Raw genomic sequence first — 57671 nt, 5'->3', positions numbered from 1 at the left:
CTTTTGGCCATGAGTGATGCGATAAAATCATCCTGGAACAAAAATGCGGAAGAATGGGTGAAAATCATCCAAAATGATGGAATTCCATCTAGAAAATTCACCAATCCTGCCATATTAGAAGTGATTAAAGAATTAAAAGGAAACACTATTGTTGACATTGGATGTGGTGAAGGTTGGTTGACTCGCGAACTGAAAAAATTTGGTTGGAAGGCCACGGGTTTGGATGCGACCGAGGATTTAATAAAAGAAGCACGCAAACAAAGCGATCAGACCTTTGAAGTATTCACTTTTGAAGATATTATCCAAGGGGAAAAATTGCCGAATGCACCTTTTGATGCAGCTATCTTCAATTTCTGTTTGTATCTAAAAGATGGCCTTCTTGAATTACTATCCAATACATTAAAACAACTTACATCCAACGGATCCCTAGTTATTCAAACGCTGCACCCCTATTTCCTTTTACAAAACGACCTAGCCTACAAAAGTCAGTGGTTTTCGGACTCATGGAAAGGTTTACCAGGTAATTTCACGGATGGACATGCGTGGTACGCCCGAACCATGGAAGATTGGATCAAAGAACTGAACAAAATTGAACATTTTCAATTTAACATTAAGGAAGTCTTGAACGATGAAGAAAAACCGATTTCCCTCATCATAATAATCAAAAAGATATGAGCACTTATAAAGTTTTGGGCCTTATGTCTGGAACCTCTTTGGATGGGTTAGACATAGCCTATTGCCATATTTGGGAAGAAGATGAAAAATGGCACTTTTCCATCAATAAAACAGCAGAAATCGATTATTCCGATGATATGCGGGAATACCTTAAAAATGCCATTCACCTGTCCGAAGAAGACCATACACAACTTCACAAAGATTATGGAATTTGGCTGGGTCAACAATCCAAAGCATTTATTGACGAACTGGAGGAAGAAATTGATTTTATAGCCAGTCACGGACATACCTCCCACCATCGCCCTGATGAGGGTGTCACCTTTCAATTGGGAGATGGGCAATTGTTGGCAAATACCTCTGGCAAACAAGTGGTTTGCGATTTTAGAACCAAAGATGTATCCCTTAAGGGACAAGGTGCTCCATTGGTTCCCATCGGTGACAAATTGCTGTTCCATGAATATGATTTTTGTCTAAATCTGGGTGGAATCAGCAATATCTCCTTTGACAAAGATGGAAAGCGCATCGCTTATGATATCGGATTGGCAAATATGCCCCTCAATTACATTACCCATAAAATGGGATTAGCCTATGATGAAAATGGACAAATAGCAAGCTCTGGAAAATTAAATCATGTACTACTCCAAAAATTGAACAGTCTCCCCTATTACAACCAACCCTACCCCAAATCCACGGGCTACGAATGGTTCTCGGCCGAGATCATTCCGTTAATTGAGGGAAGTAAAATTTCCAACGAAGATTTGTTGCACACCTTTATCCACCACAATTGTGAGCAAATCGCTTTTGCTGTGCTCAAATATAAAAACAATGGTAAGTCCATCAGTAAATTGTTGGCTACGGGTGGAGGAGCGCTCAACACCTTTTTTATGGAAACACTGCAAAATAAATTGGGCTCCAGTGTTGAAGTAGTAATACCCAACAAAACCTTGATTGCTTATAAAGAGGCCTTGGTTTTTGCTTTAATGGGCGTACTACGGTTGGAAGGCAAGACCAATGTGCTAAAATCCGTTACGGGTGCAACATCCGACTCTTGTAGTGGCGAAGTCTTCTATCCAAACCAAGATTGATTAGGAGGCAGCCACTCGCTTTCTTTTGGGTAAATGGGTCAGAAGGAAAAGTGCCAAAGCAACCATTCCGCAAATAGCCAAGCCTGCAAATAACGGCCAAACACTATCTTTTACAAAATCACCAATAAAAGTCGCAATCGGAATGGATAGTACGGTAGAAATAAAACCATTAATCGCTGCTCCAATCCCTGCAATATGCCCAATAGGCTCCATGGCAATAGAACGGAAATTACCCCACATAAATCCTAAACAAAAGAACTGAACGGAAAGAAATCCGACCAAAACATATATGTTAGGATTGGGTGAATTCAAAAAAACAATAGAATAGGTCAAAGCCACTAAACAAAAGACAATGGTCGCCATCAATGACAATCGGCGCATTCCAAAACGCATCACCATGGTTCCATTCATAAAGGTGGACAATCCAATGGAAATGGCCAGTCCTGCAAAAATGTATGGAAACACTTCTTTTAAGGCATATTGGTCTTCAAAAATGTGTTGCGCTGAACTCAAATACACCAAAAAAGCCCCTGTTACCAATCCAGAAATCAAGGTAAAGGCAATGGTTTCCCTGTATTTTATAAACTCCTTTACCCCATCCACAAACACGTGCCTGGTAAATGGAATTTTATATTCGGGGTGCAAGGTTTCTGCCTGTCGTTTCCAAAACCAATAGGACACAACAAGTACAAAAAACATTTGCACATAAAAAATGCCTTGCCAACCCGATGCATCCAAAATGAGTTTACCAATGGCGGGAGCCACAACGGGCACCAAAATGAAAAATGCGGTAACAAACGACATGATCTTGGCCATGTAATCTCCCTCGTAGGAATCTCGGATAATGGAAATAGCGATGGTTCGTGGAGCTGATAAACCGATTCCCTGAAGAATCCTACCAATTACCATAATCTCTAAATTAGGGGCAAATAAGCAAATTACACTGGCAATTAGAAAAATAGAAAATCCAACGTAAACCACTGGTTTTCTTCCAAAACTGTCAGAAATGGGGCCAAAAAACAATTGTCCAACACCCAATCCCAAGAAAATCATGGTCACCAAAAGTTGATTGTCCGTTGGGTCTGTGCTGTTTATCGCTTCACCAATATTGGAAATGGCAGGTAAAATGGCATCAATGGCCAAGGCCACAATAGACATCAAAGCGGCCATCATGGCCACAAATTCAAAGTTTGGTTTCTGATTTTGCTTTTGCATTCGGCAAAATTAGGCATACCCAACGTACCAATAAAGGTTTTAAGAAAGTATTAGTGTTATGTTATTACTATATTTTGGGGTAATTGTCAGGTCGAGCGGAGTTGAAATCAATTGACTTAACTTTACTATGTTTGATGTCAGGTCGAGCGCCCGCCTGTCGGACGGACGGGCAGTCGAGACCCTCCCAAATCATGAACCTATACTTTGTTTACATATTAAAATGCTCTGATGGATTAACCTACACTGGCATCACCGATAATATAAAACGAAGATTATCTGAACATCAAGGTGGTTTAAACAAAACCTCTTTCACCTATAGCAGAAGACCTGTACATCTTATTTTTCAACAAGAATTCAATGATGTTTTGCAGGCCATCTATTTTGAAAAGAAAATAAAGAAATGGAGTGCCAAAAAGAAATTTGCTTTGGCTGCAGGGGATTTGAATCTCCTTCAAATTTTGTCTGAATGCAGAAATGCTTCGCATCATAAATATAAATTAGACTAACCTTTATGTCTCGACTGCGCTCGACATGACATAATGCCCAAATGATAGATTGAAAGAATATTACCTACATTTAACAAGTAAAATCTAGCCATGGTAGTAAAGTTTATTGAATCCACCTATGATTCAGTCAAGGATAAGCTTAAAAATCCATTTTATGGAACTCTTTTCATAGTTTGGATAATTAGAAATAGGGAATTTATCTTCAACATCTTTTTTAATGAGGATATTAATTCAGATAAACGTCTTGAAATTATAAGACAACACTTTTTGAATTGGGATTCCTTTTTAAAGCTAATTGGAACCATCTTGATTAGTTTAGGACTTATGGCTTTAATTTATATTTCGTTAAACTTATCAAGGTTTATTGTTGAGTTTTCTGAAAGAATGGCCAGGCCTTGGATACAAAAATTGTTTAGTAACACTAGCATAGTTAGTAGGGAGGACTTTGTTGAATTAGAAAAAGAGCGTGATTATTTCTATAAGAAATATTCAGATGAAAGAACTGAAAAGACGAGACTTCAAAGAGATTTAGATCAACTTTTGGAACAAAATTTAGAATCAGGAAAATCCAATGATAAGCAATCAGGCAATGTTGTTTCAGTAAGTAAAACACCAAAAGCTATAAAAGACGACCCAAATAATAGAATAAAATTAATTGTCGATAAATGGAAAACAATCCGACCTAGTTATTATACAGATTTTAAAAAGCTTTTATCTTTCAATCAAAGTGAAATGAAAGTAATAATGGTTGATTCAAAAATGACTGATGTGGGCTCGATAAAAGAATTTAAAAATAAAGGTTTAATCGAAATGATAAATCACACTGGTTCACACTACTATAATTTTACAGAATTAGGAGATAACTTAGCCCATTATATTAAAAATCATGATGATAACAAATCATAACGGAATGTTTCCATGCTTTTTCCATGGTGTAGGAATTTCCTTTTTCTCCAACATCGCAAAAGTCTTCAATAATTTGCTTCGGGTATTTTCAGGAAGAATCACCTCATCTATAAAACCGCGTTTGGCCGCACGATAAGGATTGGCAAATTTATCCGCATACTCGGCCTCTTTCTCTTTTAGTTTAGCTTCAGGATCATCGGAAGCTGCAATTTCGCGTCTAAAGATAATCTCACTGGCACCCTTGGCTCCCATCACTGCAATTTCTGCAGATGGCCAAGCAAAGTTAAAGTCTGCACCAATATGTTTGGAATTCATCACATCATAAGCACCACCGTAGGCTTTGCGTGTAATCACGGTCACTCTGGGTACCGTCGCCTCACTCAAGGCATACAATAATTTTGCCCCATGCATAATAATTCCACTCCATTCTTGGTCGGTTCCAGGCAAAAATCCTGGTACATCTACCAATACCAATAATGGAATATTGAACGAATCACAAAAACGGGTAAATCGGGCCGCTTTGGTGGAACTGTTCACATCCAACACTCCCGCCAAAAACATAGGTTGGTTGGCAATGATACCTATACTTCTTCCACCTAATCTAGCAAAGCCAGTGATAATATTCTCAGCATAATCCTTATGGATTTCATAAAAGGAATCCGCATCAATAATCCCACTGATCACCTCATGCATATCATATGGTTTGTTGGGATTATCAGGGACTATATTCGATAATATTTCACGAGTTTCATCACCCAACTCATAAGGCAATTTGGGTGTTTTTTCTTTGTTATTTTGAGGGAGATAATCCAACAATCTTCGGATATCGTCCAAACAAGCTGCATCGTTGGTGGATGTTTTATGGGCAACTCCCGATTTCACGGCATGCGTACTCGCTCCTCCTAATTCTTCGGAAGTTACCGTTTCATTGGTTACTGTTTTTACTACGTTTGGACCTGTCACGAACATATAACTGGTTTCTTCCACCATTACAATAAAGTCGGTCATGGCTGGGGAATACACTGCCCCACCTGCACACGGCCCCATAATGGCCGAAATCTGTGGAATCACTCCTGAGGCCTGCACATTTCTGTAAAAAATATCGGCATAGCCACCTAAGGATTTAACCCCCTCCTGAATTCGTGCACCTCCCGAATCGTTAAGTCCGATCATGGGCGCACCTACTTTCATGGCCAAATCCATCACCTTACAGATTTTTTCGGCATGGGTTTCGGACAAAGCACCTCCAAAAACGGTAAAATCTTGGGCAAAGACATACACCAATCTCCCATTTACGGTTCCATATCCCGTTACCACACCATCGCCATAATATTGCTCCTTATCCATTCCGAAGTCTGTGGTTCGGTGGGTCACCAAAATGCCCATTTCCTCAAAAGAATCCTCATCCAAAAAATAAAGGACGCGTTCGCGGGCGGTGAGCTTTTTCTTTTGATGTTGTTTGTCAATTCGTTTTTGACCTCCCCCCAAATGGGCTTCGGCAATTCTTTCCTGTAGTGCTTTTATTTTGGATTCCATGGAATTCAGTTTGAAGGTAATCGTACTATTTTTTTGTCTTCCAGATGTTGATAAAAGGCCATCATGGCTACTATTTCCGCTTCGTTGGCGGTTTGTTTCTTTATCTTATCTGGAGCATAATAATTCTTTACAAAGTGAGTGTCAAAATTCCCTGATCTAAAGGCTTCGTGCGCAAACACAAAACTTCCGAACGGTAAGGTGGTCTGCACCCCTTTTACTTTATAATTTTGAATGGCATCGAGCATCAACTCAATGGCCTCTTCCCTAGTTTTACCATAGGTAATAAGTTTGGAGAGCATTGGGTCGTAGTAAATCGGAATATCCATGCCCTCACTAAAACCATTATCCACACGAATTCCCTCACCAACAGGCAATTGATAAGTTTCCAGATTTCCCACACTCGGCAAAAAATCGTTTAAAGGGTCCTCGGCATACACCCGAAGTTCCACTGCATGACCATGAATCTTTAAATCCTCTTGTTTCATGGGAAGTGCTTCGCCCCTCGCCACTTTAATCTGCAATTCCACCAAATCCACACCCGAAATTAATTCGGTTACAGGGTGCTCCACTTGCAGGCGGGTGTTCATTTCCAAAAAGTAGAAATTGTGATCAGCGTCCATCAAAAACTCCACCGTTCCAGCTCCAATATAATCACAGGATTTGGCCACTTTACAGGCTGCAATTCCCATTTCTTCCCGCAATTCGGGGGTTAAAATGGCCGAAGGCGCTTCTTCCACCACTTTTTGGTGACGACGTTGCACGCTACATTCCCTTTCAAAAAAGTGCAGCACATTGCCGTGAGTATCTGCCATCACCTGCACTTCGATATGCCGCGGTGATTTCACATATTTCTCCACAAAAACAGAACCATCACCAAAGGCGGATGTTGCCTCACTTATGGCTCGTTTCATACCAGATTCAAGGTCTTCTTCCTTTTCTACGATGCGCATTCCTTTCCCTCCACCTCCTGCGGAAGCTTTGATCAAAATAGGAAAGCCGACTTCGTTGGCAATCTCATGGGCCTTAGCCACATCGGTAATAGCCTCATCAATACCAGGTACCATAGGAATATCGTAGGCTTTTACCGTTTCCTTGGCAGCCAATTTGCTCCCCATGATTCGAATTGCTTTGGATTTAGGCCCAATAAATGTAATACCACTCTTTTCTACCGCTTCGGCAAAATCCGCATTTTCACTCAAGAACCCATAGCCAGGGTGAATCCCATCCACGTTAAGTTCCTTGGCCACTTCGATGATTTTGTCTCCTTTCAAATAGGATTGATTGGAAGGAGCTGGGCCGATGCAAACTGCTTCGTCAGCAAATTGCACATGTGGCGCATTCCTATCCGCCTCCGAGAATACGGCTACGGTCTTAATGCCCATTTTTTTAGCGGTTTTCATTACGCGAACCGCAATTTCGCCCCGATTGGCGACCAAAATTTTCTTCATGATGTTTTATTGAAATTCAATCAACAGTTGTTTCTTGTCAACAGCATCACCTTTCGACACACTAATTTTTTTGATGACCCCATCCCGTGGAGAAGTGATAATGTTTTCCATTTTCATGGCCTCCAAAATCAACAATTGATCCTCTTCGTTCACTTCTTGGCCCTCTTCCACCAAAATATCCAAGATCAATCCTGGCATGGGAGCGGCGATGGAATCCACATTTTTTCCTCCAGCAACGGCAAAGCCCATTTTTTCTATAAGTTCATCCAAAGGGGTGAGGATAGAAGCTTTATGTTCACTCCCATTTACACTGATGGTGTATGTTCCTTTGTTAAAATTGGAATCGAGGATTTTAATGTGGTAAGACACTCCATTTTTCAATAAATGAAAGGTGTTTTCACCTGTTTTAATTAGGTCCAACGAAGCAATTGTATCCTTGGAAAGTTTAAAGTCAAAGCTCTCGTCTACCTTGACCGTATACGAATGATCCATATAAAAGGTTTCCATTGGTTAGCTTGATAAATATAAGGTTAATGCACTAGAAATCACACAAAGCTATACCAATTAAGCAGGATTAATTATGACATTGATCATTTATTGTTTTTCTTGTAATGGCTAATTATGTAGTGGCGTAATCAAGCTTCAAAAACAATCATTTGCTTACTTTTGATGTCAAAATTTGAACTATGCTGATACTCGGGATTGCGGGAGGTACTGGATGCGGAAAAACAACCGTGGTAAACCAAATTGTGGAACAACTTCCCGAAAATGAAGTGGGGGTGATTTCGCAGGATTCCTATTATAACGACCTATCCCATTTAAGCCGTGAGGATCGTGCCAAAATAAATTTTGACCACCCGAATTCGATAGATTTTGACTTAATGATTTCGCATATGGAAGAGTTGAGGCGAGGAGAAACCATCCAAACCCCTATTTATTCCTTTGTGGAAGAAACCCGAATGGAAGAGACCGTTCCCACTGAGCCAAAAAAGGTAATGATCGTAGAGGGAATTTTGGTGCTTACCAATCCGAAGTTGAGGGATATGTTCGATATTAAAATATTTGTGCATGCCGATTCCGATGAACGATTGATTCGCCGATTGCAGCGCGATATTCGGGAACGTGGTCACGATTTGGAAAAGGTACTTACTCGATACCAAACCGCGGTAAAGCCCATGCACGAACAATTTATTGAGCCCTCAAAAGAATTTGCGGACATCATTATCCCAAACAACCATTACAATACAGTGGCCGTTGATATTGTTAGAACCATCATCAACAATAAATTATAGGCAAGATGGGCTTCAAGGATTTGAAAAAGAAGAGATGGTTCAAAACAATGACGAACACTTATGTGTTGGTATTGACTGTTTTTGTGATTTGGATGGCGTTTTTTGACACCAATTCGCTCTTGATTCATTTGGAACTGAGGAATGAAATCAAAAAGCTGGAAAAACAAAAGGACTTTTTAAAAAGTGAGATTGCCAAGGACAAGGAAATTTTAGAGAAGATGTCGGATGAAAAAGAACTGGAAAAGCTTGCCCGCGAAAAATATTACATGAAAAAGGACAACGAAGAAATCTTCTTGATTGAATACGAGGATAGTTTAAAGAACAAACAAAATGAGCAAGACTGACCTATTTGATGAGTTCCCCGATGTATCTGCAAAGCAGTGGAAACAAAAAATACAGTTCGACCTCAAAGGGGCCGATTACAACGACGCCCTAGTTTGGGAATCTTTGGAGGGTATCAACGTTAAGCCTTTTTATAATGCTGAAGACACTCAAAACATCCCCACTTTTACATTACCAAAAGGCCATGATTGGTCGGTAGGACAATCCATTTACGTTGGAGATGCTAAGAAAGCCAACAAAAAGGCTTTCGATGTGCTACAAAAAGGAGTGGAAAGTTTGATTCTCAACATTCCGACAGAAGAAACGGATTTTGAAACCTTGTTTTCAGACATCAATTTGGAAGGGCTGGAACTCTATTTCCATTTTGAGTTTTTGGCGGTTGAACCGATTAAAAAACTGGTTCAATTCCTTTCAAATAAAAAGGCAAAAGCTCATTTATGTATTGATATTATTGGACATTTGGCCCAAGATGGCAATTGGTACCACAATCTGGAAAAAGACCATGAATTGTTGACCAAAATCTTGTCGCTGGGCACTTCGGACATTTCCATTTTGGGAGTTGACCTTTCACTCTATCAAAATTCGGGCGCCAATATGGTGCAACAATTGGCCTATGGTTTGGCCCACGCCAATGAATATTTGAATCATTTTGCTACTTCGAGTTCGGTCGAGAAGTCTTTTCCTATCACTTTTAAGGTGGCCGTTGGTAGCAACTATTTCTTTGAAATAGCTAAAATTAAAGCCTTGCGGTGGCTCTGGAACAGTTTGGCCTCGGAATATGGCATTAAAAATCCGTGCTCCATATTGGCAGTGCCCTCCAAACGCAACAAAACCCTTTACGATTATAATGTGAACATGCTTCGAACTACATCTGAATGTATGTCGGCAGTTTTGGGAGGAGTAGATACCGTTTGTAATTTGGCCTACGACTCCATTTATCATAAAGACAATGAATTTGGGGAACGTATCGCTCGAAACCAATTGTTGCTTTTAAAAGAGGAAAGCTATTTTACCGAAGCATCACAGATTGCAGAGGGTTCCTATTACATTGAATCGCTAACAAATCAACTTGCCGAAAAAGCATTGGCCTTGTTCAAACAAATAGAAGCCTCGAGCGGGTTTTTGGATGCTTTAAAAAAGGGAACCATCCAACAAAAAATAAAGGAAAGTGCAGATAAGGAACAACAACTTTTTGACGATGGCACTTTAGTTTCTCTTGGAACCAACAAATATCTGAATCCTCAGGACCGCATGAAAGATGATTTGGAGCTCTACCCCTTTGTAAAAACAAAGCCGCGGAAAACCATCATTACCCCAATTATTGAAAAGCGCTTAGCCGAAGCTGTTGAACAAAAAAGATTGAACGATGAGTAGAAAAGATCTTCAACAATTGAAATTGACTGTCAGTTCGAGCGCCGTCGAGAACAAAAACTACGGCCACGAAAACTTTGCTGCAGGAATTACCCCTTTTTTACGTGGTCCCTACTCCACCATGTATGTGCGCAGACCTTGGACCATTCGTCAATATGCAGGGTTTTCCACCGCAGAAGAAAGCAATGCTTTTTACAGAAGAAATTTGGAGGCAGGTCAAAAAGGGCTTTCCGTTGCCTTTGACCTCCCCACCCACCGCGGTTACGACTCGGACAACGAAAGAGTGGTAGGCGATGTAGGAAAAGCAGGGGTCGCCATTGATTCCGTGGAAGACATGAAGATTTTGTTCAACGGTATTCCTTTGGATAAAATGTCAGTTTCCATGACGATGAACGGTGCCGTGATTCCAATTATGGCCTTTTATATTGTGGCCGCATTGGAGCAGGGTGTTTCCATGGAGCAACTTTTAGGAACCATCCAAAATGATATTTTAAAGGAGTTTATGGTGCGAAACACCTACATCTACCCTCCTACGCCCTCCATGCAAATTGTGGCCGATATATTTGAATTCACCAGTCAAAAAATGCCCAAATTCAACAGCATCAGTATATCGGGCTATCACATGCACGAAGCTGGGGCACCTGCTGCCATGGAGTTGGCATATACCTTGGCCGATGGCATTGAGTACATTCGAACTGGAATTAAAGCAGGGCTGAAAATCGATGAATTTGCTCCTCGACTTTCTTTCTTTTGGGGCATTGGAATGAACCATTTCACTGAAATTGCCAAAATGCGTGCAGGCCGTATGCTCTGGGCCAAATTGGTACAGGATTTCAAACCCAATAACGAAAAATCACTCATGCTCAGAACCCACAGTCAAACCAGTGGGTGGAGTTTAACAGAGCAGGATCCTTTTAACAATGTGGCACGAACCACGATTGAGGCGATGGCAGCGGCTTTTGGTGGCACACAGAGTCTTCATACCAATGCATTGGATGAAGCCATTGCATTGCCCACCGATTTTTCAGCACGTATTGCAAGAAATACGCAGATTTATCTGCAGCAAGAAACCAACATCTGCCGTACCGTAGACCCATGGGCAGGAAGTCAAACCGTTGAAAAATTAACCAACGAAATTGCCGAAGAAGCTTGGAAATTGATTGAAGAAGTGGAAAAGTTCGGTGGCATGACCAAAGCCATTGAAAAGGGAATTCCCAAAATGCGCATTGAAGAAGCTGCAGCCAGAAAACAGGCTCGAATTGACAGCGGACAGGATACTATTGTTGGGGTGAACAAATACCAATTGGAGAACGAGGACGATCTTCAAATTTTGGAGGTGGACAATGCCAAGGTTCGTAAACAGCAAATGGAGCGGTTAGACCAAATCAAAAGTACTCGCGATCAAATTGCTGTAGAAAATGCTTTGAATGCTATTAAAGAAGCAGCCAAAAAAGCCACCCAAAACGAATCTGACCGCGGAAATTTATTAGCTTTAGCTGTAGAAGCGGCCAAAGAACGTGCTACTCTTGGTGAAATAAGCGATGCCATGGAAACTGCATTTGGTCGTTACAAAGCAAAAATCCAATCCTTTACTGGCGTGTATTCCAAAGAAATCAAAAACGATAAAAGCTTTGAAAAGGCCCAAAAAATGGCCAATGAGTTTGCTGAAAAAGAAGGACGCAGACCACGAATCATGGTGGCCAAAATGGGTCAGGATGGACACGATCGCGGCGCCAAAGTGGTAGCAACAGGTTATGCGGACCTTGGTTTTGACGTGGATATTGGGCCATTGTTTCAAACCCCAGCAGAAGTTGCCAAACAAGCCGTAGAAAACGATGTGCATATTTTAGGGATATCATCCTTGGCTGGTGGACATAAAACGCTTGTTCCAGAAGTGGTAAAAGAACTCAAAAATTATGGCCGCGAAGACATTATGGTGATTGTTGGTGGTGTAATTCCTAAACAGGACTACGACCATCTACTTTCAAATGGTGCGGTGGCCGTCTTTGGACCTGGTACAAAAATCGCGGATGCCGCTATTGAAATCCTCAATATTTTGTTGGATTAACCTGCCTTAACTCCCTTAGGAATATAAGATTAACTTTATTTAACGCTGAAACACAGTGTTATTCACGCACTGTTAACAATTTACATTTTATCGCGTCCCAAATAATCGTATTTTTAGCACCTAACTTACTATGAAATGGGCAAGATTATTGCAATTGCAAACCAAAAGGGAGGTGTAGGTAAAACTACCACCACGGTAAACCTTGCAGCATCCCTAGGTGTATTGGAAAAAAAGGTGTTATTGATTGATGCCGATCCCCAAGCCAATGCAACTTCAGGTTTGGGAATCGATGTAGATTCCGTTGAACACGGCACTTACCAATTATTGGAACATACCATGAACGTGGACGAAGTTATCGTCCAAACAGATTCCCCAAATGTAGATTTGATTCCAGCGCACATCGACCTTGTGGCCATCGAAATTGAATTGGTGGACAAAGACAATCGTGAGTACATGTTAAAAGAAGCGCTCAAAGAACTGGGCGACCGCTATGACTTTGTACTGATTGACTGCGCACCATCTTTAGGTTTATTGACTCTAAATGCGCTTACCGCAGCAGATTCCGTTATGATTCCAATTCAATGTGAATACTTCGCTTTGGAAGGACTTGGAAAATTGTTGAATACGGTAAAGAGCGTTCAAAAAATACACAACAACGACTTGGATATCGAAGGTATGTTGTTAACCATGTACGATTCAAGGTTACGCCTATCCAACCAAGTTGTGGAAGAAGTTAAAAAACACTTCGCGGATATGGTTTTCGATACCATTATCCAAAGAAATGTTAGGCTGAGTGAGGCCCCAAGTTATGGTGAAAGCATTATAAAATATGATGCGAGCAGCAAAGGCGCCTCAAATTACCTTAACTTGGCCAACGAAATTTTGAAGAAAAACAAGGAGAAAGTTTAAATGGCGAAAGCAACTAAAAAACAGGCTTTGGGTAGAGGCCTGTCCGCGCTTTTAAAAGATCCAGAGAACGACATTCAATCGGTATCTGACAAAAATGCGGATCAGGTTATTGGTAACGTAGTGGAATTGGACATTCAGTCCATTGAAGTAAACCCCTTTCAGCCCCGCTCCAACTTTAACGACGAAGCCCTTACAGAATTGGCCAGTTCCATTCGTGAACTTGGCATTATACAGCCTATTACGGTACGAAAACTGGATTTCAACAAATTCCAGTTGGTTTCAGGTGAACGAAGGTTCCGTGCCTCTAAATTGGTGGGCTTGGAAACTATTCCTGCCTATATCCGTATTGCCAACGACCAAGAATCGTTGGAGATGGCATTGGTCGAAAACATTCAAAGGCAAGACCTTGACCCTATCGAAATTGCACTTTCTTATCAAAGGTTGATCGATGAGATTGAAATCACCCAAGAAAAATTAAGTGATCGTGTTGGAAAAAAACGTTCTACCATCACCAATTACCTTAGACTTTTAAAATTGGACCCAATCATCCAAACAGGGATGCGCGATGGCTTTATCAGCATGGGCCACGGAAGGGCTCTTATCAACATAGATAAAAAGAAAGAGCAGATTGCCATTTATGAAAAAGTGGTTTCCGATGGACTTTCGGTAAGAGACACTGAGAAATTAGTAAAATCATTAAAAGAGCCTCAAGGTTCAGATTCGGAAAAGAAAAAAGACACCAAAGCAGCTCCCGAATATGTGACCAATGGCTTAAAAGCTATCAAGGATCATCTGGCAGCGAAAGTAGATATTACCACTTCATCGAATGGAAAAGGTAAAATTGTCATTCCATTTCATTCCGAAGAAGAATTCAAGAGGATTAAAAAAATACTTACAGGTGACTAAAAACCTATTCTTTTTGTTCTTTTTCATACTGTTTCTCCAAAGTGGTTTTTCCCAAGAAGAGAAAGAAGGTGAACCCACAGAAGTTCCACAAGCAAAGGAAATAGAACCCACACAACAAATACAAGGCGAGGGAGTCACTTTTGAAGAAGTCAGTAAAAAACAAAATATAAATCCCTTGGCCCCCAGTAAAGCAGCATTCTATTCTGCCGTTTTACCTGGGCTTGGACAGATATACAATCGTCGATATTGGAAGGCACCGATAGTTTGGGGAGCCCTAGGAACAGGTATATATGTGTATTCCTATAATAACACTGAATACCGCAGGGCCAGAAATGCTTTTAAAAGACGTTTGGCTGGTTTTAGTGATGATGAGTTTTACGACATCAATGGAGACGGCTCAGGTCCAGATATTTCGGATGAAGCACTTCAAGAAGCTCAGGAAAACACCCAACGTGATAGAGATTTGGCGTTAGTAATCACAATCGCACTTTATGCTCTTAACATAATTGACGCCAATGTGGATTCCCACTTACAGCAATATAATGTAGATGATAACCTAGCGTTGGATTTTCAACCTTTTATCGACATCAACCCCTTTACCAACCAGCCGAATTATGGCATGGCTCTGGTGGTTAAATTTTAGCTTATGAATATTGGTCTTTTTGGATATGGGAAAATGGGAAAAATGATTGAGCAAATCGCTCAAAAGAGAGGCCATTCCATTGTTGCAAAAATTGACGATGCATCTCAACCTATTGATTATAAATCGATGGATGTTGCGATAGATTTTAGCACGCCAGAATCCGCTTTTGGTAATATCACCAATTGTTTTAAAAATGGAGTACCCGTAATTTGCGGCACTACTGGATGGTTGGAACGCTACGCCGAAGCTGTTGAAATCTGCAATGATAACAAAGGAGGTTTTATTTATGCCTCAAATTTCAGTTTAGGAGTTAACATCTTTTTTGAACTCAATGCCCAATTAGCCAAAATGATGGCAAATTTAGAAGAGTACAAAGTTTCCATGGAAGAAATCCATCATACCCAAAAATTGGATGCCCCAAGTGGAACCGCTATCACCCTTGCTGAAGGCATTATTGAAAATACCCCTTATGAGAAATGGAAATTGGAAGAATCAGGTGATAAAACCATTCCCATAAAATCCATTCGGGAAGGTATGGTTCCTGGAACGCATAGCATTGCCTATGAGAGTGCTGTGGACAAAATTGAGATTAAGCATGAGGCTCATAACCGCGAGGGATTTGCCCTTGGTGCTGTGATTGCATCGGAATGGATTGCTGGAAAATCAGGCATCTTTTCTATGAAAGATGTGTTAAACCTAAGCTAAAAAACGTAACAAGAATATAGACTTCGAGTCTTACTAAGAAACTTTTTATATGGACGGTACACAGTGGATTATTTTTATCCTGCTCATCCAAGTCATCCACTTTTTGGGCACCTGGAAACTATATGTAAAAGCTGGCAGAAAAGCTTGGGAAGCAGCCATCCCAGTTTATAACGGCATTGTATTGATGAAAATAATCAATAGGCCTTGGTGGTGGGTATTGTTATTGTTTATTCCCATCATCAATTTATTGATGTTCCCTGTGGTGTGGGTTGAGACCATCCGCAGTTTTGGAAAACATTCGGTGGTAGATACCTGGTTGGTGATTTTGACCCTTGGATTCTACACCTATTACATCAACTATGTGGAAGATGTAAAATATATTGAAGATAGGGACCTAAAACCAAGAACTGGATTGGGCGAATGGGTAAGTTCCATTGTTTTTGCCGTTGTTGCAGCAACTTTTGTACACACTTATTTTATTCAACCTTATGTAATTCCAACAGGTTCATTAGAGCGTACTCTGCGTGTTGGGGATTTTCTATTTGTAAGCAAGTTCCATTATGGCGCAAGGGTTCCCATGACCACTTTGGCCGCTCCTATGGTTCACGATACCCTTCCTGTACTTCATACCAAATCCTATTTGGCAGATGTAAATCCAGAGACCTACAAGACTTCTTGGATCAACAAATTGCAATTGCCCTATATGCGATTACCAGGCTTTGAAAGGGTTAAAAAGAACGATATTGTTGTATTTAGTCTACCTGCGGATACCTTGGTTCAGTTTTTTAGGGCAGACAAACCTGTAAAGAAACCAATCGATAAAAAATCCAACTACGTTAAACGTTGTGTGGGTACTCCTGGGGATTCCTTATCGGTAATAAACGGCGATGTTTATATTGATGGAGAACAACTACAATTGTCAGATCGTGCCAAACCTATGTTCGTTTACGACATCTATTCAAAAAATGGAGTGTCTAGCCGTTATTTGGAAGAAGTGGATGCTTCTGATTATGTGCGCAAATACATTGCCACTAACATCAATGAAGCCCAATACAATGCACTTGCAGCTTATGTTTCTGGAGCCAAGCCTACCGAAGATGGTAAAATAGAGTTATACACTGCGGAAAAAGGGATTCCAACCAATGTTATTCGACAACTTAGACTTTCACTTTCTGAGGAAAAGCCATTGAACAGAATGGCCAATTTAACTGATGAAATGGTAGAGTCACTGCGAAACAATCCAGAAATTGATTCTGTAGTAAGAACCATAGAACCAAAGGGGATGTATGGGACAAATATTTTCCCTCAAAAACCTAACCTATACCCTTGGAACAACGACAATTTTGGTCCTATTTATATTCCAGAAGCGGGCAAGACTGTTGAAATCAACGCGAAGACAATTCCTTTATACAAAAAAATCATCCGCGATTACGAACACAACGATGTAAAAATCACTGGCGATAAAGTCTTCATCAATGGTCAAGAAGCCAATTCTTATACCTTTAGACAAGATTATTACTGGATGATGGGTGACAACCGTGATCATTCCGAAGATAGTAGAACTTGGGGTTATGTTCCTGCAGACCACATTGTGGGTAAACCTGTTTTCCTTTGGATGAGTTTTGACAACTTTAGGGAAGGAATTTCCAATTGGAGAGTGCGTTGGAATCGTGTTTTCACCACCGTTGGAGGAAGCGGAGAACCAGTTTCTTATTTCTGGTATTTTATCGCTGTATTGGCTGGTTGGTTTATTTTTGATTTCTTCCGCAAGAAAAAGAAGCAAAAAGCTGATTAATTCATTAAACCATTGGTTCTTTGAAAATACTTCTTCATCCCTCTTATTTTCCAAGTATAGCAACATTTGCCGCCATTGTGCAACATGAAGTGATCTGGGAGGCAAAGGATAATTTTCAAAAGCAAACCTATAGAAATCGATGTTACATTTCAACGGATAAGGGCAAACATATGCTCAATATTCCAATTAAACATTCAGGTGGAAAAGAAGGAAGACAAAAATATGCTGATGTAACCACAGAAAACAGTTACAATTGGAAAAAGGAACATTGGCGTACTTTGGAAACAGCCTATCGTACTTCACCATTTTTTGAGTTTTATGAAGATGAAATTCGACCTTTATATGAAGGTTCGGATGACAATCTATTTGGCTTCAATTTAAAATCCATAGAAATCATTGCGGGTTGTATTGGCATAACAATTCATGAGGAAAAGACGGACTCTTACAAAGTAGCTCCTGAAGATGTTTTTGATGCCCGTTTTTTAGTTGAAGCCAAGAAAGAGAAAAAAATGGATTTGGACACTTATCCTCAGGTTTTTGAAGAACGACATGGGTTTATTCCCAACCTGAGCATTTTAGACCTTTTGTTCAACGAAGGGACCAATACACTGACCTACCTTAAAAATCAACCTTTGGATTTTACAACTCATGCTTAGGCATATTGTTCATTACGGCATCCATTTTATTGTTCCAATCCTTATTGCGTTTTGGTTTTTCAAAGACAATAAAGCAAAAGTTGCATTGATTCTTCTCGCTGGGATATTAATAGACGTCGATCATTTATTTGCCAATCCCCTATTTGACCCTGACCGTTGTAGCATCGGTTTTCATCCACTACATAGTTATTGGGCGATTGCAATCTATGCTATTCTGCCATTTTTTCGTGTAACCCGAATTCTTGGTTTGGCATTAATCCTACATATTATTGCAGATGGGCTGGATTGCCTACTCATGTGAAGGCAATCTCAAAGTAGCCATAATGGGATAATGATCGGATAATTTCACATCAAAATTTTGATGTGAGAGGACCTCGAACTCTGGGTCGGCTAATATATAGTCGATTCGCAAAGGAATTTTCCACAATTCATATGTTCCACCAAAACCTGACCCTGTTTCCAAAAAAGTATCGACCATTTCGCCCCTTACGATTTTGTAAATATTAGAAAATTGAGTGTTGTTAAAATCTCCACATACTAAATTGACATGAGGACTTTTATCATAGTGAGATCTAAAAATTTGTGCCTGCTCTAATTGCTTAGCAAAAGTACCAACCAATCTTCTCAGTGTTTTTTCAGATTTTTTACTATCTGAAAAATTATCAGAACTAGGTATAATTCTAAAAGATTGAAAATGTGCATTGTAAACTCTTATAGTGTCATTTTTAAAAACTATGTCTACATAAATTATATTGTTATTAGTTCTAGGTAAATCAAGGGACCCCTCACCCACAATAGGATATTTAGAAAATATAGCTTGTGTAGCCCTATGGTTTGAAATTGGTGATTCACTTCGATATGGATATTGCCTTAATTGTTCAAACCTTGCTCTACTATGTTCTTGAATAACTAAAATATCGGCATCTTGTTTTTTAATAAATGATATAATGCTATCACCTACTCCATACCCATTCATCCATCCATTCTTATTAAAGCCTCTGGTATTGAAGGACATCACCTTCAATTCATCCCGTCCAGCTTCCTTTACACCTGAATCGCCAAATCCATAAAAATGTCCAAATGACAAAAGGCCAACAATAATAGTAAAAAGTGAATATAGAAATTGGCTTTTTCGTTTCAATAGCCAATACAATAAAAACAAAATGTGAAGAAAAAATAGCCCAGGAACTACTAAACTAAGAATAGAAAACACCCTAACAAACTGATATGGAACAAACGAACACAAACAAGCTGTTAACAGTAATATCACAACCAAAACATTGATTGCAAAAACAACTTTGTCAAAAAAAGATAGCCCTTTCACAACTTAATCCTCCTTACCTGCCTTAAACAAAAAGTCCTTTTCCTCCTTGGACAAACTCTCGTAGCCCGATTTGCTAATTTTGTCCAAAATGGAATCTATCTTTTTCTGCTTGGCCTGTTTGTCATACGCAGCCTTACTTTGGGACTCTGATTTGTTTCGATATACCGTTTTCATGGGCGCTTTTTTCTCCCTAGGTTTAAAAAGCCCAGCAATAGCCTCCCTAAACTTGGTAAAACCAGCTCCAATGTCGTTTCCTTGAAACAACTGTCGAGCATAAACATACCCCAACAAAGCTCCTCCCAAGTGGGCCAATCCACCACCGATGTTATCACCCATTCCAATAAGCACCAGATCTTTGATGACCAAAGCGGCACCGATGTACCATAATTTAATATTGAAAAAGAATACACGGACTTCTTGATTTGGAATATAAGCACAAACAAAAATCAATACTGCGTTTACTCCTGCCGAAGCACCAATCAGCGCCGTATTGGCATTTACTAAAGTTGGGAACACATTATACCCCAAAAGGAACATAGCCCCACCAAATATAACACCTAAGAAATATACATTGATAAAGCGTTGCCCATCAAACAAATTCAAGAAGATCCTGCTGGCAAAATAAAGTATGATCATATTCCAAAAAATATGACCCAAACCAGCATGTAAAAAAGAATAAGTAAACAAAGACCATGGCTGACCTATAAATTCCAAAAAATCTTTAGGTAGTTGAAACCAATTGGCAAAAGAAAACCCGAAAAGAGCTTTGGACAATCCATCCAAAAGAAAAATCAGAACATTTACAGCAATGAGCTTTTCGGCTATGCTAAGCCGAGCAAATTGGTATTGTAGTCCTCCACTTCCCATATACTAATTCCACCGATTATCGTTAAACTGATTCTTTTTCCAGTACCACATCATTACAAATCCTATTAAAGCCCCACCAATATGCGCAAAGTGAGCCACTCCTGTGTTGACATTTCCGATACCGAAAATTAAATCCACAGCAATTAAAATGGGCACAAAATATTTGGCCTTAATGGGTACAGGTAAAAATATAAGCATCAATTTAGCCTCCGAATACATAAAAGCAAAAGCCACCAAAATACCATAAATGGCACCTGACGCACCAACCGCGGGCGTGTTGTAAGCCGACAGCATATTATCAATGGTAACTTTGGATGCGATATTGTACCACCCTGGACTATATTGACCGTTTGCCAAAATATCCATTATCTGTGTTCTGGCAATGCCCGCACCCTCCAATGCACTGATTCCCTCGTTGAAAAGGAAAAAATTAACTCCACTATGCAATGCAGCCGAACCTAATCCAGCAGAAAAATAGAAGAACAAAAACTTATTTCTGCCCCAAATACGCTCCAAAGGCGTTCCAAAAGCCCAAAGTGCATACATATTGAACACAATGTGCATTAAATTACCGTGCATGAACATGTGGCTAATAATCTGCCACCATTCAAAATTGGGATTCTTGGGAAACCAAAGTGACATCCATTGGAACATTTGGTCTCCATATAGTTGTGTGGCAAAAAACATGATCACGTTAACGATCAAAATGTGTTTTACTGCCTCTGTCAATCTACCCATTTAGCTGAATTTTTTATCGATATCCCCTTCGGAGATAATGGTGTATGTTATTTTTTGTGAGGGACTTAATGTCGGTTCTTTACAAGCAAACAAATTGTTCACCAAGGCCATTTGCGATTCTTGATCTAGTACTTCTCCCGTTTTTACGGCGAGATTTCTGGACAAAACTTCGGCCAACATCTCTGCTTGGGAAATAGAACCATCTCCATAACCCTCTCTATAATCCGCTATCAAACGATCTAAAACCGTACCAATTCCAGATTCGGGTACCAATAAGGGCACGCCTGTCACTTTTACCGTTTCATGTTCTAAACTTTCAAAGGCAAACCCAATATTGGTCAAGCTTTCACTAATATCGTTCAAAATGCCTAATTCTTGTTTGTTGAAACTTAATTCTAGTGGGAACAACAATTGCTGACTCACCCCTTCCTTTACTGTGATTTCCTTTAGGAACTTTTCAAAAAGAATACGCTCGTGGGCTCGTTTTTGATGAATCACCAACATTCCCGACTTTACCGTACTCACCACATATTTTCTGCGTAATTGAAAAGTAGAAGCCATGTGTTCTTCAGCCTGTTCACTGTCATAGAGCGTTCCCTGTTCATCACTTTCAGATTCAATCACCAAACTACTGAACTGTTCCACATCCACTTCTTGTTCCAATCCCTCATACAGATTTTCCCATCCCTTGGTACTTTGTTTTTGAAATGTACCTCCCCCAGAACTTTTGCTCTTTGGAACTTCCTGAAATGGATTAAAGTTTGAATCCACCGTCACCTTGGGCAAAACGGCCCCTTTTTCTTTGTAATTATATGGAGTGTCCAGATTAGGGTCGTGCTCAAAATCGAGTACGGGAGCAACGTTGAATTGCCCCAAGCTATGCTTAATGGTGGAACGAAGAATGGCATAGAGGGTATTCTCATCATCAAACTTCACCTCTGTTTTAGTGGGGTGAATGTTGATATCAATGGAACCTGGATCCACTTCCAAATACAAAAAATACCCAGGGAACATTTCCGATTTGATCAAACCCTCAAATGCAGCTGAAACAGCATGATGCAAATACGGACTTTTAATGTATCGGTTATTGGCAAAGAAAAACTGCTCTCCCCTGCTCTTTTTGGCAAATTCAGGTTTACAAATAAATCCTGAAACCTTTAATACTTCGGTTTCCTCGTTTACAGGAACCAATCTAGTTTCCATTCGGCTCCCGAAAATATGCGCAATGCGTTGACGGTGTTTGGTCTTGGGAAGATTAAAAATCTCCGAGCCATTATTGTAAAAATGAAACTCAATATTCGGGTGCACCAAGGCAACACGATGAAACTCGTCAGTGATATGACGAAGTTCCACTTGGTTCGATTTTAAAAAATTGCGTCGTGCGGGAATATTAAAAAAAAGATTTTTTACCAAAATGGAAGTCCCTTTTGGGGTTGCCACCACCTCTTGGGAAACAATTTTACTCCCCTCTATTTTAAGGTGGGTGCCAACATCATTCGACGCGGTTCGGGTTTGCATATCCACATGCGCAATCGCGGCAATGGAAGCTAAAGCCTCACCTCTAAACCCCTTGGTATTTAAATTGAATAGATCCTGTGCAGATGATATTTTGGAGGTAGCATGACGCTCAAATGACAATCGAGCATCTGTTTCACTCATTCCCAATCCATCATCCACAACTTGAATTAGGGTTTTACCCCCATCCTTAATAATCAATTTGATGGATTCGGCTCCAGCATCAATGGCATTTTCCATAAGCTCCTTAACTACAGAAGCTGGGCGTTGCACCACCTCCCCTGCGGCTATTTGGTTGGCGACATGGTCTGGTAAAAGCTTAATAATGTCCGCCATTATGGATTCCAGAATATAGAAAGATCAAAGTCTATGATGAAGAGAAACAGCAATATCAAAACGGCCACAATGATCCAAAAACGAATTTTAAGGTTCCTGTCCCCCTCCGTTTGCAGATCATCCATGGCAGAGGTAAACTTATTTTTAAGGCCTCTATTTGTATGCGCTGTGCTTCGAAACTGATCTAGTTTGTGTTCTATTTTATACGGATTGCCCTGTCCCTTGTAGTATCGTGGGGAGTAATCAAAATTTTTATTTTTCCTAAGTTTTAAAGGGTTTCGCATGGCATTTGTATCCGTGTAACCTCAAAGGTACTTAAAATAGGAAAAAGGGGTTGGACGGTTCTCCCAAAAAATGTTAACAGTGGGTGGATTATTAGATGGTTGGATTTTTAGAGGATTGGAATACTGGATTGTTGGATTTCTAGAAAATCTTGATCTTGAAACTTGAACTAATACTTGTAACTTGAGTTTGAATCTGATTGCTGGATTATTAGATATTTGGATTATTGGACAGCTGGATATTAGAATACCAGAAAAGTTTGAACATGAACTTGAAACTTGAGTTTGACTCTGATTGCTGGATTATTGGATTGTTGGATTTTTAGAAAATCCTGAACTTGAACTTGAGTTTGTGTTTGAGCTTAAACCTCCATCTATTTCCCCAATACCGCCATTTGAATGGCAACAATTGCAGCTTCGGTTCCTTTGTTTCCATGTTTTCCTCCACTTCTGGCTCTTGACTGTTCAATGTTGTCGTCGGTCAATACACAGAAAATTACGGGCACATCGTAAGCTACGTTCAAATCCTTGATACCCTCTGCAGTGGCACTGCACACAAAATCAAAATGACTGGTTTCCCCACGAATCACGCTACCGATAGCAATAATAGCATCCACTTCTTGGGTCTGAATCATTTTTTTGCATCCGAAAGTAAGCTCAAAACTTCCAGGAACATTCCAACGTAAAATATTTTCGGAGGTGGCCCCACAATCCAATAGTGCTTCTTCAGCACCTTGATAAAGGGCTTCAGTAATTTCGTCGTTCCATTCAGAAACAACAATCCCAAACCGAAGATCCTTCGCGTTTGGGATTTTATTTATATCGTAAACTGATAAGTTTTTGTTCTCTGTGGCCATGTTTTAGTTTTGGGCCATTCCAATCAAGGCCTCTACACCATTTCCTTCTTGTGAACCTGGATATTCTTCTTTGATACGCTCAAAGTATCCAAGTGCTTTGTCTTTCTGACCCAATTCCATAGCAATTACACCTGCCTTGTACAAAAATCTTGGTGCAGTGAATTCGTTGTCGCTATGAGCGATGGCTTTTTCGTAATAATCCAAAGCATCCTCTTGCTGATTCAATTGGGAAAAAGCATCTCCAATACCACCTTTGGCCATAGCTCCCATAATATCGTCATCCGAAGAGAAACTTTCCAAATGAGAAATAGCCTGATCGTATTGTTTCAAGTTCAAATAGGTCATTCCAGCAGAATACTTAGCCAAGTTAGCGGCTTTTGTTCCACTATACTCCTCGATAATATCCAAGAAACCATATTTACCTTGAGCACCGTTCAATGCCATAGTAAACAAAGAATCTCTTTCAGTTTCACTGGCCAAAGCCTGATCAAAATATTGTTGTGGATAAAATAATTCGTTGGCCGCAGAAGCTTCCTTCGGATTTTGGATAAATTGGTGGTATCCCAAGTAAGCCAATACCCCAACAGCAATGGCTCCGATTACCCCCAAAATGTAGTTTTGGTTCTTCTGAACCCACTCTTCGGTCTTGGAAGCGCTTTCGTCCAAGGTGTTGAAAACCTCTGCCGTTGTACTGTCGTGTTCTTCTATCTGAGCTTCTTCCGCCTTATTCTTTGGCTTAAAGCCTCTCTTCTTGTATGTTGCCATCCGTCATTAAATTGGTCGCGCAAAAATAAAGTTTTTATCCAAAAACAAAAGGTAAATTATTCGTTATTTTTGGAACCCTGTTTTGGATAGGTAGATTGTAAAACCCACTTTGTTTCTCATTTCCCATATGTTTTTAAGACATTTATCTTTAGTCAATTACAAGAATTTTGATTCCAAGACCTTGGAGTTCGACCCTGTAATCAACTGTCTTGTGGGAGACAACGGCGTAGGAAAGACCAATGTTTTGGATGCCATTTATCACCTCAGTTTCGGAAAAAGTTACTTTAATCCTGTATCTACACAGAATATTAAACATGGCACCGAATTTTTTGTGGTCGAGGGGGAGTTTGAAAAGGAAAATCGCACCGAAAAAATCATTTGCTCCTTTAAAAAGGGAACCAAAAAAGTAATCAAGCGCAATGGAAAACCCTATGAAAAGTTCTCCGAACACATTGGTTTTTTGCCCTTGGTGATGATTTCACCTGCCGATCGCGATTTGATATTGGAGGGTAGTGAAACCCGTAGAAAGTTTATGGACGAGGTAATTTCCCAATCGGATAAAAGCTATCTGCAGAACCTCATCAAATACAATAAGGTAATCTCGCAACGGAATTCCTTGCTGAAATATTTTGTGGCCAACCATACGTTCGACCCTAACACTTTGGCCATATATAATGAACAATTGCATGGTTTAGGAACGGAAATCCATAAAAAACGGGTGGAGTTCATCGAGTCTTTCATTCCTATTTTCCAGGAGCAGTATCAACATATTTCCGAAAAGGATGAGCAAATTTTGCTTTCTTATGAAAGTCAACTTTCGGAACGTCCGCTTTTGGAATTATTGGAATCCAATCTTGAAAAAGACCGAGCTTTGCAATATACTTCGGTGGGCATTCATAAAGATGACCTGGGCTTTACCATTGCAGGGCATCCCATTAAAAAATTTGGCAGCCAGGGACAACAAAAATCCTTTTTGATTGCTTTAAAATTGGCACAATTCCACTTTATAAAAGAGTTGGCCAACACTACCCCGATTTTGTTGTTGGATGATATTTTTGATAAGTTGGATGAGCATCGGGTTTCACAAATCGTTGGCTTGGTGAAAAACGACAATTTCGGACAGATTTTCATCAGTGACACCCACCCAGAGCGAACCGAAAATGTAGTTAAAAACATCCATCAAAGCTATAAAATCTTTACCTTGTAGTATCATGAAAAAAATCGTCCCATTTCTTTTTTTACTGTTCATTTTTGCCTGTCAAGACTCCCCCTCCGTAGCTGAATCAGACCTACATTATTTAAATGGGTATTGGGAAATTTCGGAAGTGGAATTCCCCGATGGCAGTTTGAAAGAGTATGGGCTCAACTCCAACATCGACTTTATTCAATTGGAAGATGGCAAAGGGTTTCGGAAAAAACTTCAGGCCAATTTGGGTGGTACTTATGACACTTCGAACCATGATGTGGAGCAATTGACCGTAAGCCCCTCCAACGACATATTTATTATGAGCTATGATAATGAATTCAGTCAATGGCAAGAAAAATTGGTGCATCTCGATTCCTTTTCATTTTCAGTAGTGAACAATGAGGGGGTTACTTATAACTACAAACGTTTCGAACCCATTAAAATCCCACAATAATGGCCAAAAGACACAATACAAATTTGCCGTTGAGTGAAGCCTTGAACGAGTTCATTAAAGAAAATAAGCTCCAAAAAGGTATGGATAAGGTTGATGTTCGTGAGGCATGGGCAACATTAATGGGGAATGGGGTGAACAACTACACTACTGGCGTAGAGCTTAAGAATGAAACGCTTTTTATTTCTCTCTCATCATCTGTTTTACGAGAAGAACTAAGCTTGGGAAAATCCAAAATTATTTCAATGGTGAATGAGGAGCTGGGACGGGAATTGGTCAAGAAATTGGTGTTGCGTTAAAAATGTAGTCATTTCAACAGAGCAGAGCGACGAGTAATCCAACGTTAACCTGAATAAACGGTTGAAGAGATTCCGCAACAAGTGCGGAATAAAAAAAGCCACCCAAAAAGAGTGGCTTTCAAATTTTTATCAGCTTGCTTTTAGAAAATTTCGCGACCTGAAAAATGGAATGCACCTTCAATGGCAGCATTCTCATCGCTATCAGAACCGTGAACAGCATTTTCACCAATACTGGCAGCATACAATTTACGGATGGTACCCTCTGCCGCATCAGCAGGATTGGTAGCGCCGATCAATGCACGAAAATCATCAACAGCATTGTCTTTTTCCAAGATGGCAGCAACAATAGGACCTCTGGTCATAAACTCAACCAACTCTCCAAAAAATGGACGCTCTCTGTGAATGCCATAAAACTCCTCAGCATCTCTTTGACTCAATTGAGTGTACTTCATGGCTACGATTTTGAATCCAGCAGCCGTTATTTTTTCCAAGATGGCACCGATGTATCCGTTTTCAACAGCATCTGGTTTGATCATGGTAAATGTTCTATTTCCAGTCATTTTTTATAGAATTTTGCGCAAAAGTACGGTTTTTCAATCAACGCACAAGGTCTAATAAGTTTGTTTTAATTCCTGAAGCACAGTGCCGTTGTCTCCCATCATTTTAAAAACCACCTCTTTATCCTCAAAATTAAAATCAATGATACCGTAACTTTTATCTGAAACCACTTCTCCTACTCGAAACTGGTTGGGCTCACCCTCGAAACTTGAATAGGAATGCGTAAGTCCACTGCTTGTGAAATCAATCAAAGGATAATTCAATCCCTCTACCTCGGTTTTGGAAAACTCTGAAATATGTCGGTCTCCTGAAAGAATGATGACCCCATTGGCTTTGGATTCGGCAATCATTTGTTCCAATTTCTCAACCTCTGTGGGAAAATTGCCCCAAGTTTCAAATCCATGTTCTGCGGAAAGAAATTGAATACTAGACATGATCAAATTGAAATCCGCGTCTGAGCCTGTCAGTTCTTTTTGAAGCCATTCCCACTGGGCATCACCTAAAACAGTGGCATTTTTATCAAAATTGGCCTGATATCTTCTATTTGGGTCTTCATCCTTTACCAAATCACTTCGGAAATAACGCGTGTCTAAGACAATCACTTTAATTTTCCCTTTTGGCGTTTTGTATTCGTGGGAGGCATAAACACCCTCTCTCATTCTTCGTTCACTATCAGTTGGCACCCCCATAAAATCCAAAAACACTTGTTGGCTTTCTTTTTTAATAGAAAAATCAGCACCCCCATCATTAAGTCCAAAATCGTGATCATCCCAAGTACCAATAATAGGAACTTCTGCTTTTAATTTTGAATACTCCACCACGCTATCTTGCATGGCATAAATGGCACGAAGTCTGTCCACATCATCCGTATCGGCGTAGACAATATCACCCCCCCCAAATCCAAACATCAGGTTCTTCTGCCAAAACATCATCCCAAAATGGGTTGGGTTCTTGGGGCATATTACAAGACCCAAAAGCAACCACAAAATCGGTAGAGGGTTCAGGGGTTTCAAAAGTTGGTTTTTCTTCTTTCTTTTTGCACCCGTTTAAAAGGGCAATAGCAATAAATAATGCAGAAAATTGCTTCATTGATTAGGTTTTTCAGAATCAAAAATAAGGATAAAGCAAGTTACCTCTATATTATATTATTGTATATTTGGGCGCATGAATTCAGCGGACATCACGACAGTAAAGTCGATACTTTCCCAACCTCAAAAGATTGCCATAATCCCTCATAAGAATCCAGATGGAGATGCCATGGGCTCTTGTTTGGCCCTAGATGCTTTTTTAAAAGGGATGGGGCATACTACTCAGGTTATTGCACCCAACGATTACCCAAAATTCTTAAAATGGATGCCTGGCAACGATTCGGTGCTCAATTTTGAGAAAGAAAACCGTCAATCAAAGTCATTTTTGGAGGAAGCTACGCTGATATTCACCTTGGATTTTAACGACCTTTCCCGTGTTGGTCAATTGCAAACCGTTTTGGAAGAGTCTACGGTCGATTTTATTATGATCGACCACCATCAACAACCCAGTGATTATGCCAAGGTAACCTATTCTGATGTGACTATGAGCTCCACTTGTGAAATGGTCTATAATTTTATCGATTTCCTAGGTGCCACCGAAAGCATTACCAAAGCAATTGCCACTAATCTATACACTGGGATTATGACAGATACGGGTTCCTTTAAATATAAATCCACATCCAGTAAAACACATCGTGTAGTTGCTGAATTGATAGACAAGGGTGCCGAAAATATGGAAATCCATAGACAGATTTTTGACACCAACTCCCCATCTAGATTACATTTATTGGGCGTAGCCTTGAGCAATATGGTCATTTTACCTGAATACAAAACGGCATACATTACCCTCACCCAAGAGGAATTGGACGAGCATGGCTTCAAAAAAGGAGATACGGAGGGCTTTGTAAACTATGGTCTTACCCTTGAGGGTATTATTTTTGCTCTTATTTTTATCGAAAACAAAGAAGAGAGCATCATAAAAATATCTTTGCGTTCCATCGGAGATTTCTCAGTAAATGCATTTGCACGGGAACATTTTAATGGTGGCGGACATGATAATGCTGCAGGAGGAAGAAGTGACCTCAGCATGGAAGAAACCGTTGCCCAATTCAACGAGATATTAAAAACCTATAAAAGCAAATTACATTCATGAGACTTGTTTTAGTTTTTCTTTTGGCCATTTTGCTTGTCAATTGTGACGGACCTGAACCTAGACGACCCGTTGAAGTGAAATCAGGGAGTTATTACAAGGAGTCCATTGAACGCAACAAAGAATTATTGGCTGTTGAGGAGAAATTGATTCAAGAAATCATCCAAAAAGATACCGCAAACGAATATTTGTCCAGTCCAAACGGATTTTGGTACTATTTTGAAACCAAAAACGATACGGCGACCTATTTACCACAAACGGGCGACCAAGTGTTGTTTTCGTACAATTTAATGACACTGGACAACGACACTATTTATACCGCTGAGGAAATTGGAACAACTTCGTATGTAATTGACAAACAGCAATTGTTCCCAGGAATTCAAAATGCGATTAAGTTGCTCAAGATTTCCGAAAAGGCTTCCTTTTTATTCCCATCGCCCCAAGCTTATGGCTACCAAGGCGACAACAACAAAATTGAGCCTAAAACCCCATTAAAATCATCCGTGGAATTACACACGATCATAATTGATAACGACAGTTTAAACTAAATCTTTACAATCAACATGAAAAAATCACTTTTTCTAATAACCGCTTTTACTTTGGTATTATTGGGTTGCAAATCGAGCAAATATGCCGATTTGGGAGACGGTATTTTTGCCGATATCCAGACTACCAAAGGAGACATCATTATTAAATTGGAGTACAAAAAAACTCCAGTGACCGTAGCCAACTTTGTATCCTTGGCCGAAGGGAACAACCCTTTTGTAAATGATGAATACAAAGACAAAAAATTCTATGATGGGATTATTTTCCATAGAGTTATCAAGGATTTCATGCTTCAAGGAGGTGACCCAACAGGCACAGGAAGTGGGAATATCGGCTACACTTTTAAAGATGAATTCAACGATTCATTGTTGCACTCCAAAAAAGGAATTTTGTCCATGGCCAACAGAGGTCCAAAAACCAATAGCAGCCAATTTTTTATCACCCACAAAGAAACTCCATGGTTAAACGGAAAGCACACCGTTTTTGGTGAAGTAGTTAGTGGAATGGATGTTGTGGATACTATTGCCAATGTAAAAACAATCGCAAGGGATAAGCCCGAGGTTGATGTGGTGATGAACCACGTAGAAATTGTTCGCAATGGAAAAGAGGCCAAAAAATTCGATGCAGTTCAAATCATGTCCGATTATTTTGAAGAGGAGAAATTGGTAGAAGCCGAATTTCAAAAGATGAAAGAGGATTTGGTTGCTGAATTCACCGAGCAAATGGCTCAAGCTGAAGAAACGCCATCTGGATTGAGAATTCTTAAATTAAAAGAAGGTGAAGGCGAACAACCAAATATTGGACAAATGGCATTGGTAAACTATGCTGGTTGGTTGTTCAACGGGGACCTTTTTGATAGTAATATTGAAGAAATTGCCGCAAAATTCAACCAATTGAATCCAGGCCGAAGAGATCAAGGAGGTTACACCCCTTTCCCAATGTCTTACAGCCCAGATGCACAATTGGCAGCGGGCTTCCGTGAAGGTTTGTTGACCATGAAAATTGGAGATAAAATCCGAATATTCGTTCCACCACATTTGGGATATGGCGATAATGATTATGGGCCAATTCCTGGAGGTTCCACTTTAGTGTTTGATTTGGAAATTGTAGGAGTGCAATAATTAAAATGCTCATTTTAAAACATAAAAAGCCGTACTTTTCAGTGCGGTTTTTTTATGCCGCAAGCCGAACAAACCCCTTTTTATTTTTTTGATGCGTCAAAAAGTCAAAACCATCATTGTAATTGCGCTGCCCATTCAAATTCTTTTGGTGCAATGGATTGCTGACTACCCCAACTTTGTTGAAGATTATTACAGCAACGGCATTTACCCAATAATTTCAAGAGTACTGAGAACATTGTTTGGTTGGCTCCCTTTCTCATTTGGCGACCTTTTATATACTGCGGGTACAATTTTAGTGATTCGATACATTTATAAACATTGGAAAAAAATCATTTCCAAACCCCTCTACTTTTTAAAAGATGTATTGGTAGTGCTCTCCATTGTTTTCTTTGCCTTTCACTTTTTGTGGGGAATGAATTATCACCGACAACCCATTACTTGGAAACTGAATATTGAACGAGAATATATGGACGAAGAACTTTTGGATTTCACCCAATATCTAGTTGAAAAAACCAATGAATATCAGCAACAAATTACTGGTGATACCATATCGCCAGTGCATCTAACCAATTCCAGAAAACAAGTTTTCACACAAACCAAAACTGCCTATGATTTCTTGGGGAACATCTACCCTGATTTTGAATATAAAAGCAAGAGTCTGAAATCGTCCATTTATAGTATTCCCTTGACCTATATGGGGTATGGTGGTTATCTGAATCCTTTTACCAACGAAGCACAGGTAAATGGAGTTACCCCACGTTTTAGGCTGCCCGTAGTTAGTGGTCATGAAGTGGGGCATCAATTGGGGTATTCCGCGGAAGATGCCACCAATTTTATCGGGACTTTGGTCACCTTGCAAAGCAACGACCCTTACTTTAAATATTCAGCCTATCAACATGCATTGGGCTATTGCCTTTCCGACCTTTATTATAGGGATGAAAAAAAGTACCAAGCGGTTTTGGTATCACTACACCCTGGTGTGTTGAAAAATTTTCAAGAATTAAGAGAATTTTGGGAAAGCTATGAAAACCCATTGGAGCCTGTTTTTAAATCTGTGTTCAACACATTTTTAAAGGCGAACAACCAAAAGGAAGGCATCAAAAGTTACAACTCCATGGTAGGGCTTATGATCAACTACCGAAAAGCCCATCCAGAGCACTTTTGAAACTTGTGAAGTACTATCACAAAACCTATCTTTAAGCCAACTAATTCAATTAAAAGCGTATGAAACTTAAACTTTTAGCGCTGTTCCTATTCATGGGCAGTGTTTCTTTGTTTGCGCAAGATTACTTCCCGATAAACGACGGCGTAAAGGCAAAGAAAAACAACAATTATGCGGCATTTACCAATGCCAAGATCTATGTAACTCCTACTCAAGTCATCAACAATGGAACACTTCTGATCAAAAACGGAAAAGTGGTTCAGGTTGGTAAATCCGTGAGCATTCCTAAAAATGCAGTGGTCGAGGATTTGGATGGAAAATCCATTTATCCATCCTTCATTGATGTATTCTCTGGATTTGGAGTAGAAAAACCAAAGCGTGCTCCTGGAGGCGGAAGATCCGCACAATATGAACCTACAAGAGAAGGGTTTTATTGGAACGATCACATTATGCCAGAAAATAATGCCATCGGTAGTTTTAAGTACGATTCCAAAAAAGCCAGCGACCTTAGAAAAGCTGGATTCGGTACCGTTAATGCACACATCGAGGATGGAATTGCAAGAGGAACTGGAGTTTTGGTGGCGTTGAATGATGATGCCAGCGAAGCTCAGCGTATCCTTTCCGATAAATCGGCTCAATATTTCAGTTTTTCCAAAAGTGTTACATCGCCTCAATCCTATCCTGGATCCTTAATGGGTGCCATGGCTTTGATGAGACAATTGTACTACGATATGGACTGGTACAGCAAAGGCAATGTGGATACCAAAGACCGCTCTTTAGAGGCCTTGATCGCCAACAAAAGTTTGACTCAAATCTATGCCGCTGGTGACAACGGAAACGTTTTACGTGCTGATAAAATCGGTGACCAATTTGGTGTACAGTACACTATTTTGGGTGGTGGTGATGAATACCAATACATTGACGATGTTAAAGCAACCAATGCCAAGTTGATCCTACCTATCAACTTCCCTGATGCTTACGATGTTTCCAATCCTTACGAGGCAGAATATATTGAATTGAAGGATATGAGACATTGGAACATGGCTCCATCCAATCCAAAAATATTGGCCGAAAATGGAGTTGAGTTCACTATAACACTTCACGGCCTGAAGTCACCAAAAGACCTTAAGGATAAATTGATGAAAGCCATTTCTTATGGACTTTCAAAAACCAAAGCATTGGAAGCACTTACCACAGTTCCTGCCGAAATTTTAGGCAAAACTGGTGAAATTGGTTCCCTACAAGCTGGTAGTCAAGCTAATTTCTTGATTACTTCTGGTGACATTTTTGACAAAGGCACCATTCTTTATGAAAACTGGGTACAAGGCACCAAAGACATCATCCAGAACAAGGACATCAAAGATGTTAGAGGTGATTACAACCTTGCGCTAGGTGGAAGCACCTACACAGTTTCTTTGACAGGTTCTATTGATAAGCCAAAGGCTGAAATCAAAAAAGGAGACGAAAAATTGGATTCCAAAATTGATTATTCCGCTGACTGGTTGAACCTTTCTTTCACAGAGGATAAAATCGGTTCCTATAGAATGGTTGCCCACGTAATGGACAACTCTGGGACCATCAAAGGAAAAGCAGTTGCTCCAAATGGAGATGAATCAACCGCTACTTTGACCCGCACCAAAGCTTTCGAGGAAAAAGAAGAAAAAGAAACCGCATCCGAAGCACCTCAATTGATGTCGCTTACCTACCCAAATACGGGTTACGGATACGCTTCCAAACCAAAACAAGAGACCATTCTATTTAAGAATGCTACAGTTTGGACTGGAGAAAGTATTTTGGAAAATACCGATGTTTTGGTAAAAGGTGGTAAAATCTCTAAAGTTGGAAAAGACCTACGTGCAGGTGGAGCCACCGTGGTAGATGCAACAGGAAAACACTTGACAGCAGGTATTATCGATGAACACACGCATATTGCGGCACTTTCTGTGAACGAAGGTGGACACAACTCTTCCGCGGAAGTTCGCATGGCAGATGTAGTTGACCCAACACACCCTGGAATTTACCGTAATCTTGCAGGTGGTGTTACCGCTGCACAATTATTGCACGGTTCGGCCAACCCAATCGGCGGACAATCTGCAATTCTACGTTTAAAGTGGGGTGAAAGTGCAGATGGCCTTTTGTTCGATAACGCACCTAAGTTTATCAAGTTTGCTTTAGGTGAAAACGTAAAACAATCCAACTGGGGTAGTTTCTCAAGATTTCCACAAACTCGTATGGGTGTTGAACAAGTGTACACGGATTACTTCCAACGTGCTAAAGAATACGACGCCAAAAAGAAAAGCGGAGAGCCTTTCCGTTACGATGAGGAAATGGAAACTTTGGCCGAAATATTGAATGGTGAGCGTTTCATTTCTTGTCACTCTTATGTACAAAGTGAAATCAACATGATGATGAAAGTTGCAGAGAAGTTTGATTTCCGAGTGAATACATTCACCCACATTTTGGAAGGGTACAAAGTTGCCGATAAAATGGCCGAGCACGGTGTTGGAGGTGGAACTTTCAGTGACTGGTGGGCATACAAATATGAAGTTAACGATGCAATCCCTTACAATGCTGCCATCATGCACAGCCAAGGGGTAACCGTTGCCATTAACAGTGATGATGCCGAAATGTCTAGAAGATTGAACCAAGAAGCTGGTAAAATTGTAAAATACGGTGGTGTTTCAGAAATCGAAGCTTGGAAAATGGTGACCCTAAACCCTGCTAAGTTGTTGCATTTGGATGACCGTGTAGGAAGTATTGAAGAAGGTAAAGATGCCGATGTGGTACTTTGGACCGACCATCCACTTTCCATCTACGCCAAAGCTGAAAAAACCTTGATTGAAGGTAAAGTATACTTTGACTTGGAAAAAGACAAAGCGATGCGTGAAGCGATTAAGAAAGAGCGTAATCAGCTTATTGGAATGATGCTGAACGAAGGTAAAAAAGGAGGACCAACACGTACTCCTGTTCAAAATCAAAAACAAACCTTTGAATGTGAAACCCTTTAATAATTACATCATGAAAAAATTATTTTTAATCATAGCTATTGTATTTGGGGTTTCATTGAACGCACAACAAACCCCAGCTCCACCGCAATCGGAGCAAATCGCCATCATTGGTGCCACAGTACACGTTGGAAACGGTGAGGTGATAGAAAATGGAACCATCATTTTTAAAGATGGAAAAATTACTGCTATTGGTGTCGATCTTATGGCTCCGACCGTTGGAACCATGATCAATGCCGAAGGCAAACACGTATATCCAGGTTTCATCGCTCCATCCAAACCATTGGGATTGGTGGAAGTTGATGCGGTAAGAGCAAGTGACGATCAAGATGAAATCGGTGAAATGATTCCTCACGTAAGATCTATCATCGCCTACAACGCAGAATCCAAAGTTGTGGAAAGTATGCGTCCAAATGGTGTGTTGATTGGTCAAGTTACTCCACAAGGAGGTACTATTTCTGGAACATCAAGCATTGTTCAGTTTGATGCTTGGAACTGGGAAGATGCCGCTATCAAAACCGATGATGGCATCCACATGAACTGGCCAGCTTTTTTTAGAAGAGGAAGATGGTGGGCAGGTGAGCCAAGAGGTTTCAGACCCAACGAAAACTATGGCAAAGAAATGGACGACATCAAAATGTTCTTTGAAAACTCGGACGCCTACAGCAAAGCAGAAGAAAAAGAGAAAAACTTGCCTTTTGCTGCCATGGAGGGACTTTTTGATGGTTCAAAAAGATTGTACATCCATGCCCACGGTGAAAAAGAGATTACCGATGCGGTAACTTTTGCCAAAGCTGCTGGAGTTGAAAAAATCGTGATTGTTGGAGGATACAGAGCCTATAGAATTGCCGATTTCCTTAAGGAAAACAATATCCCTGTATTGGTCAATGTAACCCACTCGCTTCCAAAAATGGAGGATGACGATTACGACCTACCTTATAAATTACCAAAACTACTGGTAGATGCAGGTCTATTGGTAGGCATTCAAAATGAGGAAATGGGGAATTTCCAAGCCAGAAACATGGGCTTTTATGCTGGACAAGCTGTTGCCCAAGGTCTTGACAAGGAAACTGGAATTAAAATGTTGACTGGTAACACCGCCAAGATTCTAGGTATCGACGATATGTACGGAACCTTGGAAGTTGGTAAAAGTGCCACTCTATTTATTTCGGAAGGTGATGCCATGGATATGCGCACCAACCAATTGACCAAAGCCTACATCGACGGTAGGGATGTTTCTTTGGAAACACACCAAACTGAACTTTGGAAAAGATATATGGGTAAATACGAAAGAGAAGGAAAATAATTCTTTCAACATAGTATAAAATGAAAGCGGCGTTCGATGGAACGCCGCTTTTTTGTTGTTCGTTTTTTGATTAATTCACCTTTACAGGAACTGTTTTTGCACCTTCAGGAATAGCATAAAAACTTTTGGATTGTGGCTCTTTGCTCAACATCACATTTTCAAAAGTAACTGTACTCACAGGTTCTTTTAATTCTCGTCCCTCGTAGCTGAACCAAGAAATGGATTTCGGCAATACTACACCATTTAGGTTTTGCCAATCATGGTAACGAATCCATCTTACATTATCAGAACTTTCACCTGATCTATAGGTTACGGTATACCCCAACCAAGCCATTTGGTGGGTTTCAGGATCAAAATGAATATAATATTCATCCTTGGATGAAGCACCTACCCCACTTTGGTAAGCTATTTTCATTCCAGGGTATGACTTCCCATCAAATTCCAAAGCCTCTGTTTCTGAATACCTAATGCCATCATCAGCTAAAACAAAGGGCATGGCATAGAAATAAAACATCAGATTATGGTAAAAGGCAGCATCCCCTTTGTAGTTTTCATTGGTATCGAGCAACCAAACTTCATTTCCATCAAATCCCATGGAAAATTGTTCGGTATCGACCCTATCCATTCGTGACCATAGGTCAACTGTATGGGTTTCGGGCAATTCTGGTTTGGGCAATACAAAAGATAAGGTTCGTTGACTTTTCCAAGCTTTGACTCCGCCATGGGCATCAAAAATTTGGGTCATTGCCTCTGGATATTCGGATTTTTCAACTTCAATTTCTTTTGGTTCTGTTGTGTTGATTTCTTCTTTTTTTGGAGTTTCTTTGCAGGCCAAAATGGACAAAGTGGTAAGTAGGATGGTTATTTTTTTCATGAAATATATTTTGTCCCTTGGTCGAAAACCCCTTTGATAAATTACAAGAAATCCTATTTTTACTTTGTGATGGAAACCAAATTGATCAGTAGTGTCCAAAACCCGTTGGTTAAAAAAATCCTCCAACTGAAGGAAAAATCCCGTGAACGCAAAAGGTCAGGCATATTTGTTTTAGAAGGTAGACGCGAGATACAATTGGCTCAAAAAGGTGGTTATCAAATAAAAACGCTACTGTTTTGCGAAGAAATTATATCCATCGACCAAATTGAAAAAGAATTCGAACTTGCTAATGTTGAATTGATTGCCATCACCAAAGCAGTTTATGAAAAATTAGCCCATCGAGGAACCACAGAAGGTGTTATTGCATTGGTAGATAGCAAATCGCATACCTTGGATGACATTTCTTTTTCAACTTCAACACCTTTGGTGTTGGTGGCCGAAGCACCCGAGAAACCAGGAAATATCGGTGCGCTTCTACGCACCGCTGATGCCGCTGCTGTTGATGCGGTTCTTATTGCAAATCCCAAATCAGACCTATATAACCCGAACATTATCCGTTCCAGTGTTGGCTGTGTGTTTACCAAACAGATTGCCATGGGCACCACAGAACAGATCATCGATTTTTTAAAAACCAACCAAATAAAAATTTACTGTGCTGCATTAACAGCTTCCAAAAACTATGTGGAATGTGACTTTACATGCGCAACCGCAATGGTAATGGGAACCGAAGCCACTGGATTGACCGAAGATTGGCTTCAAAACTCCGACCAAAATATAATTATTCCGATGCAGGGCGAGATTGACTCCATGAATGTCTCCGTATCGGCCGCAATACTTATATTTGAAGCGAAACGGCAGCGCGGATTTTAAGCTATGGAAAAAAATGTGCTCTTTTATGTGATACTGGTGATACTGGTAGTCCAATTCTTGATTGAACAGGTATTGGAATACTTGAATGCCAAACGATTTAAATCGACTGTACCCGCTGAACTTTCAGATGTTTACAACGAATCTGAATACAAAACAGCCCAAGAATACAAACAGACCAACTACAAATTTGGATTGATTTCCGATGGATTTTCATTGTTACTCACCCTTTGTTTTTTATGGTTTGGGGGCTTTGAATGGGTCGATAAAATCACCCGCTCCTTTACCGAAAACACCATTCCAATGGCATTGGTGTTCTTTGGAATAATTACCATTGGCAGTGCCATTATTGGACTTCCATTTTCTTATTACCGCACCTTTGTAATCGAGGAAAAATACGGTTTCAATAAAACCACCAAAAGCCTTTTCTTTTCGGATAAGTTGAAAGGAGGATTATTAGCTGCGGTTTTGGGAGGTGGATTGCTATCACTCTTTATTTGGTTTTACCAAGCAACAGGACCTAATTTTTGGCTATATGCCTGGGCCATGATTGGGGCTTTTATGCTCTTTATCAATCTATTTTACAGCAGATTGATTGTGCCATTGTTCAACAAACAAACCCCCTTGAGCGACGGGAGTTTAAAAACTGCCATTGAAGCCTATGCACAAAAGGTCGGTTTTGAGCTTAAAAATATTTTTGTTATTGATGGATCTAAACGCTCCACAAAGGCCAATGCTTATTTTTCAGGTTTTGGAAAAGAAAAACGCATTACGCTTTTTGACACCTTGATCAATGATTTGGATGAGGATGAAATTGTAGCCGTGTTGGCTCACGAGGTTGGTCATTACAAACGAAACCACATCATTTTCAACCTGATCGTTTCTTTATTGACGATAGGATTTACGTTGTTCATTTTGTCTTTGTTCATCAACCATCCAGAAATATCACAAGCTATTGGCGTGAGTACTCCTAGTTTTCATGCAGCTTTAATTGGATTTACTCTTTTGTACAGCCCCATTTCCGAAATCACAGGATTGGCGATGAATTATTTATCACGAAAATTTGAGTTTCAGGCCGATGATTATGCAAAGTCAACCTTTGCGGCAACACCACTGGTCACATCCTTAAAAAAACTATCCAAAAAGAGTTTGAGCAACCTTACTCCCCACCCAGCCTACGTATTTGTGCACTATTCCCATCCACCTTTAGTGGAGCGTATTAGAAACCTACGGGCATAGTTTTTGTTGTTTAGGTAATAAGATTGTAGTAATTTTAATAGACTATGACGGAGGCTGCTATAGAAAAAGAGAATAAACAAATTGCAAAGCAATACAAGGAATTGCTTCGCATCAGCTATCAAACTCTGACCGATGAGGACAAGAAGTTGATACGCTCCGCCTTTGATGTGGCCGTTGATGCCCACAAAGAACAAAGGCGTAAATCTGGAGAAGCTTATATTTTCCACCCCATTGCCGTTGCTAAAATTGTAGCTTCTGAAATTGGATTGGATGCCGTTTCCATTGCCTCTGCCCTACTCCACGATGTCGTTGAGGACACTCCTTACACTTTGGATGATATTGAGCGCATGTTTGGGGAAACCGTGGCGCGTATCGTTGACGGTCTTACCAAAATAGCCCACCTTAAAAAAGATAAGGATATAAGTCAGCAGGCAGAGAACTTTAGAAAAATGTTGCTGACACTCCATGACGATGTTCGGGTGATCATTATCAAAATTGCGGACCGATACCACAATATGCTCACCATGGATTCCATGCCCGAGCACAAGCAGGTAAAGATTGCATCAGAAACGCTATACATCTACGCCCCTTTAGCGCACAGAATCGGGCTTTATAATATAAAAAATGCGCTTGAAGATCTTTCTTTGAAGTATACCGAGCCTGAGGTCTACTATGATATTTTAGGTAAAATTGAGGATACCGAAGAGGAGAATTTGGCCTACATCGAATCGTTTTCTGATGTAATTCGAAATTCATTAGATCGCGAAGGGCTCAATTATTTCATCAAAGGACGGATGAAATCCATTTTCTCCATCCGAAGAAAGATGAAGGCCCAAAACGTAACTTTTGAAGAGGTTTATGACAAATTTGCTATCCGAATTATATACAAATCCGACCGTAAGAATGAAAAGTTCTTGGCTTGGAAGATATACTCCATTGTAACGGATCACTTTACCCCCAACCCCATTCGACTTCGTGATTGGATTACCTCTCCAAAATCTACTGGATACGAGGCACTCCACATTACCGTAATGGGACCAAAGGGAAAATGGGTCGAAGTTCAGATACGTAGTGAGCGCATGCACGAAATTGCCGAAAAAGGCTATGCGGCCCACTTTAAATACAAGCATGGAAACCAAAAAGAGCAAGGGATTGAGGAATGGCTCAATAAACTGCAGGAGGCGTTGGAAACATCGAATGGTAATGCAGTTGATTTTGTCGAGGAGTTTAAACTGAACCTTTACGCCAAAGAAATATTTGTGTTCACTCCCAAGGGTGACCTAAAATCCATGCCAAAAGGTGCCACGGCCTTAGATTTTGCATTCAATATCCATACGGAAGTGGGAATGCACACTCGAGGTGCCAAGGTGAACGGAAAACTGGTTCCTTTAGGAACGGTTTTGCGAAGTGGCGACCAAGTTGAAATCATAACATCCGATAGTGCAAAACCAACCCAAAGTTGGTTGGATTATGCACAAACGGCCCGCGCACGTGCCAAAATCAAATCTTCCTTAATGGAAGAAAAGAAAGAGGTGGCAGCAGAAGGCAAGGAAATCCTGCGAAGAAAATTAAAGGCTCAAAAGATCAATCTGAACGAGGATTCAGTCAACAAACTGGTCAACTATTTCAAATTAAAAACCAGTCTAGACCTTTTCTATCGTGTTGGCATCGGTGTTATTGACAATGACAAGCTGAAGGATTTTTCATCTTCTTACCATAATGCTTTTATCAATTTCTTTAAAAACAGGATGCGCAAAACCCCTGTTCCAAAGGATATTGATAAAAATGAGATTACCGTTAAATACGACTTGCTTGTTTTTGGTAAGGAGGAAGAACGTCTCAGTTATAAATTATCACAATGCTGCAACCCTATTCCTGGGGATGATGTATTTGGTTTTGTGAGCGTGAACGATGGGATCAAAGTGCACAAGAAGAACTGTCCAAATGCCATTTCATTGCAATCCAATTACGCCTACCGAATTATTAGCGCCAAATGGATCGATTCCACCCAAGAGGAATTTTCTGTGGATATTCAATTGATGGGTATCGACAACATGGGATTGGTGAAGGATATTACCAAAATTATATCCGAAAACATGCACGTGAACATGAGAAATCTGAATTTTAATGCGGATGGAGGCACGTTCAAAGGCAAGATTACACTTGTGGTAAAAAACAATACCATACTTAAAAAGCTTATTGAGAATTTAAAGCAGGTCGAAGGTATCCACAAAGTAACCAGAATTTAATTTTTAGCTGTACCTTTGTACATTAGCAGAGCTATTGAGCTTATGGACAACAATAAAAATCAGGAAATTGTAAAAAACGTGTTCACCACTTTCTTAGAGGAAAATGGACATAGAAAAACACCTGAACGCTACGCCATTTTACAAGAAATTTACGATAGTGACGACCATTTTGATGTAGAATCCCTTTACATTAAAATGAAGACCAAGAACTACAGGGTGAGCCGTGCCACACTCTACAATACCATTGAACTTTTGTTGGAGTGCAAGTTGGTACGTAAACACCAATTTGGAAAAAATCAGGCGCAATATGAAAAATCATATTTCGACCGTCAGCACGACCACGTAATCTTGACCGATACTGGCGAAGTTGTGGAGTTTTGCGACCCACGCATCCAATCCATTAAAAAAACGATAGAAGAGGTTTTTGATATCAAAATCAGCAACCACTCTTTATATTTCTACGGAACCCGAAACAAAGAAGAAGGAAACCTAACTGAATAACCCGAACATTACATGGTAGATTTATTGCTTGGACTCCAATGGGGAGACGAAGGAAAAGGAAAAATTGTTGATGTACTCACCAAGGAATACGATATAATAGCACGTTTTCAAGGTGGCCCAAACGCAGGTCACACTTTGGAGTTTGACGGTATAAAACACGTTCTACATACGATTCCCTCTGGGATTTTTCATAAAAATGCTATCAATATAGTTGGAAACGGAGTTGTAATCGACCCTGTTATCTTCAAAAAAGAATTGGAGAATTTGGAGCAGTTCGATATTGATATTGTTTCCAAACTTTTTATTTCCAGAAAAGCACACTTGATTTTACCAACTCACCGTTTGTTGGATGCCGCTTCAGAAGCTTCCAAAGGAAAGGCAAAAATCGGTTCTACCCTAAAGGGTATAGGTCCAACTTACATGGATAAAACAGGAAGAAACGGTATGCGTGTGGGTGATTTGGAATTTGATGATTGGAAAACCAAATACCGAGCATTGGCCGATAAGCATGAAGCCATGATTGATTTCTACAATGTGGAAATCCAATACAATTTGGCCGAGTTGGAAGCTGAGTTCTGTGAAGGTGTTGAAATGTTGAAGAAATTGACTTTCATCGATAGCGAAGAATACATGTTCAATGCACAAGCGGAGAACAAAAAAATATTGGCAGAAGGTGCTCAAGGTTCACTATTGGACATTGATTTTGGAACCTATCCCTTTGTAACCTCATCCAACACAACTGCGGCAGGTGCCTGCACTGGATTGGGTGTAGCTCCTAACAAAATAAAAAGAGTATTCGGAATTTTTAAGGCGTACACCACTCGTGTAGGTAGTGGCCCCTTCCCTACTGAACTTTTTGACGAAGATGGAGCAACCATGGGTCGCGTAGGTAATGAATTTGGTGCTACAACAGGTAGACCTAGACGATGTGGTTGGTTAGACCTTGTAGCTTTAAAATATGCTGTTCAAATCAATGGAGTAACCGAATTGATGATGATGAAAGCCGATGTTTTGAGCGGTTTTGAAACCATCAAAGTTTGTACAGCCTACAAATACAAAGGCGAGAAAATTCAACACTTACCTTACAATATTGAGGAAGAGTATGTAACTCCTGTTTACACCGAAATGAAGGGCTGGGCAAAAGACCTTACCAAACTTACAAAAGCAGAGGAATTGCCACCAGCTTTGAACGATTACATCGCATTTTTGGAAGAGCAATTGGAAGTGCCAATCAAGATTGTTTCTGTAGGTCCAGACAGGTTGCAGACCATTCATAGATAAACATCATAAGAATTTATCCAGCTTAGTTAAGTTGCACTTGTGTGACTTATATCACTGTGGGCGCACGTCACATCAACTACCTTTGATTCAATTCAAAAACAACTGATATGACAAGTAATCTCAATCACATTGGACTGGATAAAAAAGCCTCCAGCGAACTTGCAGACAAGCTGAACGAACTTTTGGCCAACTACCAAATCTTCTACATGAACGCCCGTGGTTTTCATTGGAATATTAAAGGAGAAAAGTTTTTTGAGCTTCACCTCAAATTTGAAGAACTCTATAATGATTCCCTTATAAAAATAGATGAAATAGCAGAGCGTATCCTGACATTGGGTTTCACCCCATTACATACTTATGGAGACTATTCTGCGCTTTCCAAAATCCAAAGCGCTAAAAACGTATCTAGCGGCACAAATGCCATTCAGGAAATTTTAAAAGGTTACGAAGTTCTGCTACCTTTGGAAAGAGAGCTTCTAGAAATGTCCGGAGACTCCAACGACGAAGGTACAAATGCATTGATGAGTGATTATATCCGCGAACAGGAAAAACTCATTTGGATGTATTCGGCCTACTTAAACCAATAATCTAGATGACCAAAGACATTCTAAAAGACCTTATTGAACAAAATAGGACCACTTGCGACTTTACCTATAATGCCATAACCCAAGAAAACAGCACCCTTAAATTAAACGAGGATACTGCTTCCATTGGTTTCATTTTTAGGCACCTTGGTGAAATTATGCATCTATTGCTTCAATTTTTGGGTGTTCCCACCGAAGTACAAAACACCACAATGGGGCAGACCGATAACGGTGAAGTGTATAATCGGGAAGGAAGTAAGATATTGGTGGACGAAGGCTATCAAAAATTATATGGTCTTTTAGAATCTCTGTCAGAAGAAGAATGGGCAGAACAAATTGAAACTCCATTTTTCGGTCAAATTTCCAGGGCCAAGTTGTTGGGTCACATCTTATATCACAATACCTACCATTGTGGTCAAATTACCTTGACACTCAAGCGAGGTAAACAAATGTGAGGCAGGAACAAAGAAATCCCAAAGCTTTCTAAAGGGTGTATGCCACTTCCGCTAAAAATCCTACTTTTGGGCAAAATTCTATGAATTTGAAGCACATTTCATTTTTCATTCTATTATTGTCCGTACTCAATGTATTTGCGCAGCAGCAACCGCAAGGCGGCAGGCAGATTAATATTGTGTATGGAGCAAACTTTACCAAGGACGAAGCCCAGTTTCCAGGCGCATCCATTTTCAGTAAAGACGACGAGCGTCAAGTACAGTTTGAACACCAAGGCGCAGACCTTTGGTGCGATATTGCCATTTTTTATGCGGAAGAAAACCGTTTGAAAGCCATTGGAAATATTCGCATGCAACAAGGCGACTCCATTGAAATGAACAGTGGTAAAATGGATTATGATGGGAACACCAAGCTGGCCAAGGCTTGGGAATCCGTCGATTTGACCAATGGACAAATGACCTTGACCACTGACACCCTCTACTTTGATAGGGAAAATCAGAAAGCGTATTATAGATCAGGTGGTAAAGTAGTGGATTCGGCCAATGTACTTACCAGTATAATTGGCACCTATTTTATGGAACCCAAAAAATATCAGTTTCAGAAAAAAGTACATATCGACAATCCCGATTATACCATTGATTCTGAACAATTGGATTATTACACCGAATCGAAGAACGCTTATATGTATGGTCCATCCACGATTACTGGTGAAGAATATAAAATCTATTGCGAACGTGGATTTTACGACACTACCATTGAGCAGGGCTACGGTATTAAAAATACACGCATAGACTACGACCAAAAAATTATTGAGGGAGACAGTCTATATTTTGATAAGGCAAGTGAATTTGCTTCAGCCACCAATAACATTAAGATTACCGACACCATTAATAATGGGGTAATCAGGGCTCATTATGCGGAAGTGCACAAAGCTAAAGATTCAGTTTTCGCCACCAAAAGAGCCGTTTCCATCAGCTTGGTGCAAAAGGATTCGCTTTACATGCATGGGGATACCTTAATGGTGACAGGTAAGGAAGAAGAACGCGTTTTACGTGCTTTCAGAAATGCCAAGTTTTACAAAACCGACCTTAGTGGCAAATGCGATTCCATTCATTTTGATGAAGCTACAGGAATCACCCAATTGATAAAAGACCCTGTCCTTTGGAATGTGGACAATCAAATCACGGGAGATAGCATCCATTTAATTTCCGATATGGAAACGGATAAATTGGACTCACTCAAAGTGATTGAAAATGCCTTCATCATTTCATTGGACACTATTAGTGGAACGGGATACAATCAAGCAAAAGGAATCAACCTATATGGGAAATTCATAGAAAACGAACTCAAAATCATCGATTTGGTGCAGAACACCGAAGTGATTTATTACGTGTACAACGATGATGAAGAACTGGTCGGTATCGATAAGACGATCTGCAGTAAAATTCGTTTGTTGATGGCCAATAATGATATTGAGGACATTACCTTTTTTGTGGATCCAGATGGGGATATTTTCCCTGAATCGGATTTACCTATTGAGAGTAGAAAACTAAAAGGTTTTGTTTGGCGTGGTGATGAACGAATCATGTCCAAAGAAGAAATCTTTGACGAGGACGACAATAACATCGAACTGGCAAAAATTCGGGGCATCGATAATCCGATTGACATTGATGCCGAAGAAAATGAACGTCAAAACAACGAGAACGACCCCATTAATGCACGAAATACCCAAGGCATAAAACCCAAACAACCTGCCGTAAAAAAGAAAGCACAGACCCCTTAATGTCCAACAACGATTTTTATACATATCAAGCCCAAACCTCTCCCCACCCTTTAGGCCTGGAGGTATCGCATGCCCGAGGAAGTTACATTTACGACCAAGACGGTAACGCGCATTTAGACTTTGTAGCAGGGGTTTCAGCATGTGGACTGGGGCATTGTCACCCTAGAGTGGTGGAAGCCATAAAAAACCAGGTGGACAAGTACATGCACGTAATGGTGTATGGCGAATACATTCAATCCCCCGCAGTCGAGTTTAGTAAATTATTGGCCTCCCATCTACCAGCAAACCTAGAAACCACCTATTTGGTGAACTCAGGCACGGAAGCTATGGAAGGAGCCGTTAAATTGGCACGTAGACATACAGGGCGATCTCAAATAATAGCTGCCAAGCATGCCTATCACGGGAATACCATGGGCAGTTTAAGTCTTTTGGGGCTGGAGGAGCGTAAAAGTGCTTTCAGGCCCTTGATTCCAGATATTCGACATATCGAATTTAACTTGGAAAGTGATTTGGATAAAATCACAGAGAAAACGGCAGCTGTTGTATTGGAAACCATTCAGGGGGGCGCTGGATTTATTCTTCCGAAGGAAGGCTATCTCGAAAAAGTGAGAGCAAGATGCACTGAAATGGGCGCCATGCTTATTTTAGATGAAATTCAACCTGGATTTGGGCGAACGGGTAAACTTTTTGCTTTCGAACACTTCAATTGCTCACCCGATATTTTAGTTATTGGGAAAGGAATGGCTTCTGGAATGCCTGTTGGTGCTTTTGTAGCTTCCAAGGAAATTATGAGCGACCTTCAGGACCATCCAAAATTTGGTCACATCACCACTTTTGGAGGTAATCCAGTAATTGCAGCGGCAAGTTTGGCCACCTTAAAAGAGCTTACGGAAACCGATCTCATCCAACAGACATTGGAAAAGGAAAAACTATTCCTAAGATTGTTGGTTCACCCTTTAATTGAAGAAGTTAGAGGCAAAGGATTGATGTTGGCCCCGATCATGAAAAGCAAAGAAATTGCCGATCAAGTTGTAATGGAAGCCGCAAAAAATGGACTAATTCTTTTCTGGTTATTGTTCGAACCAAGAGCGGTGAGAATATCGCCTCCGCTTACCATTTCAATGGAAGAAATTGAAGTAGGTTGTAAACAAATCATTGCCATTTTAAACCAACTAAAATCGACCGCTGTTAACTAATTTGTTGATAACATACCCTAAATCTGGACGAAATTAGAAACGATAAAGGCTAATTTTAAGTCCATAGTCTAACCAAAAAAGTTCCTATGGCGTTAGAATCTAACGAATATCCTGACAAATCCATCAATAAATTTGAGTCTATGCTCAAGACGGACGACGTCTATTTTTTTGATGCGGAGGACTTTGAGGAAATTGTCCATCACTACCTCAACAACGGCAAAATATCCCTCGGAAAGAAAGCTATTCAAATTGGTCTGGAACAGCATCCAAACTCTTTAGAGTTAAAATTGTTGCAGGTTGAAATCTTGGCTTTTGAGGATAAATTTGAAGCCGCAGAATTACTTTTGGATGAGATTGAGAACATCAATTCCCAGAATGAAGAAATCTACATTCAAAGGGCAAATATCCGTTCCAAACAAGACAAACACCAAGAAGCGGTAAACTTACTTTTAGAAGCGCTTCACCTTACCACTGAAGCTTTCGACATACATTCCTTATTGGGGATGGAGTACCTTTTTATGGACAACTATTTGGAGGCCAAGCACAGTTTTATGAAATGTGTGGAAATTGATGATAGCGACTACTCTTCGCTTTACAATGTGGTGTATTGTTTCGAATTTTTGGAAGATTTTGACGGGGCCATTCTTTACCTCAACGACTATTTGGAACGCAATCCGTATTGTGATGTAGCATGGCACCAATTGGGTAAAATGTACTATTCAATGGACATGTTCCCAGAGGCACTCACTGCTTTTGATTTTGCTGTGATTTCCGATGACACTTTTATTGGCGCTTACTTTGAAAAAGGTAAGGTGTTGGAAAAATTGGGAAGATACAACGAGGCCATCGAGAACTACGAATCCACAATTACCTTGGAAGACCCTACCTCATACGCATTTCTCCGTTTAGGAAAATGTCATGAAAAGTTGGGCAACTTCGATTTGGCGAAATACTATTACTACCACACCGTTCATGAAGACCCACTTTTGGACAAAGGTTGGTTGGCCATTACGGATTTCCATTACGGACAAAAAAACTACGACAAAGCACTTTACTACATCAATAAAGCCATAAATATTGATGGGGAAAACCCACAGTATTGGAAAAAAGCTGCCAAAATATATTCCGCATTGGAAAATTTGGATGAAGCTGATTTTGCCTACAAACAAACAGTGGATTTAGGCAATTATGAATTTGCAACTTGGAAAAACTGGGCAGATGTACTTCGAAAAATTGGCGATTTCCATTCTTCCATTCAAGTATTGCTGCAAGGGCTTGAATTTTACCCAGATAATGCCAACCTATTGTACAAATTGGCAGGCACACATTTAAAAAATAACGATTTGGCCGAAGCAAAGCTTACTTTGTCCAAGGCCATGAAAATAGATTTTGATAAATTGCAGGCTTTTGATGAACAGTTTCCTGAATTCAGTGAAATTGATTGGGTCAAGGCATTGGTTTCCAAAATTGGGAATACCGCCAAATAAGGCCACTTTTTTTATCCAAAATCTATGAAGCCACGTCGCATACTGGACTATGTCTTTGTTACCCTAAAAGGAATGGCCATGGGGGCCGCAGATGTTGTTCCAGGAGTTTCTGGAGGAACCATCGCCTTTATTTCGGGGATTTACGAGGAACTTATCACATCCATCAATAATATTGATTTTTCCCTGATATCCATTTTAAAAAAGGATGGTATTAAGGCCGTTTGGAACAAAGTGAATGGCAACTTCTTACTGGCCCTTTTCTTGGGAATTTTTATCAGCGTGCTGTCTTTGGCCAAGTTTTTAAGTTACCTGTTGGAAAACGAACCTATTTTACTCTGGAGCTTTTTCTTCGGGTTGGTTTTAGCCAGTATTTTCTTCGTAGGGAAGGAAATCACCAAATGGAGCTTGGGAACCGTTGTGGTTTTTATTATAGGGGCTGCATTGGCCTTTTTTATAACTCAACTGCCTGTTAGTGAAAACACCGACAGCCTCCCTTATTTGTTTATGTCTGGGGCATTGGCCATTTGTGCCATGATTTTACCAGGGATTTCAGGAGCCTTTATTCTAGTGCTTTTGGGGTCGTACAAAACTATTTTGGATGCCGTACACGAAAGAGATATTAAAATAATCTTGACCGTAGGACTTGGAGCCGTATTTGGCCTATTGAGCTTTGCTCGATTGCTCAAATGGATGTTCAATCACTATAAAAACATTACACTAGCTCTACTTACGGGTTTTATTCTAGGCTCATTGAACAAAATTTGGCCATGGAAAAAGGTTTTGGAAACCAAAACTTTTGGAGACAAAACCATGGTTGTGGACGATATGAACGTATTACCATGGGCATTTGAGGGCGACAACAGATTAATGCTCGCTATAGTTCTCGCCATCATCGGTTTTTCACTTATTTTTATCCTGGAAAAAGCAGCTTCCAAAAAATAAGGAACTCAAAAATCGGCCATGCCACAACAACCTAGAACATTGCTGGACAATATTTTCTTGGTCATTAAAGGACTATGCATGGGTGCGGCCAATAAAGTTCCTGGGGTTTCAGGTGGAATTGTGGCCTTTGTGGGCGGTTTTTACGAAGAATTCATCTATTCCCTTCAAAAACTCAATTCCAAAGCCGTAAAGTTATTGTTCAATGGGCGTTTCAAAAGCTTTTATCAATACACCAATGCGCGCTTTTTAGGGCTTTTGATTTTTGGAATGCTGGTAAGTTATTTCAGCGTATCCCGAATTTTGGATTATTTTCTGGAGCACAATGAGCTTTTTGTATGGGCCACATTTTTCGGAATGGTTATGGGCTCGATTTACTACATTGGAAAAGATTTTGCACATTGGAACAAGAAAACCGTTCCTGCTGCATTTATCGGTCTTGTCATCGGAATTTCCATCAGTTTTTTGAACCCTGCAAAGGAAAACGACAACCTCTTTTTCATTTTTTTCTGTGGAATTATCAGTGTTTCAGGGATGACCCTTCCAGGACTATCAGGATCTTTTATTTTGATTTTACTGGGCAACTATGTGTTGCTTCTGGTCGATTCTGTTAACGCCCTTTACGACACCTTTTCAGAAATATTTCAAGGGGATTTTAGCTTTATGCAGAATGCAGAGCGTATTCAAATATTAAAAATATTGGCCGTGTTCACCTTGGGTTCCGCCACAGGTTTGGTAACATTTTCCCATTTGCTCAGTTACGTACTAAAGCATTACAAGCACCTAACAACAGCCGTCCTCATTGGTTTCATAACTGGATCACTCGGGGTGCTTTGGCCTTGGAAAAAAACAGTTTTTAAATTGGATGGCGCTGGTAATCCATTATTGGATTCAAACGGCGATAAAATAATTTTAAATTACACACGACACCTACCCCAAATGGCCCAAGCTGAAACTTGGTGGGCCATTTTATTTATTGTGATGGGGATTTTGTTATTATTGATTTTGGAATGGTATGGCAACAACAGGAAAGACAAACAGGTTCGGGCTGCTCGGTAGAAATATCTCTTACTCCTTTTCACAGGGGTATTTCACCCAAAAATTCAAAGATTTAGGACTAGAAAACCATTCCTATGAAAACTTCGATATGCAATCTATCGAGGAATTTCCGCAAGTGCTCAAACAAGAAAATTTAAAAGGGCTCAATGTCACCATTCCCTACAAACAAGAAGTTATCCCTTATTTGGATGAATTAGATTCCAAAGCAGCCAAAATTGGCGCCGTTAATACCATTCAATTTACCCAAAATGGCCTTAAAGGATTCAATACCGATGCTTACGGTTTTGAAATTTCACTTCAACCTTTTTTAAAACCACACCATACCCATGCTTTGATTTTGGGAACAGGAGGCGCATCAAAAGCAGTAAAATTTGTACTGGAGGAAATGGCCATAAAAACCACCTATGTTTCAAGAGGCCCAAAAGAAGGGCAATTGACCTACGACCAATTAGATCAAGAAATAATGGAACAGAATACCTTGATCGTAAACTGTACGCCCTTAGGTACTTTTCCTAATATTGAAGATAAACCTATACTACCCTATACCTTTGTTGGCAGCCAACATTTGTTGTACGATTTGATCTATAATCCAGAGAAAACTGCCTTTCTGAAACAAGGTGAAAAACGAGGTGCTGCCATATGCAATGGTCTGGATATGCTCAAAGGGCAGGCTGAAAAGGCATGGGAAATCTGGAACAACTCCTAGATTTTTGTAATCCATAATAGGAATATTCCATTCTACACATCTCAAAACTTGTTCAAAAGAAGAATCAATACTTTTGCTAATGGGCAATTTAGTTGTTAAATTGGCTATAATTATCATCAATCAGTAGCAAAAGAGACTTCTAATGCAGGAAAATGAGCGTAAACTTCAGCAGGAAGCTGAAGGTGGAACAGAACAAATTTCGGAAAACAACACTGGACAAGTGGAGGAAAGCACACAAGCTGAACCCGCTGCGTCTGAAGTAACAACATCCGAAAGTGAAGAGGAAACCAAAGTTGAACAAGAGAGTGCTGAAGCACCTAAAACAACTGAAGCTCAAGAAGATTCCGACAATCATTTAGATGAAATAGACGAGTCCAACGCTGAAGATGCCGAAGATTCAGACAACGAAAAGCGCCATTATATTCCGATTTTGGATTACCATTCCATGTCCATGGAAAATTTGGTAGGAGAATTACAACGCTTGGTAAAGAACGAAAAGGTGCAAGCCATCGGCAAGCATGTGAGCTCCATAAAATATGAGTTCGACCAAAAGTTTCAGGAGTTTTTAGAGCACAAAAAAGAGGAGTTTGTTTCCAAGGGTGGTAACGAAATCGATTTTCGGTACAATTCGGTATCTAAAAGACAGTTCAACGAGGTCTACTCCGAATACCGTGAAAAACGTGACCACTACTACAAACAATTGGAGCAGTCCTTAAAGGACAATTTGCAAAAAAGACTGGAAATTATCGAAGAGCTTAAAGGCCTTATCGATATCGAAGAAGACATCAACACTACCTATAATAACTTTAAAGACCTGCAACACCGCTGGAAAAATGCAGGACCGATTCCCCGCACCAATTACAACGATGTTTGGCGCACCTACCATCACCACATGGAAATCTTCTACGATTTCCTGCACTTGAACCGCGAGTTACGTGATCTGGATTTTAAACACAATCTAGAGGAAAAACAAAAGTTGGTGGAACGCGCCGAAGCTTTGGCCAAGGAACCAGACCTCGGAAAAGCTTTTAGGGAACTACAGACCCTTCACAAAATTTGGAAGGAAGATATTGGACCCGTTGCCAAAGAAAATCGAGAAGAAATTTGGGACCGTTTTAGTAGTGCTACCAAAGCTATGCACCAGCGTAGACAAGAGCATTTCATGGAACTGGAGAAGGGTTACGAAGTCAATTTGGTGAAAAAGCAGGAAATTATAGCCTCAATTGCCAAGATTGCCGAAAACGTAGCAGACAACCATAGAGGTATCCAAAAACAAATTAAAGAGGTAGAAGAACTTCGTGAATCCTTTTTTAATGCTGGAAAAGTACCTCAAAAGGTAAACGAGGAAACTTGGAGTCAGTTTAAAGAAGCCGTACGACAGTTTAATCGCAGTAAAAACTCCTTTTATAAAAACCAAAAGAAGGATCAGCAACAAAATCTCGAGCGCAAAAAAGAGCTGCTGGAATTAGCAATTTCATTAAAGGACAACGATGACTACGCTTCCACCACTCCAGAAATGAAACGCATTCAGAGCGAATGGAAGAAAATTGGACATGTACCCAGAAAGTATTCTGATAAAATCTGGAACGAGTTTAAAAATGCTTGTAACCATTACTTTGACAGGCTGCATTCTGAGCAAAACGAGGCACACAAGGAAGAGTTCGAAAACTTCAAACATAAAAATGCCTGTTTAGAGCGTTTGAAGAAATTCCAACTGAGCGGCGACAAGAAAAAAGACTTGGAGGAATTAAAAGGATTCCTTGCCGAATGGAAACAATATGGTCGAATTCCATACAACAAAAAACACATCAACAGCAAGTTTAATAAAATCATGGAGGCCCTTTTCAAAAAAATGGGCATCAGTCGACAAGAATCCGATTTACTGCGCTACGGCAACAAAGTACAGGAATTGGCCAAAACAGAAGACAACCAGGCCATTGGCAACGAACGTGTATTTATTAAGCGTAAAGTCAACGAAATCAAAGCTGACATTCGTCAATTGGAAAACAACTTGCAGTTTTTCTCTGGCGATTCCGAAGACAATCCTTTGGTGAAACAGGTCGTAAACAACCTGAACAAACAAAAAGATGCCCTTCAAACTTGGAAAGAAAAGTTGAAAAACTTGAACATATTGGAGCATAAGCTCAATAAAGAAGCCGAGGAGGAAGAGGACAACGCTGGAGAAGAAGAATAAATTCCCATCACACTTTTACGTTCACTCAATAGCCTTTAAAAAGTATTTGATAAGGTCGGTTGTGGTTACAATTCCCTTAATTTTTCCATCATCCACCACAGGCATTGCATGGAACTCCCTTTTCGACAACGTTTCTGCAACTTCCCGAATGGTAGTATCCGAAGTTACACAAACCACATCGTTGACCATAACTTGCGGAATGGTGAACATATTGTAGACAATGGTGTCCACAAATTCTTCATGTTCGTCCACGGCATCGGCAAAACTAATTCGAAGTAAATCGGTATAGCTCAACATACCTTTGATTATTTTTCCTTCTACTACGGGAATATGCCGAATGTGATGTTTTTTGAATAGCTTTTCAGCAGTAACCAAATCATCTTTTGGGCTTAGGGTGACCAACTTTTTGGTCATAATTTTCGAGACAGGAATACCAGTTTTCATCTTTCCGAGTATTAAAAATTCCTTGAATGAAGTTAGCATTATCCCGCTTGGGAAAGTATGACAATTATCAGCCTGTCATTTATTTTGCGGCCCGCAAAACCTTGTGAAATGAACACAAACTGAATGTTTACTTACATTTTTGCGCAATTCACCCCTTTTTCTTGTGAAAAATTACAAGAATTAAAACCTTTACACTTTTAGAATACCAAACCTCCGAACCATGAAAAACCTTTTTATTCTAGGGCTGTTCTTTCTTTGCAGTCAATTTTCCTTTTCCCAATCATTTTTTGAAACTAGTTGGATCAGCAATGATGTAAAATACACGGCATTTTTTGTTCAACATACCGACAAAGACGCCTTCGTTTGTGTAAAATACTTCATGAACGGATCTGAAAGAGTCGCTTTGTATGAGAGTCAACTTAAAACTTTTACGAAATCAAATGGAGAAACCGATGAATATTGGGATGGCTTTGGTGCCACAATGAAACGCGGAGCGGCTGGTGCCAACTATAATGCCGATAATTTCTACATTAAATCCTTGGGGAATGGAAAATATGAGGCCTTTACCGCAGATGATAAAGGTTTTAATGGTGGAGATTTTACCCAGTATATGAAACCCACTTTATATTGGATAAGCCTACAAAAAGAGGCAGTCACTACAAGATATTTGGATGATTATTTGGACAGTGAGGATATCATTTATCAATTATTATCGTTTTTAGGAAATGGTCAAGCCGAATTTAAAACCACAGATACTGCTATTGCTGCAGTAGGACATGGAATAAGCCATTATAATCCTCCTTATGACAAAGGCGAGTGGGTAATTGCGATGAGTGATTTTGGGGCTTCGGCATACACCAAGCAAATCATTAAACAATCTGACACATATCCTAATGATTGGATCAAACAGCAATGGGGTGAAGGTTATTTTATAACCGATTTATCTTATGACTCTTTCATGGGTCGATTTTTGGTTGTTATGAGTAAAGGCCCCAACCTAAGTGGACCACAATCATGGAAAAAATCGGATACTTTCCCCAAAGATTGGATAAAAGAAAAATGGGATGATTCACACCACATTACCTCCATTACCTATGGCGCAGGAAATTGGTACTTGGCCATGACAAAAAATACTGGATTAAGCACCCAACGTTGGAAAACCAGTTACGAATTTCCAAAAAGCTGGATTAGCGACAATTGGAATGAAGGCTTTTCCATAACTTCTGCTACCTATGGTGGTGGTGTTTGGGCCTTCAGTATGAGCAAGAATGCCAATTTAGGTCGACAAACTTGGAAAACCTCAGAGGACTACCCCATAGATTGGATTCGCGAAAAGGCAGGGGAAGATTACAAAATCACTTCCATTGCTTATGGGAATGGTCAATGGTTCATAGCCATGTCTGACACGCCCAACATTCGTTTCAACACCTCTTTTACGGGATTAACCGAAATACCTATCGACAAGATTCTTGAGAAAGCTTCAGGAACTGAGTACTAAGTAAAACCTAATTATTTAGCAACGTTTACGGAACGTGTTTCTCGAATAACAGTCACCTTAACCTGTCCTGGATAGGTCATATCGGTTTGTATCTTTTGTGAAATCTCAAAGGAAAGTTCAGCGGCTTTGTCGTCGTTTACTTTTTCGCTTTCAACAATTACACGTAGTTCTCTACCTGCTTGAATGGCATAGGCTTTTTGTACCCCATTGAAACCAAAAGCGATATCTTCAAGATCTTTCAATCTTTGGATGTAAGAATCCAAAACTTGACGTCTTGCTCCAGGTCTTGCACCACTAATGGCATCACAAACCTGTACAATTGGAGATATAAGCGTGGTCATTTCTATTTCGTCGTGGTGAGCACCGATTGCGTTGCACACTTCTTTCTTTTCACCATATTTTTGGGCCCATTGCATACCCAAAATCGCGTGTGGAGTTTCCACTTCTACTTCGGCCATTGGCACCTTTCCTATATCGTGAAGTAATCCTGCTCGTTTGGCAATTTTTGGATTCAGACCCAATTCAGCGGCCATTACACCACAAAGTTTGGCCACCTCCCTAGAGTGTTGCAATAAGTTTTGACCGTAAGAAGAACGGTACTTCATACGTCCAACTGCCTTGATTAATTCTGGGTGCAATCCATGGATACCCAAATCGATTACGGTACGTTTTCCGATTTCTGCGATTTCCTCATTGATTTGCTTCTCTGTCTTTTTCACCACTTCCTCGATACGAGCTGGGTGAATTCTACCATCGGTCACCAATCGGTGTAATGATAAACGTGCCACTTCTCTTCGTACAGAATCAAAACAAGAAAGAATAATGGCTTCAGGAGTATCGTCCACAATGATTTCCACACCCGTTGCTGCTTCCAGCGCACGAATGTTTCTACCTTCACGTCCAATAATTCGTCCTTTCACATCATCTGACTCCAAATTGAACACAGATACACAGTTTTCAACTGCTTCTTCGGTTCCAATTCGCTGAATGGTGTTGATAACAATTTTTCTGGCTTCTTGCTGTGCGGTAAGTTTCGCTTCTTCCAAGGTGTTTTGAAGATAGGCCATGGCATCGGTCTTCGCTGTTTCTTTCAACGATTCCAATAACTGCGACTTGGCATCTTCGGCAGATAATCCAGAGATTACCTCAAGTTGCTGCACTTGGCTTTTGTGCAATTTCTCCAGTTCGGCGTGCTTCTTTTCGAAGATTTCGCCCTTATAATCAACCTCTTTGATTTTCTCCTGAAGTTGATCGTTTAATTTTTTATTCTTGGCAAGTTCACTGCTCACCTGCGACTCCTTATCTCGAGTACGCTTTTCGGCTTCGGCAATTTTCTTGTCTTTATTTATAATGACCTTTTCGTGCTCGGCCTTTAATTCCAAAAACTTTTCCTTGGCCTGAAATATTTTATCCTTTTTGATGCCCTCACCTTCCTTATTGGCTTCTTTTAAGATATCTGCAGCTTCTTTCTTTGCATTGGCAATGGTCTTGGAGGCCTTGCCTTTCTCCATCATTTTTGCTATTGAAAAACCGATCGCCAACCCTACAACGGCTGCAGCGGCTATTACTATGATATTATCCATTTTGGCTATGTTTAGTTAAAAAAAAAGCCCACATTGACCGAAGTTTTGTACAAACTCCTAATAACAGGTTTAGGGCTAACAGCCTGATCAAGGATCCCTATACGAGTAGGGCCTGCTTTTACAGACTAAACTCACCCTTTCTATTTGTAATAGTGTTGAGTTTGTCAAAAAATTAATACCA

Annotated in this window: 57 protein-coding genes and 1 other RNA gene (1 of these 58 cut by a window edge); 40 read left to right on the top strand and 18 right to left on the bottom strand. The window is 40.1% G+C overall.

Annotated elements, in window-relative coordinates; translation table 11 throughout:
• The 3 genes in view from BLQ18_RS09220 to BLQ18_RS09210 are tightly spaced (each overlapping or abutting the next) and all read left to right on the top strand, a layout consistent with a single transcriptional unit that may run on beyond the window.
• Positions 1–17: the final stretch of a glycoside hydrolase family 3 protein gene (locus BLQ18_RS09220; protein WP_090294670.1), read on the top strand. Its footprint begins 1573 nt before the window's first position; the window shows 17 of its 1590 coding nt (coding positions 1574–1590); its start codon lies off the left edge, out of view; it ends in the stop codon at positions 15–17.
• Entirely contained in the window at positions 10–675 is a 666-nt protein-coding gene (locus BLQ18_RS09215) for a class I SAM-dependent methyltransferase (protein WP_090294667.1), read from the top strand. The genes BLQ18_RS09220 and BLQ18_RS09215 overlap by 8 nt, the downstream gene beginning before the upstream one ends.
• The gene (locus BLQ18_RS09210; RefSeq protein WP_090294663.1) at positions 672–1760 is read left to right on the top strand and encodes an anhydro-N-acetylmuramic acid kinase; all 1089 of its coding nucleotides are present in this window, start codon (positions 672–674) and stop codon (positions 1758–1760) included. The genes BLQ18_RS09215 and BLQ18_RS09210 overlap by 4 nt, the downstream gene beginning before the upstream one ends.
• Here BLQ18_RS09210 and BLQ18_RS09205 read toward each other — a convergent pair whose 3' ends face one another.
• Positions 1761–2975 carry a multidrug effflux MFS transporter gene (locus BLQ18_RS09205; RefSeq protein ID WP_090294660.1) on the bottom strand — a complete coding sequence of 405 codons (1215 nt, stop codon included), beginning with the start codon at positions 2973–2975 and terminating at the stop codon, positions 1761–1763.
• Positions 2976–3166: 191 nt separating this feature from the next.
• Between BLQ18_RS09205 and BLQ18_RS09200 the strand changes: the two genes are divergently transcribed.
• Positions 3167–3481, top strand: a complete 315-nt coding sequence (locus tag BLQ18_RS09200) for a GIY-YIG nuclease family protein (RefSeq protein ID WP_090294657.1) — start codon at positions 3167–3169, stop codon at positions 3479–3481.
• Positions 3482–3571: 90 nt separating this feature from the next.
• Entirely contained in the window at positions 3572–4387 is an 816-nt protein-coding gene (locus tag BLQ18_RS09195; protein WP_090294651.1) for a hypothetical protein, read from the top strand.
• On the opposite strand, the gene BLQ18_RS09190 is transcribed toward BLQ18_RS09195, so the two are convergent.
• From BLQ18_RS09190 to BLQ18_RS09180, 3 genes are read right to left on the bottom strand one after another with little or no spacing between them, the layout of a single operon-like run.
• Positions 4382–5923, bottom strand: coding sequence for an acyl-CoA carboxylase subunit beta (locus tag BLQ18_RS09190; RefSeq protein ID WP_090294649.1), 1542 nt, complete (start codon positions 5921–5923; stop codon positions 4382–4384). The genes BLQ18_RS09195 and BLQ18_RS09190 overlap by 6 nt on opposite strands.
• A gap of 5 nt (positions 5924–5928) precedes the next feature.
• A complete protein-coding gene (gene accC / locus BLQ18_RS09185; RefSeq protein ID WP_090294646.1) occupies positions 5929–7371 on the bottom strand; it encodes an acetyl-CoA carboxylase biotin carboxylase subunit in 1443 nt (480 codons plus the stop codon).
• Between the two features lie 6 nt (positions 7372–7377).
• The gene (locus BLQ18_RS09180) at positions 7378–7863 is read right to left on the bottom strand and encodes an acyl-CoA carboxylase biotin carboxyl carrier protein subunit (protein ID WP_245668097.1); all 486 of its coding nucleotides are present in this window, start codon (positions 7861–7863) and stop codon (positions 7378–7380) included.
• Between the two features lie 194 nt (positions 7864–8057).
• On the opposite strand from BLQ18_RS09180, the gene udk reads away from it, so the two are divergent.
• From udk to BLQ18_RS17095, 11 genes are all read left to right on the top strand, one after another.
• Positions 8058–8663: a uridine kinase gene (gene udk / locus BLQ18_RS09175; RefSeq protein ID WP_090294641.1), complete on the top strand. Its 606-nt coding sequence runs from the start codon at positions 8058–8060 to the stop codon at positions 8661–8663.
• Between the two features lie 5 nt (positions 8664–8668).
• Positions 8669–9007, top strand: coding sequence for an FtsB family cell division protein (locus BLQ18_RS09170; protein ID WP_090294638.1), 339 nt, complete (start codon positions 8669–8671; stop codon positions 9005–9007).
• Complete coding sequence (locus tag BLQ18_RS09165) at positions 8994–10379, top strand: methylmalonyl-CoA mutase subunit beta (protein ID WP_090294635.1); 1386 nt, start codon at positions 8994–8996, stop codon at positions 10377–10379. Before BLQ18_RS09170 ends, BLQ18_RS09165 begins: the two co-directional genes overlap by 14 nt.
• The gene (scpA, locus tag BLQ18_RS09160) at positions 10372–12444 is read left to right on the top strand and encodes a methylmalonyl-CoA mutase (protein ID WP_090294632.1); all 2073 of its coding nucleotides are present in this window, start codon (positions 10372–10374) and stop codon (positions 12442–12444) included. Before BLQ18_RS09165 ends, scpA begins: the two co-directional genes overlap by 8 nt.
• A gap of 135 nt (positions 12445–12579) precedes the next feature.
• On the top strand, positions 12580–13353 hold the full coding sequence (locus tag BLQ18_RS09155; protein WP_090294630.1) for a ParA family protein: 774 nt from the start codon (positions 12580–12582) through the stop codon (positions 13351–13353).
• The gene (locus BLQ18_RS09150; protein ID WP_090294627.1) at positions 13354–14259 is read left to right on the top strand and encodes a ParB/RepB/Spo0J family partition protein; all 906 of its coding nucleotides are present in this window, start codon (positions 13354–13356) and stop codon (positions 14257–14259) included.
• A complete protein-coding gene (locus BLQ18_RS09145; protein ID WP_090294624.1) occupies positions 14252–14902 on the top strand; it encodes a DUF5683 domain-containing protein in 651 nt (216 codons plus the stop codon). Before BLQ18_RS09150 ends, BLQ18_RS09145 begins: the two co-directional genes overlap by 8 nt.
• Positions 14903–14905: 3 nt before the next feature.
• Positions 14906–15607 (top strand): 4-hydroxy-tetrahydrodipicolinate reductase, encoded by a 702-nt coding sequence (gene dapB, locus BLQ18_RS09140; protein WP_090294621.1) that lies wholly within the window; start codon positions 14906–14908, stop codon positions 15605–15607.
• 49 nt (positions 15608–15656) lie between these two features.
• Positions 15657–17402, top strand: coding sequence for a signal peptidase I (lepB, locus tag BLQ18_RS09135; RefSeq protein WP_090294618.1), 1746 nt, complete (start codon positions 15657–15659; stop codon positions 17400–17402).
• A gap of 20 nt (positions 17403–17422) precedes the next feature.
• Positions 17423–18058, top strand: coding sequence for a WbqC family protein (locus BLQ18_RS09130; protein WP_090294616.1), 636 nt, complete (start codon positions 17423–17425; stop codon positions 18056–18058).
• Positions 18051–18359, top strand: coding sequence for a DUF6122 family protein (locus tag BLQ18_RS17095; protein WP_090294613.1), 309 nt, complete (start codon positions 18051–18053; stop codon positions 18357–18359). The genes BLQ18_RS09130 and BLQ18_RS17095 overlap by 8 nt, the downstream gene beginning before the upstream one ends.
• Here BLQ18_RS17095 and BLQ18_RS09120 read toward each other — a convergent pair.
• The 7 genes from BLQ18_RS09120 to BLQ18_RS09090 form a co-directional block, all read right to left on the bottom strand.
• Positions 18348–19199: an endonuclease/exonuclease/phosphatase family protein gene (locus tag BLQ18_RS09120; protein WP_139150381.1), complete on the bottom strand. Its 852-nt coding sequence runs from the start codon at positions 19197–19199 to the stop codon at positions 18348–18350. The two genes, BLQ18_RS17095 and BLQ18_RS09120, sit on opposite strands and share 12 nt — an antisense overlap.
• A 186-nt stretch (positions 19200–19385) precedes the next feature.
• Positions 19386–20249: a rhomboid family intramembrane serine protease gene (locus BLQ18_RS09115; RefSeq protein WP_090294608.1), complete on the bottom strand. Its 864-nt coding sequence runs from the start codon at positions 20247–20249 to the stop codon at positions 19386–19388.
• Between the two features lie 3 nt (positions 20250–20252).
• Positions 20253–20987, bottom strand: a complete 735-nt coding sequence (locus tag BLQ18_RS09110; protein ID WP_090294606.1) for a rhomboid family intramembrane serine protease — start codon at positions 20985–20987, stop codon at positions 20253–20255.
• Entirely contained in the window at positions 20988–22838 is a 1851-nt protein-coding gene (mutL, locus tag BLQ18_RS09105; protein ID WP_090294604.1) for a DNA mismatch repair endonuclease MutL, read from the bottom strand. It abuts the gene before it with no gap.
• Positions 22838–23122, bottom strand: coding sequence for a riboflavin synthase subunit beta (locus BLQ18_RS09100; protein ID WP_090294602.1), 285 nt, complete (start codon positions 23120–23122; stop codon positions 22838–22840). Before BLQ18_RS09100 ends, mutL begins: the two co-directional genes overlap by 1 nt.
• Positions 23123–23493: 371 nt before the next feature.
• Positions 23494–23976, bottom strand: a complete 483-nt coding sequence (gene ribH, locus BLQ18_RS09095) for a 6,7-dimethyl-8-ribityllumazine synthase (RefSeq protein ID WP_090294599.1) — start codon at positions 23974–23976, stop codon at positions 23494–23496.
• Between the two features lie 3 nt (positions 23977–23979).
• Positions 23980–24741: a tetratricopeptide repeat protein gene (locus BLQ18_RS09090; RefSeq protein ID WP_090294596.1), complete on the bottom strand. Its 762-nt coding sequence runs from the start codon at positions 24739–24741 to the stop codon at positions 23980–23982.
• Positions 24742–24868: 127 nt separating this feature from the next.
• Between BLQ18_RS09090 and recF the strand changes: the two genes are divergently transcribed.
• The 3 genes from recF to BLQ18_RS09075 are packed head-to-tail and all read left to right on the top strand — an operon-like array spanning position 24869 to position 26677.
• Positions 24869–25948 carry a DNA replication/repair protein RecF gene (gene recF / locus BLQ18_RS09085; RefSeq protein WP_090294594.1) on the top strand — a complete coding sequence of 360 codons (1080 nt, stop codon included), beginning with the start codon at positions 24869–24871 and terminating at the stop codon, positions 25946–25948.
• Between the two features lie 4 nt (positions 25949–25952).
• Positions 25953–26381, top strand: a complete 429-nt coding sequence (locus BLQ18_RS09080; RefSeq protein WP_090294592.1) for a hypothetical protein — start codon at positions 25953–25955, stop codon at positions 26379–26381.
• Positions 26381–26677, top strand: a complete 297-nt coding sequence (locus BLQ18_RS09075) for a DciA family protein (protein ID WP_090294590.1) — start codon at positions 26381–26383, stop codon at positions 26675–26677. Before BLQ18_RS09080 ends, BLQ18_RS09075 begins: the two co-directional genes overlap by 1 nt.
• Before the next feature lie 140 nt (positions 26678–26817).
• Here BLQ18_RS09075 and BLQ18_RS09070 read toward each other — a convergent pair whose 3' ends face one another.
• The 3 genes from BLQ18_RS09070 to BLQ18_RS17180 are packed head-to-tail and all read right to left on the bottom strand — an operon-like array spanning position 26818 to position 28324.
• The gene (locus BLQ18_RS09070) at positions 26818–27237 is read right to left on the bottom strand and encodes a nucleoside-diphosphate kinase (RefSeq protein ID WP_090294588.1); all 420 of its coding nucleotides are present in this window, start codon (positions 27235–27237) and stop codon (positions 26818–26820) included.
• Between the two features lie 51 nt (positions 27238–27288).
• Positions 27289–28167 (bottom strand): alkaline phosphatase D family protein, encoded by an 879-nt coding sequence (locus tag BLQ18_RS09065; RefSeq protein WP_313795022.1) that lies wholly within the window; start codon positions 28165–28167, stop codon positions 27289–27291.
• The gene (locus BLQ18_RS17180; protein ID WP_313795021.1) at positions 28121–28324 is read right to left on the bottom strand and encodes a hypothetical protein; all 204 of its coding nucleotides are present in this window, start codon (positions 28322–28324) and stop codon (positions 28121–28123) included. The genes BLQ18_RS09065 and BLQ18_RS17180 overlap by 47 nt, the downstream gene beginning before the upstream one ends.
• 75 nt (positions 28325–28399) lie before the next feature.
• Here BLQ18_RS17180 and BLQ18_RS09060 point away from each other — a divergent pair, with 75 nt between their 5' ends.
• The 6 genes from BLQ18_RS09060 to BLQ18_RS09035 all read left to right on the top strand — a co-directional run bounded on the left by BLQ18_RS09060 (position 28400) and on the right by BLQ18_RS09035 (position 36553).
• The gene (locus BLQ18_RS09060) at positions 28400–29416 is read left to right on the top strand and encodes a DHH family phosphoesterase (protein ID WP_090294585.1); all 1017 of its coding nucleotides are present in this window, start codon (positions 28400–28402) and stop codon (positions 29414–29416) included.
• Positions 29413–29961, top strand: a complete 549-nt coding sequence (gene gldI / locus BLQ18_RS09055) for a gliding motility-associated peptidyl-prolyl isomerase GldI (RefSeq protein ID WP_090294582.1) — start codon at positions 29413–29415, stop codon at positions 29959–29961. The genes BLQ18_RS09060 and gldI overlap by 4 nt, the downstream gene beginning before the upstream one ends.
• 15 nt (positions 29962–29976) lie before the next feature.
• Positions 29977–31080: a peptidylprolyl isomerase gene (locus BLQ18_RS09050; RefSeq protein WP_090294579.1), complete on the top strand. Its 1104-nt coding sequence runs from the start codon at positions 29977–29979 to the stop codon at positions 31078–31080.
• Positions 31081–31171: 91 nt separating this feature from the next.
• Complete coding sequence (locus BLQ18_RS09045) at positions 31172–32245, top strand: DUF3810 domain-containing protein (protein WP_090294576.1); 1074 nt, start codon at positions 31172–31174, stop codon at positions 32243–32245.
• A 59-nt stretch (positions 32246–32304) separates the two neighbouring features.
• The gene (locus tag BLQ18_RS09040; RefSeq protein ID WP_090294573.1) at positions 32305–35250 is read left to right on the top strand and encodes an amidohydrolase family protein; all 2946 of its coding nucleotides are present in this window, start codon (positions 32305–32307) and stop codon (positions 35248–35250) included.
• Between the two features lie 10 nt (positions 35251–35260).
• Positions 35261–36553: an amidohydrolase family protein gene (locus BLQ18_RS09035; RefSeq protein ID WP_090294570.1), complete on the top strand. Its 1293-nt coding sequence runs from the start codon at positions 35261–35263 to the stop codon at positions 36551–36553.
• A gap of 70 nt (positions 36554–36623) precedes the next feature.
• On the opposite strand, the gene BLQ18_RS09030 is transcribed toward BLQ18_RS09035, so the two are convergent.
• A complete protein-coding gene (locus BLQ18_RS09030; protein WP_090294567.1) occupies positions 36624–37427 on the bottom strand; it encodes a DUF6503 family protein in 804 nt (267 codons plus the stop codon).
• A 69-nt stretch (positions 37428–37496) separates the two neighbouring features.
• Between BLQ18_RS09030 and BLQ18_RS09025 the strand changes: the two genes are divergently transcribed.
• The 14 genes from BLQ18_RS09025 to BLQ18_RS08960 all read left to right on the top strand — a co-directional run bounded on the left by BLQ18_RS09025 (position 37497) and on the right by BLQ18_RS08960 (position 53965).
• Positions 37497–38297, top strand: a complete 801-nt coding sequence (locus tag BLQ18_RS09025; RefSeq protein ID WP_090297475.1) for a TrmH family RNA methyltransferase — start codon at positions 37497–37499, stop codon at positions 38295–38297.
• Between the two features lie 3 nt (positions 38298–38300).
• Complete coding sequence (locus BLQ18_RS09020) at positions 38301–39533, top strand: M48 family metallopeptidase (RefSeq protein ID WP_090294565.1); 1233 nt, start codon at positions 38301–38303, stop codon at positions 39531–39533.
• 44 nt (positions 39534–39577) lie between these two features.
• Entirely contained in the window at positions 39578–41782 is a 2205-nt protein-coding gene (locus BLQ18_RS09015; RefSeq protein ID WP_090294564.1) for a RelA/SpoT family protein, read from the top strand.
• 42 nt (positions 41783–41824) lie between these two features.
• Positions 41825–42283, top strand: coding sequence for a Fur family transcriptional regulator (locus tag BLQ18_RS09010; RefSeq protein ID WP_090294562.1), 459 nt, complete (start codon positions 41825–41827; stop codon positions 42281–42283).
• Positions 42284–42295: 12 nt separating this feature from the next.
• Positions 42296–43564: an adenylosuccinate synthase gene (locus BLQ18_RS09005; RefSeq protein ID WP_090294559.1), complete on the top strand. Its 1269-nt coding sequence runs from the start codon at positions 42296–42298 to the stop codon at positions 43562–43564.
• Positions 43565–43671: 107 nt separating this feature from the next.
• The gene (locus BLQ18_RS09000) at positions 43672–44151 is read left to right on the top strand and encodes a Dps family protein (RefSeq protein ID WP_090294556.1); all 480 of its coding nucleotides are present in this window, start codon (positions 43672–43674) and stop codon (positions 44149–44151) included.
• Between the two features lie 5 nt (positions 44152–44156).
• Positions 44157–44603, top strand: a complete 447-nt coding sequence (locus tag BLQ18_RS08995; protein ID WP_090294553.1) for a DinB family protein — start codon at positions 44157–44159, stop codon at positions 44601–44603.
• An 80-nt stretch (positions 44604–44683) separates the two neighbouring features.
• Positions 44684–46384: an OstA-like protein gene (locus BLQ18_RS08990; protein WP_090294550.1), complete on the top strand. Its 1701-nt coding sequence runs from the start codon at positions 44684–44686 to the stop codon at positions 46382–46384.
• A complete protein-coding gene (locus tag BLQ18_RS08985; protein ID WP_090294547.1) occupies positions 46384–47580 on the top strand; it encodes an aspartate aminotransferase family protein in 1197 nt (398 codons plus the stop codon). Before BLQ18_RS08990 ends, BLQ18_RS08985 begins: the two co-directional genes overlap by 1 nt.
• Positions 47581–47666: 86 nt before the next feature.
• Positions 47667–49067 carry a tetratricopeptide repeat protein gene (locus BLQ18_RS08980; RefSeq protein WP_090294543.1) on the top strand — a complete coding sequence of 467 codons (1401 nt, stop codon included), beginning with the start codon at positions 47667–47669 and terminating at the stop codon, positions 49065–49067.
• Positions 49068–49091: 24 nt separating this feature from the next.
• Complete coding sequence (locus BLQ18_RS08975; RefSeq protein WP_090294541.1) at positions 49092–50009, top strand: polyprenyl-phosphate transporter; 918 nt, start codon at positions 49092–49094, stop codon at positions 50007–50009.
• Between the two features lie 18 nt (positions 50010–50027).
• Positions 50028–51065 (top strand): DUF368 domain-containing protein, encoded by a 1038-nt coding sequence (locus BLQ18_RS08970; protein WP_090294537.1) that lies wholly within the window; start codon positions 50028–50030, stop codon positions 51063–51065.
• Positions 51022–51771, top strand: coding sequence for a shikimate dehydrogenase family protein (locus BLQ18_RS08965; RefSeq protein ID WP_090294534.1), 750 nt, complete (start codon positions 51022–51024; stop codon positions 51769–51771). The genes BLQ18_RS08970 and BLQ18_RS08965 overlap by 44 nt, the downstream gene beginning before the upstream one ends.
• Positions 51772–51913: 142 nt before the next feature.
• Entirely contained in the window at positions 51914–53965 is a 2052-nt protein-coding gene (locus BLQ18_RS08960) for a DUF349 domain-containing protein (RefSeq protein WP_090294532.1), read from the top strand.
• Between the two features lie 21 nt (positions 53966–53986).
• Here the strand turns inward: BLQ18_RS08960 and BLQ18_RS08955 are convergent, their stop codons facing one another.
• Entirely contained in the window at positions 53987–54409 is a 423-nt protein-coding gene (locus BLQ18_RS08955; protein WP_090294530.1) for a CBS domain-containing protein, read from the bottom strand.
• 220 nt (positions 54410–54629) lie between these two features.
• On the opposite strand from BLQ18_RS08955, the gene BLQ18_RS08950 reads away from it, so the two are divergent.
• A complete protein-coding gene (locus BLQ18_RS08950) occupies positions 54630–55907 on the top strand; it encodes a DUF7477 domain-containing protein (protein ID WP_090294528.1) in 1278 nt (425 codons plus the stop codon).
• A gap of 11 nt (positions 55908–55918) precedes the next feature.
• Here BLQ18_RS08950 and rny read toward each other — a convergent pair whose 3' ends face one another.
• Complete coding sequence (gene rny / locus BLQ18_RS08945) at positions 55919–57490, bottom strand: ribonuclease Y (protein WP_090294525.1); 1572 nt, start codon at positions 57488–57490, stop codon at positions 55919–55921.
• A gap of 51 nt (positions 57491–57541) precedes the next feature.
• A non-coding RNA gene (gene ssrS / locus BLQ18_RS08940) (6S RNA) lies at positions 57542–57651 on the bottom strand.
• Positions 57652–57671: the final 20 nt, after the last annotated feature.

The organism is Flagellimonas zhangzhouensis (assembly GCF_900102925.1).
Taxonomy (GTDB): domain Bacteria; phylum Bacteroidota; class Bacteroidia; order Flavobacteriales; family Flavobacteriaceae; genus Flagellimonas; species Flagellimonas zhangzhouensis.
This window is presented reverse-complemented; position numbering and strand designations above follow the sequence as displayed.

Excerpts from the sequence above, each read along its gene's own strand:
- BLQ18_RS09065 (WP_313795022.1), bottom strand. The coding sequence starts at position 28,167 with ATGATGTTTTGGCAGAAGAACCTGATGTTTGGATTTGGGGGGGGTGAT.
- BLQ18_RS08975 (WP_090294541.1), top strand. The coding sequence starts at position 49,092 with ATGAAGCCACGTCGCATACTGGACTATGTCTTTGTTACCCTAAAAGGA.
- BLQ18_RS08990 (WP_090294550.1), top strand. The coding sequence starts at position 44,684 with ATGAATTTGAAGCACATTTCATTTTTCATTCTATTATTGTCCGTACTC.
- BLQ18_RS09215 (WP_090294667.1), top strand. The coding sequence starts at position 10 with ATGAGTGATGCGATAAAATCATCCTGGAACAAAAATGCGGAAGAATGG.
- BLQ18_RS09155 (WP_090294630.1), top strand. The coding sequence starts at position 12,580 with ATGGGCAAGATTATTGCAATTGCAAACCAAAAGGGAGGTGTAGGTAAA.
- BLQ18_RS09115 (WP_090294608.1), bottom strand. The coding sequence starts at position 20,249 with ATGGGAAGTGGAGGACTACAATACCAATTTGCTCGGCTTAGCATAGCC.
- BLQ18_RS09045 (WP_090294576.1), top strand. The coding sequence starts at position 31,172 with ATGCGTCAAAAAGTCAAAACCATCATTGTAATTGCGCTGCCCATTCAA.
- BLQ18_RS09180 (WP_245668097.1), bottom strand. The coding sequence starts at position 7,863 with ATGGATCATTCGTATACGGTCAAGGTAGACGAGAGCTTTGACTTTAAA.
- BLQ18_RS09080 (WP_090294592.1), top strand. The coding sequence starts at position 25,953 with ATGAAAAAAATCGTCCCATTTCTTTTTTTACTGTTCATTTTTGCCTGT.
- BLQ18_RS09020 (WP_090294565.1), top strand. The coding sequence starts at position 38,301 with ATGGAAAAAAATGTGCTCTTTTATGTGATACTGGTGATACTGGTAGTC.
- BLQ18_RS09205 (WP_090294660.1), bottom strand. The coding sequence starts at position 2,975 with ATGCAAAAGCAAAATCAGAAACCAAACTTTGAATTTGTGGCCATGATG.
- ribH (WP_090294599.1), bottom strand. The coding sequence starts at position 23,976 with ATGGCCACAGAGAACAAAAACTTATCAGTTTACGATATAAATAAAATC.
- BLQ18_RS09150 (WP_090294627.1), top strand. The coding sequence starts at position 13,354 with ATGGCGAAAGCAACTAAAAAACAGGCTTTGGGTAGAGGCCTGTCCGCG.
- BLQ18_RS09050 (WP_090294579.1), top strand. The coding sequence starts at position 29,977 with ATGAAAAAATCACTTTTTCTAATAACCGCTTTTACTTTGGTATTATTG.
- BLQ18_RS08985 (WP_090294547.1), top strand. The coding sequence starts at position 46,384 with ATGTCCAACAACGATTTTTATACATATCAAGCCCAAACCTCTCCCCAC.
- accC (WP_090294646.1), bottom strand. The coding sequence starts at position 7,371 with ATGAAGAAAATTTTGGTCGCCAATCGGGGCGAAATTGCGGTTCGCGTA.
- BLQ18_RS08980 (WP_090294543.1), top strand. The coding sequence starts at position 47,667 with ATGGCGTTAGAATCTAACGAATATCCTGACAAATCCATCAATAAATTT.
- BLQ18_RS09025 (WP_090297475.1), top strand. The coding sequence starts at position 37,497 with ATGGAAACCAAATTGATCAGTAGTGTCCAAAACCCGTTGGTTAAAAAA.
- BLQ18_RS09165 (WP_090294635.1), top strand. The coding sequence starts at position 8,994 with ATGAGCAAGACTGACCTATTTGATGAGTTCCCCGATGTATCTGCAAAG.
- BLQ18_RS09110 (WP_090294606.1), bottom strand. The coding sequence starts at position 20,987 with ATGGGTAGATTGACAGAGGCAGTAAAACACATTTTGATCGTTAACGTG.
- BLQ18_RS09015 (WP_090294564.1), top strand. The coding sequence starts at position 39,578 with ATGACGGAGGCTGCTATAGAAAAAGAGAATAAACAAATTGCAAAGCAA.
- BLQ18_RS09075 (WP_090294590.1), top strand. The coding sequence starts at position 26,381 with ATGGCCAAAAGACACAATACAAATTTGCCGTTGAGTGAAGCCTTGAAC.
- BLQ18_RS09030 (WP_090294567.1), bottom strand. The coding sequence starts at position 37,427 with ATGAAAAAAATAACCATCCTACTTACCACTTTGTCCATTTTGGCCTGC.
- BLQ18_RS09035 (WP_090294570.1), top strand. The coding sequence starts at position 35,261 with ATGAAAAAATTATTTTTAATCATAGCTATTGTATTTGGGGTTTCATTG.
- mutL (WP_090294604.1), bottom strand. The coding sequence starts at position 22,838 with ATGGCGGACATTATTAAGCTTTTACCAGACCATGTCGCCAACCAAATA.
- BLQ18_RS08960 (WP_090294532.1), top strand. The coding sequence starts at position 51,914 with ATGCAGGAAAATGAGCGTAAACTTCAGCAGGAAGCTGAAGGTGGAACA.
- BLQ18_RS08995 (WP_090294553.1), top strand. The coding sequence starts at position 44,157 with ATGACCAAAGACATTCTAAAAGACCTTATTGAACAAAATAGGACCACT.
- scpA (WP_090294632.1), top strand. The coding sequence starts at position 10,372 with ATGAGTAGAAAAGATCTTCAACAATTGAAATTGACTGTCAGTTCGAGC.
- BLQ18_RS08965 (WP_090294534.1), top strand. The coding sequence starts at position 51,022 with ATGGCAACAACAGGAAAGACAAACAGGTTCGGGCTGCTCGGTAGAAAT.
- BLQ18_RS09210 (WP_090294663.1), top strand. The coding sequence starts at position 672 with ATGAGCACTTATAAAGTTTTGGGCCTTATGTCTGGAACCTCTTTGGAT.
- dapB (WP_090294621.1), top strand. The coding sequence starts at position 14,906 with ATGAATATTGGTCTTTTTGGATATGGGAAAATGGGAAAAATGATTGAG.
- BLQ18_RS09200 (WP_090294657.1), top strand. The coding sequence starts at position 3,167 with ATGAACCTATACTTTGTTTACATATTAAAATGCTCTGATGGATTAACC.
- rny (WP_090294525.1), bottom strand. The coding sequence starts at position 57,490 with ATGGATAATATCATAGTAATAGCCGCTGCAGCCGTTGTAGGGTTGGCG.
- BLQ18_RS09100 (WP_090294602.1), bottom strand. The coding sequence starts at position 23,122 with ATGCGAAACCCTTTAAAACTTAGGAAAAATAAAAATTTTGATTACTCC.
- BLQ18_RS17180 (WP_313795021.1), bottom strand. The coding sequence starts at position 28,324 with ATGAAGCAATTTTCTGCATTATTTATTGCTATTGCCCTTTTAAACGGG.
- BLQ18_RS09195 (WP_090294651.1), top strand. The coding sequence starts at position 3,572 with ATGGTAGTAAAGTTTATTGAATCCACCTATGATTCAGTCAAGGATAAG.
- udk (WP_090294641.1), top strand. The coding sequence starts at position 8,058 with ATGCTGATACTCGGGATTGCGGGAGGTACTGGATGCGGAAAAACAACC.
- BLQ18_RS08950 (WP_090294528.1), top strand. The coding sequence starts at position 54,630 with ATGAAAAACCTTTTTATTCTAGGGCTGTTCTTTCTTTGCAGTCAATTT.
- BLQ18_RS09190 (WP_090294649.1), bottom strand. The coding sequence starts at position 5,923 with ATGGAATCCAAAATAAAAGCACTACAGGAAAGAATTGCCGAAGCCCAT.
- lepB (WP_090294618.1), top strand. The coding sequence starts at position 15,657 with ATGGACGGTACACAGTGGATTATTTTTATCCTGCTCATCCAAGTCATC.
- BLQ18_RS08955 (WP_090294530.1), bottom strand. The coding sequence starts at position 54,409 with ATGAAAACTGGTATTCCTGTCTCGAAAATTATGACCAAAAAGTTGGTC.
- BLQ18_RS09170 (WP_090294638.1), top strand. The coding sequence starts at position 8,669 with ATGGGCTTCAAGGATTTGAAAAAGAAGAGATGGTTCAAAACAATGACG.
- BLQ18_RS09060 (WP_090294585.1), top strand. The coding sequence starts at position 28,400 with ATGAATTCAGCGGACATCACGACAGTAAAGTCGATACTTTCCCAACCT.
- BLQ18_RS09010 (WP_090294562.1), top strand. The coding sequence starts at position 41,825 with ATGGACAACAATAAAAATCAGGAAATTGTAAAAAACGTGTTCACCACT.
- BLQ18_RS09040 (WP_090294573.1), top strand. The coding sequence starts at position 32,305 with ATGAAACTTAAACTTTTAGCGCTGTTCCTATTCATGGGCAGTGTTTCT.
- BLQ18_RS17095 (WP_090294613.1), top strand. The coding sequence starts at position 18,051 with ATGCTTAGGCATATTGTTCATTACGGCATCCATTTTATTGTTCCAATC.
- recF (WP_090294594.1), top strand. The coding sequence starts at position 24,869 with ATGTTTTTAAGACATTTATCTTTAGTCAATTACAAGAATTTTGATTCC.
- BLQ18_RS09090 (WP_090294596.1), bottom strand. The coding sequence starts at position 24,741 with ATGGCAACATACAAGAAGAGAGGCTTTAAGCCAAAGAATAAGGCGGAA.
- BLQ18_RS09070 (WP_090294588.1), bottom strand. The coding sequence starts at position 27,237 with ATGACTGGAAATAGAACATTTACCATGATCAAACCAGATGCTGTTGAA.
- BLQ18_RS09005 (WP_090294559.1), top strand. The coding sequence starts at position 42,296 with ATGGTAGATTTATTGCTTGGACTCCAATGGGGAGACGAAGGAAAAGGA.
- BLQ18_RS09000 (WP_090294556.1), top strand. The coding sequence starts at position 43,672 with ATGACAAGTAATCTCAATCACATTGGACTGGATAAAAAAGCCTCCAGC.
- gldI (WP_090294582.1), top strand. The coding sequence starts at position 29,413 with ATGAGACTTGTTTTAGTTTTTCTTTTGGCCATTTTGCTTGTCAATTGT.
- BLQ18_RS08970 (WP_090294537.1), top strand. The coding sequence starts at position 50,028 with ATGCCACAACAACCTAGAACATTGCTGGACAATATTTTCTTGGTCATT.